Genomic DNA, 44,322 nt, shown 5'->3' with positions numbered 1-44,322 from the left:
TTTCTTATACTAGAATGCAATAATTTATTGAATATAGGCATTATTGTTCCTTATTAAATTAATAAAACTGCTAAAAAAATATTTGATATAATTTTCCAGATTAGTGAAATATTTTACAATTAGGTATTGTATGATATGACAGTCAATAATATAAAAAATTAATTTAAATGTGATGCGATGCGATGCGATGCGATGCGATGCGATGCGATGCGATGCGATGCGATGCGATGCGATGCGATGAACATATAAAAATCCTATCTATAGTTGTTTATAAAAATTAATTAAAATATACATTAATTTTAGAATTTGTCAATAAAATAAATTATTTTAATATTTTATTTACTTTACTTTTATATAAAAAATTATTAAAGTATATTGACAAATATATAATTAGTTATATATTACTTCACGTTTTTATTTACTATATTAATGTTTTTTTAGAGATTATATTATGAATTCTATTAATAAAAAGAAAACGCTTTTTGGGAATTTTGACTTTTATAAATTATGTATATCTATTGCAGTACCAGTAATGCTTCAGCAGCTTATAATGGGTATGGTATCATTAATAGATAATTTTATGGTGGCAGAACTAGGCGATATAAAAATGGCTGCTGTAAATGTATCTAATCAATTAAACTTTATATATCTTGTTATACTCAATACCTGTTATGGGGCTGGCGGAATATATATGGCTCAGAATAATGGGGCTGATAATAAAGAAGGTATGCAGCAGGCTTTCAGATTTAAAGTTATACTTCCGCTTGTTATTTCTATTATATATATGGTATTAATGCTTATTAATCCAGAGATATTTATGCGTTTGATGACCAGAGGAAACACTTCTCAGGAAGCTATACTTGTATCAAGTACAAAATATATGAGTATAATAGCTTTTACATTTATACCAATATCTATATCAGGAGCTATAGGTTCTTCATATAGAGAAATAGGAAAGCCGCATATACCGCTTATAATATCTGTTATAGCTACATTATGCAATACTCTTGGAAATTATATATTAATATACGGTAATTTTGGTGCTCCCAGACTTGAAGAGAGAGGGGCTACTATAGCCACACTTATAGCAAGAATAATAGAGATGATATTATTCATAGCTTATATAAAACTCCATAAAGAGAAGTTTTATGTGAGAACTAGAGAAATTTTAAAAGTAAAATTAAATGTATTTTATGCTATGCTTAAAAAATCTAGTTTGATATTTTTAAGCGAGATAAGCTGGGGATTAAGCGAGATGTTTATGACAGCACTTTATAATAGTAGGGGAGGGGCTGAAACTGTAGCTGGAATGGCTTCTGGTTTTACAATAGCTAATATATTTTATCTTGTGTTTCAAGGTGTATTTGTTTCTACTATGGTTATAGTAGGCGGCACACTTGGAAGAGGGGAGCTTGAAGAGGCTAAAGATAAGGCAAGGTGGATTATGAATGGTGCTATTATAGCAGGCTTGATTGTAGGACTTGTGCAGATGTCATCAACTTTACTTATACCTGTAATATTCTCAAAACTCACTGCTGATGCCCAAGCAATTACTAGAAATTTAGTAATATTAATAGCATGTTATATGCCAGTATGGACTTATATCAATTCTCAGTTTGCAGTTTCTAGGGCTGGAGGGGACACTATATTTGGTTTTGCAGTGGATGTGCCTGTATCTTTGTTTATGTTTGCTCCTTTGGCTTTGATACTTGCTAAATTTACTTCTGTAGGCCCTGTTGCTATGTTTGGAATAGCAAAATTAACGGACTTTGCCAAAATTACAATAGGTGTAATAATGCTTAAAAAAGAAAGATGGGTTAGAAAACTCACTGAATAGAAAATTTTTACTGGTATTCAAAAATAATGATAAAAATATACAGTATGTAACATTAAAAATTGATGCAGACAAAGTAAATACTTAATAAACTAATTCCGATTATATAAACGATATTTTATTTTTTAGTTAATTTTATTTTTTTCATACTTTTAATATCTTAAAATTAACTTATAATATATTGTAAATTGATTTAATTGTAGAGGATTTATGAATTACAATTTTTCTCTTATAACATTAGAATTAGGTATTCCAGTTATAGCAACTATTATATCTATTGTAGGTATAATATTGTATGCTTATATATATTTTCAATTATATGAAGAAACACAGGCTATTATATTGGCTTTGGGTTTTTTATGTTTTATATTTTCTGCTTTGGAGGCATTAAATATAATAATATCATTATATAGTCCTAATCACCCATTATCATTAAATTTGTATAAATTTGAGCAATTGGCCTTATCTCTTACCATTATTCCTTGGCTTGCATATATAAGAACGCAGCTTGAATTAAGTGAGAAATTCCATTTTGTATTGGATAAACTTTATATTGTAATAGTGTTTATATTTATATTATTATCAGCTATAGCTTTGTTATATCCTCAGGCTTTTATATCTTCTAGTGAGCCTATAAGTACTTTAAATGAAACTATGAGACACAGTGTAAAAAGCAGAGGCGAATTAGGTCCTGTGTATGTTTTTAGGGATTTTGTATTTACAGTATATTGTTTTGTTATTATATGTGCTTTTATATATGAAATGACAGTAAACAAAAAAGTTAGGAAAAATATACATTTACTCGTATTAATATCATTAATATCTTTAGCATTTTTTGATGACTTTAATGGAGTTTCAATATATAGAGAACATTCAAGTAATTTCTTACTTTTTCCAAGCTTAACTTTTTCAAGAATTACACTAGTATATGCTATATTTAATATTATAATGATATATTTCTCTGTAAGCAGATTTATTTCAGCAATACATAAAAAAACTACTCAGTCTTACGATTTAGAAAGTATAAAGGCTCAGGATTCTATTATTATTAATACAGCAATAAATACTTCTGAAAAATTGTCAGAATTAAAGGATAATTTTTCAGATTCTGTAAATAATTTGGTAAGCAGGGTAGAAAATACATATTCAACAATAAATAATTTAAAAAATGATATTAATAAAGTAATAGAATATACTAATGAGTTTATAACTATAGAAAATTTCCAAATTAATGACGGAAAAATAAATGTAGATAAAATTAATGAGTTAGTAGAAACTTATCCTAATCTGCAGATGTCTGTAGAATTACAGAAAAAGGCACTTGAAGAATCAAATTTAAAACTTCAGGAATCAGTAGAAAAAATATATAAACTTCAGGCAGAAAGCAGAGATACGGTAAGTTTATTTGAAGATTTTCAAAAAAAACTTGATGAAGAAAAAAATAATTTTATCAAAGAGTTCAGTAAATCAGAATCTTTTAATCAATTAAGTTTCCAAATTAATAGAATTATTTCTTTTATGACTAATATGTCTGATAAGACCAAAACTCTTGCTATAAACTCAAGTATACAGGCTTCAAAAGCAGGAGAATGGTATAATAACTTTTCTGTTGTATCTAAAGAGGTAACAGAATTGGTATCTGAAACTTCTGATGCCACAAATAATATGCAAAAACTATTATTTCAAATAGAGGATATATTTAAAAAGTTTAATTATTCAAGCAATAATATTACTAATAATGTATCTTTGCTTATAGAAGAAATGAAAAATCATTATGACAGACTTAATAAGTTTAATAAGAATATGGAAAAACAAAATGATTATAATATGAATATAATAAAAAATACAGATAAGATGTACAGCTCTATATCGAATATGACTAATATTATAGTTAATGAAGAGAATGATTTTCTTAATATAAAAAGCAAAATAGAAGAGATTAATGCCTATATAATGGATATATCTGAAAAAGCGTATATAGAAAATAATGAAGTAAAAAACCTTATGAGGGATATGAATAAATTACTTGCTACTTCTAATGATTTGGAATCTGTTACTAGCAAACTTAATGAAGAGATGAAAAGATTCTTAGAATATACTAATGACTTAGAAGATAAAGTTGATGAGTATTCTAAAGTAATGTAAAAGGAATAGATATGAATATACTATCAAATTTAATATTAGGATATAATATAACAATATTCAAATTGTTAGTGCCTATTATCGGTATTTCTTTAATGTCAGTATTTATTATGTTATATCTTCTGCTTTCTATCAAAACAAAAAAGGCCATATATATTACTATTTCTGTTACACTTACATTTATACTTATTTATAATATTATATCTCTGATTATAATATTTTTTGAATTGTATGGTATTAATAAAACAGCTGCTTTGAATATGTATACTATCAATAATATATTAATACTGATTGCTGTAATGCTTATGCCTATAAATACAAAGAGTTTTATATCTGGAAACAAAACTTTATCAAGCTTAAATAATGGGGTATTTGTAATAGGTATAGTTTTATCTGTTGTATTGATAGTTTTTAGTATAATATATCCAAGCAGATTTTTGTCAGTTACTATTAATTATTATGATTCTTCAAGTATATCATATTTCTTAAGACCCAGAGGATTATTTTTCTTATTAAGAGCTTATGTTATTTTATTCATATTTTTTGTAATGTTTATATCTGCTTTATCAGATATGATAATGAATTATAATTATAAAGTAAATGTTCCTATGATTATAGCCAATTCAATATCATTAATCTTAATAGTAAGATATTTATATGTAGATAAAACTTTAAATGGACTTGATTTTGATAGAATAGGGCTTGCTATAATAATATCATCTTCTTTCAGATCTATATCAATATTCTCTTCATTTGCCAAAAATGCACTTGATTCCATAAAGAAAGAAAGCATATTAAATAATAAACTTCATCTTAATTTAAAAACTTTAAATAATATAGACAGAATATCAGAGGAATTAAATAATATAGATAAAAATTTGATGGATACATCTATGTTTGTATTTGAAATAGATAAAGAAACAAAAGATGCATATAATATTATTAGTTCTAAGATAGATGCCATATTGGATGCTAATGATAAGTTAATAGAAGCCAAAAATAGTAAGAAAAATCTTATTAAAGACGGATTAAAATATACAAATACTATATTTACCTTTTTTGATAAATACAAATCTCAAATGCAGGAACATTTTAGAGTATTAAATCAGACAATATCAAATTTGAAAGAATCCGATTTTTCTAATGAACAAATAATGACTTTAAAAAATGAATTAAGACTTATAAAAGAAAGTTTAATTGAAACATCTAATAGATTTTTAACTATTATATTAGAATCAGCAGATCAATTTAAAGATGTAAGTACAATAACAGAAGCAATATACAGCACAATAGAATATATAAAGGCTATAACAAATAAAACAAATCTTTTATCTATTAATGCTGGGATACAAGCATCTAAAGCAGGTTTTTATGGAAAGAGTTTCTCTGTAGTGGCAAAAGAGATAGGGGCTTTATCTTTTGAAATATCTAAAGGTACAGAAGCAATAGAAAAAATGCTTACGGATATATTTGCAGGATTAGTAGTAATAGAAAACTCTTCATTTTATATACATGATCACTGCAAAATTATTTCAGAAGAGGTTAGCAGTATCACAGCAAATATTGATAATCTTATTAATGAAATAGAAAATGATATCAGTAGCGATTCTAAAAAATTAAGTAATTTTAAATCTTTAGAGCAGTATAATGAGGTTATGGCTAATATTTTGCTAAATCAAAACCTAATAGTTTTATCTATAAAAGAAAATATTTCTGCTATGCTTGATGTTCAGAATAATTTAAATGCAAAAATAGAATATCAGAACCAAGACGTTTATAAAATATTTAATAATTTTAACAGTATAATAAAAACTAAAGATGAGCTTAATGATATAACTAAGAAAATAGGAAGTTATTCTTCGTTCTCTCATACTGATATAGAGGCATTATCAAATATTATAAATACTCATAGAAAGAAGAGCAGCTTTACATTTGCTCCTATTATAGCATTATTAAAGAAATCATAATGATTAATATTGATACATTATTGATTATAATATTGGCTGTATTATTTATATATGGTTTTGCAAAGGGGCTCATATCTATTATTATACCTATTGCGGCTGTAATAGTTTCTTTTATAATAGCACCTCTTATATATAATCATATGTCAAAGTATTTTGATCATTCTATTATTTTGAAGATTATATCTTTAATAGTTACTTACTCTGTTATAAGGATAATACTTTCAAAGGTAGAAAAAAGTGTAAAAGATATTTTGAAAATAATATATTTATCTTGGGCTGATAGGATTATTGGTGCTGCTATAGTTTTATTTGCAGCATGCATTATTATTTATTTTTTATCTTCGATAACTATATATTATTTTCCAGAATATTTTAATTATATAGAAAAATCAAAAGTAATTAATTTAATATTTGTATTATTTAAAAATAATTATATATCCGATTTTATTAATAATACGGATATATTATAAAATTACATGCTTATCTTTTAGGAATAAAAAATAAGCATGTAGATATTTCCTTAATTTTCAGTATCTTTTATTTTTACAACCAAACCAGCAGCCTCAAGCAATGACACAATATACACTTTGTCATTATCTTCTATATCTATAGCCATATTGCATACACCAAATACAGGTTCAGGTGCTGGTCTTACAACCACTTCTATTCCCGCATCGAGTAAAATTTTCTCTGCCTTGATTAAATCTCTAGGCGTTTGTAAATAACAAAAACTCTTTACCATAATTCATTTCCTAATGTATTAATTAAATATTTTAAATCTTCTTTTGTAGTATATGGGGAGAAAGAAAATCTTATAGCACCATTATCATTTTTATAGAAATTATGTGCCAAAAAAGCACAATGAAAACCATATCGGCATTCTATATTATAGTCTTCATATAGTTTATGAGCTAAATCCGACATGCTTATAGAATCAGTAGTTATAGAAAATACAAAACCCTGTGTATCTTTATTTTTAGACCATACAGTTTTATATTTATTAAGATTTTCTATTTTGTTTATTGTACTTACTAAATCTTCTATTGTAATATTCCAAATAGGTCGGTTTTTTAGTGCTGCCAATAGCCCTATAATTCCTACAGTATTTGGAGTACCTGCTTCATATATCTCTGGTACACTAAAAGGAGTTTCATATCCGTCCCCAAAACCGCCTCCGAAATATGCAGGATTTAGTTTTTCTGGATTTTTTACATAAAAGCCACCAGTTCCAGTAGGTCCTAAAAGTCCCTTATGTCCAGTAAATGCTATAAAATCAACATTCCATTCATCAGCTTTTACTTCATGCACTCCAACAGCTTGAGTAGCGTCAACAAGCAGCGGTATATCACCTATAGTTTCTTTAATTTTAGCTATAGGCTGTATTGCTCCGCTGATATTACTCTCCATATTAACTATAACTAATGATATTTTATCTTTTTTTATTATGTTTTTGAGAGCATCCGTATCTATTATACCGCCTTCTAATGACGGAATTATTTCATATTCAACATTTTTATTTTTATTTAACTTATATACTGGTCTTAATGTAGCATTATGTTCCAAAGTCGATATTAATATTTTACAGTCATGCAAATCCAAACCTATAAGTATATCATTTACAGACCTAGTTGCCCCAGAAGTGAATATTATATTAGCATCATTTTTAGTACCTATGAATTTTTTAGCTAATATTTCTCGGCATTCCTCTATTTTTTGAGTGGTTTCTTTACCTCTTTTTGTATTAACTCTTCCATAAGTACCGCCTACATTCATTAAGAAATTGTACATCTCTTCAGCAACTTCTTTTGGTTTAGGAAAACTAGTTGTAGAGTTATCAAAATAATAATTTTTCATAATTAAAATAAGTCTTATGCTCTTATTACAGCAGAAGCATTAGCCATAGCCTCTATAATTCCAAGCATATTAGTTTGTTCTTCTACTTTAATTCCTTCTAATTCATAAAATTTAACACAAGTACCGCAGAAAAATATTTTTATTCCTGCATCTCTTAATTCCTGAAGTAAAGTTTTATAAGGTTCATCAATACCTAAATAAACTCCGCCGTTATAACAGTATAAAGCCTCAGGTTTTGGATTAGCGTCCTTTAATGCTCCCAAAAATGATTTTAATAATAATTCTCCAAGTTCATCATTTCCCTGACCCATAAGTTTTTTATCAACTACTGCTATTACAGGTCCAGATGATTTTTCTTTGCTGTTATTTAATGACAATTCTTTATTTTTTACAATTTTAAAGTTTTTTCCTTCATTAGTGTATGTTATGCCGTTATTTTTTAAGAAGTCTGTAATATTGTGGAAAGCCACATCATCATCTATAAGTACTTCTATTTCTTCATTTAATGCTGCATTAGTTAGTGCTGTTTTAGTTAGAATTAATGGTTTTGGGCAAGGTACGCCTCTAGCGTCTATAGTTTTCATAGTCTTACTTCCTTAAATAATATTGTACTATAATAATATATTAAAATCGTTTTATTGTCAATTATGTATTATAAACTTATATTATTTCTTAAAAGTTTTTGATGATTTTATTAAAAGTATAGCTATAAAAGTTATTATGCTTATCAAAACTATAGTAGCACCGGGTTTTAGACCTTTATAGTATGAAATAAATATTCCAAGTATTGTAAAAAATAAATTAAAAAGCACAGCATAAATAATAGTTCTTTTATAGCTGTTTGCAATCTGCATAGAGCATGCTGCAGGAACTACCATCATTGAGGATACTATTAAAGAGCCTATAGTTCTTGCGGATATTGATACGGCGGCAGCTGTAAGTATTGTAAATATAAAGTTTATTCTATTGACTGGAACACCTGATAATTTAGCTAATCTTTCATTAAATGTTATATAGAAAATCTCTTTGTATAAAAATATGAAAATTAGTATAGATATTAAACTTATTAATATTATTAATTTTAATTCAAAATCACTTATAGCAACTATACTTCCGAATAAAAAACTATTAAAATTAGCATTGTTTGAAACAAATCCAGAGAGTATTCCTGCAATTCCTATTGATAAAGACATTATAATTGATATGGACATCTCTCCGTATTTCGATATTTTTTTTCTTATAAACTCAATGGATAAAGCCGCCAATACACAAAATACAATTGAAGCGGCTATAGGATTAATATTAAATACGAGTCCGAAAGCAACCCCAGCAAGAGATGTATGAGATATGGCATCTCCTATCATAGAAAGCCTTTTTAATACAACTACAACACCTATACAGGGTATAATTACTGCAATCATAATACCTACTATAAAAGCCTTACGCATAAAATCATACTGAAATATTTCCATATAAGTTTTCCAAAAAATTAATAATAATTGAAGATATTATACTATAATTATAGTAAAATGAAAGTTATATAAAAGTTATATAATATAGAAAATGTATAATCTTTAATAAACTCTATATATAATAAAATTCTAATCTTAGCAAAATAACTAAAAAAACTATTTTTTGATAAATGATATATAATTTAATAATTATTTTTTTAATGTACAACAAGTTACTATTTAGTATAATAATAGGTAATGTATCATTGACTAATAACTATATTGGAAAGGGCAGCGAACGAATGGATATATAGCGATTGTAAAATTACAATTATTTAGTATATACAAAAATAAAGAAAAAGCTTTACCAAACTTTTTAAGTTCAGCAAAGCCTTATATTTTGATAAAAATTTAATGATTATAAATTATTAAGTCTATTCAAAACTTCTATATAAGCCTCTTCAATAGAGCCTAAATCTCTTCTAAATCTATCTTTATCCAATTTTTTTCCAGTTTCTTTATCCCAGAATCTGCAAGTATCTGGTGTAATCTCATCAGCTAATAATATCTCGCCTTTTGAGTTTTTACCAAATTCTACTTTAAAATCAACTAAAGTAATTCCTATTTTATCTAGTGCCTCTTTTAATAAGTTATTAACTTTTGAAGTTACTTCATATATGTACTTTAATTCATCATAAGTAGCCAATTTCAAAGCAACAGCATGATGATCATTAATCAAAGGATCCCCATATTCATCATTTTTGTAGCATATTTCAAATATAGTATTAGGAGGAACTGTACCTTCTTCTATACCAAGTCTTTTAGCCATAGAACCTGCAATTAAATTTCTAACTATTACTTCCAATGGAAATATTTTTACTCTCTGACAAAGCTGTTCTCTGTCATTTAATTTTTCTATAAAGTGAGTTTTTATTCCATTTTTTTCAAGCATTTTAAAAAGCAATGAAGTAATTTCATTATTCATAACGCCTTTATCTTTAATAGAACCTTTTTTTTCACCATTGAAAGCAGTAGCATCATCTTTATAATACACTATAATCTGTTCAGGATCATCAGTAGCATAAACTTTTTTAGCTTTACCTTCATATATCATTTCTTTTTTTTCTTTAGACATATATAAACTCCTGTTATGTCAAAACTTTTTATACTATTATATACTTTTTTGATAATTTTTCCATATAGTAATGTTATAAAATATAAAAATAATTATATATCAAACTCTATAGCTTTATTATTATCAGCTATAAAATCTTCTTTCATTTTTTTTCTGTATTCTATTAATTTATTTTTTATAGTATCATATTTTAAAGCAAGTATTTCAATAGCAAGCATACCAGCATTATAAGAATTATTGATACCAACAGTTGCAACAGTTATAGGTTTAGGCATTTGAACTATAGACAAAAGAGCGTCCATTCCGTCAAGATTACTTGCACTAATAGGAACGCCTATCACTGGAAGTATTGTTTTTGAAGCTATAACACCGGGTAAATGTGCGGCAAGACCTGCTCCTGCAATAATTACTTCAAAATTTTCTTCTTCTATTTCTTTAATAGTTTTTTCAAGATGTTCTGGAACTCTGTGAGCAGACAGAACAAAGGCTTTATATTCAACTCCAAATTCTTTTAAGCAAGCAGCAGCACCTTTCATTTTATCAGTATCAGATCTGCTTCCAAATATTATAGCAGCTTTCATATTATTTTCTCCTAATAATAAATTTATGCTATATTATAAACAAAAATATATTATAGTGCAAATATTAATGGAGTTACTTTTTTATAATATGATCTATAGATTTAGTATCCTTGCTTCCGCATTTTGGACATTTAGGTCTGCTTAAGATTGAAAATATAGTGCCACCCAAAATAGGCTTTTTAGATTTAGTGAAAATTTTGCCGCAGGAATTGCATTTATACATAAATGGGGGATTAAAAGGCAGCATAATAAAACTCCTATAATAATTTTTAATTTAATGTAATTATAGTGTATACAAACGACAATTTTTGTCATTATTTTTATAATTATTAAAAAATATTATATTTTATCTTATTGAAGTCTTAAATTCAGAAACAAATGTAGAATCCTGATTATATTTTACTGTTACTTTGGCATCATAAACAGCAGAAGGCAGATATTTTCCGTTTTTATCCAAACCAGACCATATACATGTGGCAGTTTTTTTACTGTTTTCAATAATCATATCCTTTGAATCTATCAAATCTCCATTTTGAGAATATATATCAAGTTTGGCACTTATAATTTCACCGCTTTTAATAGATACTTTATATGTAGTATTTTCACCATTAGAAGGGTTAAAAGGATTAGGATAATTATAAAACTCTGAAAGAAGAGAGCTAGGTTTATTCGGCGAGCATGAAATATAAAGGAAAGCTAAAAGAATTAACAATAATATTTTAGCTTTCCTTTTATCTAAGAAACTATTTATCATCAACTTAAATATTAATCAGTAGTAAACAATATTCTTCCGCAATGGAAACACATTATAATTTGATTTTGTCTTCTAACTTCATTAACAGTCATTTTAGGTATAGCTACATTACAAGCACTGCATTTATAATTTTCTATTTTAGCTAGAGCTTCACCTTTATTTTCTTTAATTCTTTTATAATTTTCTAATACAGCAACATCAATTTTACTTAATATAGTGTCTTTATATTTTTTGTACTCTTCTAAAACTACATCAGATTTTTGCTGAGAGTGAGTAGAACTATAAAGTTCATATGCTTTAATTTGTATTTCAGCTCTTTCAAGTTCGATTAAGAATTTAATTTGTTTTTCAGCTTCAAATTTTTCATCTAATTTTTTGAAAGATTCTAAAACACTATAAAGTTCATCATAACCTTTAGTAGCCATAATCTTGTCAAGTATTTCTTTTTGGTTTACCAAGAAGAAAATTTGAGAAAGATTTAATAGGTAATCCTGTGGGTTATCAAGGTCAGAAAGTATAGCAAATACAAGTTTTACAGGGCTTTTTTCATCAGAATCTGAATCGTAGTTGATTTCATCTTTCAAGAAACCTACAAATATATCAGTTTTTCCATAGCCTTGAATTCTGCCATGCGGAACAGCAACGCCGTTACCTATATTAGTTGTGTATTCATCTTCACGCTTTTTGAATGCATCAAATACAGCATCTGCAGAAGCAGAAGCTACTGGTGCGATTTTTTCACTTAAAGCTCTAAAAAGTGATTCTTTGTCTTTTGATTCCAAATCTTCAAATACATGTTCTTTTGTAATTTTGTCAATTATTTTGAGCATACAATCTCCTAGTGTTATACGTATTAAATTATTATATTATAGTATATAAAAAATATCAACTTTATTTTTATATACAGCATTTAATTTTACTCTCCGCTTCCAAGCAAAGCCTTTCTTTCTTCTATAACTTTATCAGCCAAAGGACCTGTTAATTCCTGATAATGAGAATGCTCCATTTCAAAAGTACCTCTGCCTGAAGTAGATGCTTTCATCTCTATAGAATAAGTAAGCATTTCAGATAATGGAACTTCAGCTTTAATCATCTGTACAGTATTTGAAGCTGCTTCCATACCCAAGATTTTTCCTCTTTTGCCTGTAAGCTCATTCATTATAGCACCTGTAAACTCTTCAGGTACATAAACTGTAACTTTCATAATAGGCTCTAATAATACAGGGCTTGCATTTTTGAATGCTTCTTTAGCTGCCATAGAACCTGCTATTCTAAATGATAATTCATTAGAATCTACATCATGGTACTTACCATCATATAGTCTTACTTTTATATCTACCATAGGATATTTACCCAAAGGTCCCTGTGCCATAGCATCTTGTATACCTTTTTCTACTCCCGGTATATACTGTTTTGGGATAGCACCGCCGAATATATCATTAACAAATTCATATCCGCCGTCTCTTGGAAGAGGCTCTACTTCTAAATGAACTTCTCCAAACTGACCGCTTCCTCCAGACTGTTTTTTATGCCTATATTGTGCCTGAGCTTTCTTCCTTATAGTTTCTCTGTAGGCCACTCTAGGAACACTCTGTTCTATTTCGGCTTTAGTTAAAGATACTACTCTTTCAAGTGCCAATTTTACCTGCAAAGCACCCATAGCTTTTATTATAGTTTCTTTTGTTTCGCTGTCAAACTCTACATGGAAAGTCAAATCTTCCTGATCGATTGTATCAAGAACTTCAAGTGCTTTTATATCATTTTTTAATATTTTAATAGCTGTAAAATAAATAGGCTGAGGTATTTTTAGAGGAAGGAATTGGAATGGAGAACTTGGGGTACTGATAGTATCTGCTGTTCTGCAGTCTGAAAGTTTAGCTAATACTCCTATATCGCCTGCTGTAATAGTGTCTGTTTCAAATTGTTTTTTACCTCTTGCTGTATATATATGTGATACTTTTTCTTTTTTACCAGTTCTTGAATTGTATATTTCATCGCCGCTTTTTATACTTCCAGAACGAACTTTAAAGAAAGATATTCTTCCAGCATATTGATCTATAGTGGTTTTAAATACAAAGGCAGCAAAAGGATTATTCTCTCCTAATATAGACCTTGTAGCAGGTTCATTTGTTAAAAGGTCTGTACCATCTGTAACAGGAACATATGAAGGAGAAGGCATATATCTTATTATAGTATCAAGTACCGCTCCCATACCTATATCTCTTATAGAAGTACCAAATAAAATTGGAACTACTTTATACTGAAGTATAGATTTTGTTAGAGCTTCTATATATTCTTCATCAGTAAACTTTCCGCCTTCTAAAAATCTTTCTGTAAGGCTGTCATCTACTTCGCATACAAGTTCTTTAAGTCTGTCGCGTGTAGCTCTGTACTCATCATAATACTCTTCTGGTATTTCTGCTTCTACAATTTTTCCATGTTCATCTCTAAAGAAAGCCTTATGATAAATAACATCTATTATACCTTTAAAATCTTTACCATTACCCATAGGTATTTGTATAGGAACTACAGGAGGCTCTTTAAAGTTATGTTCTATTTTTTCTAATAAAGTTTTATGATCAACCATCTCCTTATCTATTTTATTGATAAATATTATTCTAGGTCTTTTAAAACTATTAGCCATCTGCCAATGTTTTTCTGTTTCTATCTGTATACCAAACTCGGCATCTATTACTACTATACAGGATTCTGCTACTCTTAAGGCTGGGTTAATCTCGCCGCTAAAATCACCCGACCCCGGAATGTCCAGCAAATTAATTTTATGATCTTTCCATTCTATAAAACTTAAAGAAGTACGTATTGACATTTTTTGTTTTATTTCTTCGTCTGTATAATCACTGACTGTAGTACCTCTTTCTATTTCGCCTTTCTTATCTATAGATTTTGCTCTGAATAATAAGGCTTCATTTAAAGATGTTTTGCCGCTTCCTACATGTCCCAAAAGGGCTACATTACGAATACTTTCTGGGTTATAGATTTTTCCCATAGACATTCCTCCTTTGATAACAGGTAATATTTTGATATAATAGATTATTTATTATATTATTTTGGTGATTTCTAAAGAAGCTTAAAGAATAAGCTGATTCATAGAAAACTAAGCAATGCATGATAATTCAAGTATAGTAAAAAAAATATCAAAAATCAAATTTTATATTCATTTTTACTATTATTTTAAAGTCTGTAATAGTACTTTTTATACAATATTACTTTAAGAAAAAATCAATTTTATGATTTACTAGTTTAAATGTTTTAAATATAAAAGGATAATAGCATGCCAAAATACAAGCCGCAAACTTTAAAAGAATTATATAAACTAACGGAAGATGAAAATATTTATTTAGGCGATATAGATACAAGCCTTATTACAGATATGAGCGGATTATTTTCTGGAAGTAAAAGAAAGGATTTTTCTGGAATAGAAACTTGGAATACTTCTAATGTTGTAAACATGAATTCAATGTTTTCTTTTGCATCAAATTTTAATCATAATATAAATAATTGGAATGTATCTAATGTTGAAAATATGGGCTATATGTTTAGAGATGCAGCTAAATTCAATCAGCCTCTTAATAATTGGAATGTTCATAAAGTTAAAATTATGAATTATATGTTTAATGATGCTTTTAGCTTTAATCAGGATATTTCATCTTGGAATGTTGAGAGTGTTAAAGATATGAGTTATATGTTTAGAGGATGCAGCAAATTTAATCAGCCGCTTAATAGTTGGAATGTATCTAATGTTGAAAATATGTATTGTATGTTTGTACAAGCTTTAGAGTTTAATCAGCCTTTAAATGATTGGGATATATCAAATGTGAAAGATACATCATATATGTTTTATCTTGCTTCAAAGTTTAATCAGCCTCTTGATAAATGGAATGTTAATAAAGTAAAAAATATGAGTTATATGTTTGGCGGAACTTATAATTTTAATCAGTATGATTCTTTAGAAAATTGGGATATTAGTCAAGTTAATTCTATGGAGAATATTTTTCAATTCTGTAATAACTTTAAAAATTTTAAAAATTTGAAATGGACTTTATATTTACATGTATTAGATAATTATTATTATGGTAATGATATTATAAGAGATAATTTAAAAGAAATTTATAAAATATCATCTGAAAGCAAAAATAAAAAAATAATAGCCTTCAAGAAAAGATTAGAAAATATTTATTATGATGAATTAAAAGATTTAGCAGAATGTGTAACTTTCAAAAGTATAGAAGAAGCAGAAAATTATGCTGAAAATAATCTAAATAAAAAAGATGAAAAGAAAGTTGACTTTATAAAAAAAGCTAATGTATTAATAAAGGATAAATCAAGAGAAGTTAATATAAAAGTAATAAAATACATATACTTAAAATATCTAGAATTAAAGAAATATATTTATCGTATTATTGAAATTGATTCTATTATAGATTTGCTTGATAAAGAAAGTTTTTTGAACTTTGCTTATAATATTTATAAAGAAACAAATAAAGAAACAGCACAATTAATTTACGGATTATATGGAGGATCATTAGAAGAAATATACAAAAAAGACGGAGAATCAAAATTATTTTTTAAGATACTATCTTTAAATAAAGAAAATGAATACACAATTAAAATACTATTTAATATATATAATAATGCCAAAAAAATGGCAACAAAAAATAATGCTTTAGATATTTTAATAGAAATTGCTAAAGATAAAAAAATTCCTTTTTACAATTTAGAATTGAAATATAATTCAAATATTGGCTTTGACAAAAACAGCGAAAAAATTATTGATGAAAATTATAAATTAATATTAAACAATGATTATTCTGTAAGTATATTTGATATAAAGATGAATAAAATATTAAAATCAATTCCAAGAAATTTAGATAATAATAAAAAAGAAGAAATAAAACATATAAGAGAAGAAGTTTCTAATATGATAAAAAAATTCTCGTATATATTAAATAAATTACTTATTGCAGGTGATAAATATGATTATAATTTTTTCAAAGAAGTTTTTATAGATAATCCAATAATGAATAAATTTGACTTATCACTTATATGGAATTTATACGATATAAATAATAATTTTATAACAACATTCAGATATTCAGGAGATGGAAGTTATACCAACTCAGATGATGAAGAAATAAAAATTGATGATAATACCTTTATAAGTTTAGCAAGCCCTATTGAAATGAAAGAAGAAACCATTACAAAATGGAAAAAGCAATTAGAAGATTATGAATTATCGCAGCCTATAAATCAATTAAGCATAATAAAACTTGATAAAAATAATTTGGAAAATGAAATAAACAAACTACAAAATATAGAAATAGCATATGGTACTTTTAAAGCATTTGGAATGAGATATGGAATGATGTCTTCATATACAGAATACAGAACAATCAAAGAATATAATTTAAGTCTTGATAATAGAGATACTTTTATAATAAAGGCTCAAATTTATGGAGAAGCTGATTATAAGGACAAAGTAAAAATAAATATTGAGTTTAAAAACGATGAAAACAAAGAAGTATCAAAAAGATTTATTTATACAATTCTTGTATTTATGATATGGGATTTTCGTTTAACTAATTTATTTTAAATAATAAAAAAAATATTATTTACCTTTTTTATCTTCAGGTTCTGTAATTTCTGTAATTTTTACTTCTTTTACTTTTTCGCCTGCTGTTTTCTTTAGTGTGAGTTTTTCTCTGTCTTTTTCAGCTATATAGTAGTTATTTCTTAATTTTAATACTATATCTTTTGCTCCGTTTATACCGTCATTTTTTTTATAGGCACTTATAAGAATTTGTATTAATGATATAGTAGAAGGAAGCCCTATATAAATAATGGCAGCAGCAGCAGATGGAATAGTTGCTATAGAAGAAGCGATTAATGCCTTGTCTTTTCCTAATTTCTTTGATGATATTACAGCAGTAGCGGCGACTAATACTCCTCCTATAAGTACACCCCAAGCAATTTTTCCAGTATTTTTTATATTTGATATTTTTTTGCCTAGTTTATACTCTGCATAAATAACATCATCATCATTCATCAAAGCATCAACTAATTCTTCTTCATTCATGCATATTTTATAATGAACTTCTTTCATAATCACTATTTACCCCATTTATTATTTTTTATATGATAAATTTATTACGGATAAAAGTCAATTATTGTATTAATAATTTTTATAAAAAAGGACTTCATAAAAATGAAGCCCTAATTATATAAAATTAACAAGTCTTATCAATAGGTACTTTTTTAGGTATCTCTGTAGGATAACTTCCATTAAAACAGCCTATGCAGTAATTTTTGTTTCCTAAAGCCTCAAGCATATCTTCTATTGTAAGATATTCTAAAGTATCAGCATTAATCTCCTTTCTAATCTCTTCTACAGAAAGTTTTGCTCCTATAAGTTCTTTTTTTGAAGATATATCAACTCCATAGTAGCATGGACTTTTTATAACAGGAGAAGCTGACCTAAAATGCACTTCCTTAGCACCAGCACGCCTTACAATATCTATTAATATTCTGCTTGTAGTACCTCTTACCAATGAATCATCTATAAGTATAACTCTTTTTCCGTCTATCAAATGCTTTAAAGGATTAAATTTTAGTTTAACAGTTTCTTCTCTTGTGGATTGCTCTGGCATAATAAATGTTCTTCCAATGTATCTGTTTTTTACCAAACCTATACTGTAAGGTATTCCGCTTTCCTGAGAAAATCCCAAAGCCGCTATAGTACCAGAGTCCTGAACTCCTATAACTATATCAGCATCAACTTTATTTTGTCTTGCAAGAAGCACACCTGTCTGAAATCTCACATTATATACATTAATACCGTCTATATTGCTTTCAGGACGTGCAAAATATATATGTTCAAAAGCACAAGGACAATGTTTTACATCTTCTTTAGCATATTTAAAAGATTTTACGCCTTCATCATCTATTATTACCATCTCTCCTGCTTCAATATCTCTTACAAACTTAGAACCCACAGCATCTAAAGCACAAGATTCTGAAGCTAAAAAATAATCGCCGTTTGAATTTGTACCCAAACATAAAGGTCTTATACCATAAGGATCTCTTACCCCTATAAGTTTGCCGTCTACAACTATAACAAGAGCAAAAGCACCTTTTATAATATTAACACTTTCTTTTATGCCTTCTATAAAATTACTAACTGTTTTTCTCGCTATAAGTTTGATAATCACTTCTGTATCGGAAGTGGCATTAAATGTAGCTCCGCCTTCTTCAAGTTCATATCTCAATTCTTCAGCATTAGTTAAATTACCATTATGAGCTATAGCTATTTGTCCGAGTCTAAAAAGATTTTCAATAGGCTGAGCATTTTCTATTTTGCTTGCACCAGTGGTAGAATATCTCACATGACCTATTGCAATATTCCCTTCTGTATCTTTAGGAATATTACTTGTAAACAAATCAGACACAAGACCCATAGCCTTATATGTAAATAAATGCTTATAATTCGATATTGTAATACCCGCACTTTCCTGTCCTCTATGCTGTAATGAATAGAGGGCATAATTTAGAGTTTTTAATATATCTTTCTTAATATCTTTGGAATAAATACCAAAAACTCCGCATTCTTCTCTAGGCTTATCGTATGTTGTAATATTATTCATATATTATTATAACCAACTTTATTTTTATTTTTGACGTGACAATATTATAATTAATTTCATTTTAACACAATAGATTTATTAAAATTTATAAGTTTTTAATTTAGTATTTTTAAATTATAGCTGCATCTTTGCTCTTACGAAATACACAGAATTGTTGAAAAGGCTATGTAAATATTAAAAAAATATTTAAAAATATATTATCATCATCTGTTAATTTTTTTTAATTCTTCTTTATTTTTTAGTCTTATGTTGTACTGTCTTCATTAGTATAAATGCTCCAAGTATTATCTGGAAGCTGATAATAACTATTTTCTATAAGTTTTTGTACATTTCTTCTGTATAGAGCAGTTTCTACTTCTTTTATATTTGCCATAGTAAGTTTTGGGTCTGAAAGTATTAAATATTCAGCTATGGTTCTTCTGTCTGTATTTTCTTTTTCCATTATCTCTTTTATATATTTTACTCTCTCTTCACTGTATACAGTTTTCGGTTTTGAAACATCAAATGCTATATAAGACAAATATCCGCCGTTATTTTCTCCTATATAATAATTGGTTTTATAGAGATTTATTTCATCTTGATTAAACATACTTCTTATAAGAGCTTCTTTATATTCAATGGCAAGTTCATCAGAAACATTTGTACTTACCATAATAAGATTCAAATCCTCATCGCTTGAGAGAGTAGATATTTGATAAGCACTCTCATCTATCTGTCTGTATCTTCCCAAAACCTGAGCCTCTATCAAAGTTTTACCTCCAAGTACACGCATCTCAGGCTCCTGAACTAATATAAGTTTAGAACAGCTTGTAAAAACCATCACAACAAAAGAAATAAATATTATACTATAAACTTTCATCTTCTCTACTCCCTATAAATTAATTACCTTCTAAATATGATATTACATCAGAAAACGGCATAGGCTCAAGACCGAATTTATCACCTTCAAATGCTATTAACTGCTGCTTCTGCTGACTTTCTTTATCTAAATTTTGATCTCTGAAATAGAATGTAGTAAATACCTTGTTGGCAGATATACTAAACTCTACCGAATTAGGATCATATCCAAACTGTACTATATTTTCTACAGTAGATATACCAGGGTTCATAGGACGTATCATCTCTATTAAAAATTTAGAAAACTCTGTAGACATCTTGCTTATACCCACAAAAAATGTAGTAGGTCTTATATTATTTAAAGGACTTACTCCCACACCTGCAATATCGGCTGTAAGATTAACAAGTAATTTTTCATCATTAATTTTTTCTCTGTTTTCAGGAGCAAGCAAATATTTGAAATTTATATCGCTTGCCAAAACACGCATATCATATTTAATACTGCTTGTATTAAAACTTCCCAAATCTACATTAAGCCAAGGCAAATGTATAGCACCTCTTCTAGGGGCTGTATTATTAGATATAGAAGCCAAAAATAAATTATCATCAAATTTTTCTCCGCCTATATAAAGAGAAGATTTTAAATCCTGAATGGTAAGTCCATGACCTTGTATTTTAACAAATGAAGAAAAATCTCTTATTCTTATACTGTCATCTACAAAAGGAGGAATTTTTAAATATACTCTTAACTGCTCAAAAAATAAATTTGGTACCTGAGTAATAAGAGGGGTATATCTTGCTGCTGTTGCTTCAGGCTCATTTTCTGTAGGAGTCAAATCAAAATGATAGTCTATATTAGAAGTTAAGCCTTTTAATACTACAGACATCTTATCTGGAGAATCCATATTTGCAAAGAATTTATCAGTTTTAAAAATACCGTCAGCAATATTTCTTTTTAAATTACCTTTTACATTGAATAATCCTCCTATTTCTATACCGAAAGGAAGATATAAACTGTCTGTATCTAGTCCTACTTCATAATTCAAATCAGAATTTTTTATTACTGGTGTAAAATATCCGTCTGCATACACTTTTAATTTGTTAGTAGGACTTTGTAAATTAAACTCTCTTATATCAACATACAAATTCTCACCGAAATTGACATCAGCATCTATTTTCATAGTAACGTCCTGAAGTTTATACTGTTTTTCTGTGGCATAAAATGTGCTGAAATTTGTAACTGTAACAAAAGTATCCTCTAATGATAAATCATAACCCAAAGCACTAGTCATTTTCAAATCATCTTCAAAAGGAAGACTATCCAATGCTTCTGCAAATTTTGTAGAAAGCCAGTTTTTCATAGCATAAGGGGCTATTCTAAATGTAGATATATTAACAAAACCTCCCTCTAATCCCATACCTTTTAAATCAAGATTAGACCTGAAATTAAGAAAATTATCCAAATCTAAATTAAGAGCAGAAACATTTATTTTCTGTGTAAGTAAATCAGCATTCGCAAGTACATTAACTTTGGCTGTAGCAGTAGATGATACTTCTCCAGCTAAATTATAAGAAAAGTTATTTATAATTCCATTAACTGAAGCATTTATATCATTTATCATCTTTCCAAAGACATTAACATCCAAATTTAAAGAACCTCTTGCAAGTCCTCCAGAAAAATTAGCTATAGGAAGAGATTTTACTATTATGTTAACATCGGTAGGATCATCAAATTTTACAGCTCCGTTTACTATAATGTCCGAATTAATATATTTAGTTGATATATTATCTATATAAAGCACAGTATCACTTTTTTTATTAGGATCGCTTATAGCAGAAGCAACTCCTAAAGCACCGTCTAAAGATGATAAAACTCTAAACGAGATATCTGTATTATTTACCCTGTATTTTTTTAATGCTGTTACTTTCTCTATAGTTGTATTATGCTCAAGCTTTATGTCTTCTCTTGTTATATTATCTGGATTAAATCTAAAACCCAATTTTGTTTTTGAATTAAGATTATCTACAGAAATAGTATCTCCCATAGATAATTTTATTTTATCCAAAGATATATTTATAGTGTTAGTTAAATCATTGATAGTACCTATAGTTTTATCAGCATCAACATTAACCATTCCACCTACATTTATACCCAAATTAGGAACAATCATAGGAACTAAAGTATTAACTTTATCTAAATTTATCCTAGCATATAATGTGTCCAAATTAACACCTATATTGCTTGAAAATATTTGATTGGCTGATGCTATAACTTTTAATATCTCATCATTTAAAAGTTCTGATGAAAGATTTTCTAAATATACGCTCTGTGTTTTTACATTATATCTTGCAAATAAATGAGCAGATGCCTGAATATCATCTCTTTTTTTTCCGTTATAAGTAAAATTAGGCTCGTCTATTTCAAAATCAAATCTTATTATTATTTCATCTTCACTAAAGCCTTCTTCTTTTTTAGGGTATGATACATCTAAATTAAATAAAGGATTATCATTAAAGAAAATACTGCTGTCGTTATATGCCAAGCTATTGCTTATAAAACTTTTTAAATAAATATCTTTCAAAACTTCTGGGGCATTAACTCCCATAACCTGAGACAATGAAAATCTTTTGCTGTGTAAATCCAAATGAAGATTATAATTACTTAAACTTGCTATTAATCCGTTATTAGGTTTGTTGGTTAAAAATGATTTGCTGTCGGCTTTAAAAGCAAGGTTATTTATTCTGATATTTTCTATATTAGCTTTTAATTTGAGAAAATCTAATTTGCTTATATCAAAAGGTTCTTTATTGGTATCTTCTTCTTTCTTTGGTTCTGAAGGCGGCATATCTGGAAGATTCCAATTACCGCTTTCATCTGTAAACATATATACATACAAATTATCAATACTAAACTCTTTTATATGAAGTTTTAATAAGAACAAAGAAAATAATGAGAATTTTAATCTCAAATTATCTATTTTTATATTTTCTTCATTATTAAAATTAGATGAATTATAAAGTATAACATCGCTAAGCTCTATTTTAGGAAAAAGAAGAGCATAACTAAAATCGCCTATTTCTAATTTTCTGTCAGTAGAAGAATAAACTATATCCTGAATGAGATTCTTTACTCTCTCATTATTAAAATATATTCTAGCCCCTATAACACCAACAATAAGTATAATAAGGATTATTAAAGGTATATATCTCTTTTTGAACTTCCTTTTTTTCTTCTTATTATCAGAATCATTTTCAGGCAAAGACTGAGATTTTTCTTTCTTCTTAAAAAATTTTTTTATCATATAAAAACCATCTTTTAAATAAAATTTTACATGTATATAAAACAAATTTACACTTATAAAGTAGTATATTATATAATATATTCTTTATCAATACCTAAATTAATTTTCATAATAATAATCACCATTATTGTAATCATTATGCTCAATATAACTGTTAGTTTCTTCTTCACTGCTGTAATAGTAATAATCAGAATTATAATCTTCAGGTCTTATTATTATAACATTATTAGTATTATTAAAATTACTTTCAAGATTCTCTTCAAACTGTTCTTCTGGAATATTATTTTCATAATAATTATTGCTGTAATTATAATAATCAGTTTCATAAGCATTTGTATTATTATATAAGTCATCATAATATCCGTAATTATAATCACCGCTTATCTCATTAGAAATGCTCATACTAAACTCATAATTTCTAGCTTTTGAAGAGCCTTTAATCCATTTTTCTTTAGTTAAATCTCTTTCAAATATAAGATAATACCTTCCCTGAGGCAGACTTATAATCTGTTCATCATCTGTTTGAGGCATAGAAGCTATTTTACCAAAAGTATCATTTGAAATACTTATATTGATAGCCTGAGAATCTATAAGGAAATATGAAAGTTTTACACTTGATTTTATAGGTACGCTGAAATTATAATAATCTCTGTCATATGAATAGTCAATTGCCCCTTTATAAGTTTGATTAAACTCTATAGTCTGTGCTTCTGATGGTTTATTATTAGGTTCATGCTCTGTATATTTATCGAATGGTTTTGCTATAATGCTTACTCTGTAAGGTATATTTATAACGGCATTTGTAGTTGCCAATATAAAATAATATGACATATAAGGATATAGTATTAATTTATCAACAGTTTCACCGTCTCCAGTATTATTAATATCTTTCATTGTTATCCAGTTTCCTTTTTGATCATAAAGCCTTATACTAGCATCAATGGCTGGAACACCTGAAAGCTCTATAGAAATAGAATATGTATTAAATGAACTATTTGTTATCTTATAAGCATCTATCTCCATATTTTTTAAATCGCCTGTTTTTAGAGTAGGGTTAAAAGTTTGGCTGTAATATCCGTCTATAGTATAAAGTCTGTTGTCGCTATTAACATCTATAATCTGTGCTGCTGAAATTTTATCATTAGGCTCTTTTTCATCAGTTTCTTTATAATCTCTTTTTTCTACTATCAAAGTATAATCAATATTTTCTTTTACTGTTTCTTTAGGAGATAAAGATATATAATATTTATTTTCTTCATTATTTTGAGAGTAAGGCAGATATATATCCCTCATAACCTGATAAGAATAAATATTTTCATTTGTATTATTATTAGAAGAAGCATTTGTATTACTATCTTCAATAGTACCATCTTCATTAAGATAATTAATCTCTGGTTCATTTATTACTTTTATAATATTGGTATTATAATCATACAAAGTCATAATAACTGGAGAGTATGTAGAATTAGATATATAAAAATTAGCTGTTTTTGTATTGCCGTCAATAGTAAAATAATAATAATCAGTATTAATTCCTTCAAACTGCCCTATAATGCCGTCTTTATTAATTTTTTGAGCACTGTCAAAAGATTTATTATTATAAGATTTTTTTTCAAGTTTATATTTCTGAGCATTGCACGAAAAAAGAATAAATAATAATATCATAACAGCAGTAGCGTTTCTCATTATCTCATACCTCATTATTAATGAACTATAAAATCATTATACATCATTATCTAATAAAAAGATACAAATATAAATAAAAAGATATTAAAAAAATAATATTTGCTATTGACATTTTTTTGTATGCATGCTATTATTCTTTTACGTTTTCAAATTAATATGGGTAGGTGGCCGAGCAGTCAATGGCAGCAGACTGTAAATCTGCCGACGTGAGTCTACGGGGGTGCGAATCCCTCCCTGCCCACATTCTTTTTACGAATACTTTTCTTAAATTAAAGAGGTTTTAATTTTGGCTATAGAATTTAATAACGAATATATATCTATAGTTATGGAAGCTAATCTTTCTGCTCCTGAAGAAATTAAACAATTCATAGAAGACTCAGAAGAAGCCTGCAATATCAGAATGCCTTTAGTTGTGCTTGATATGAAAAATGTTAAAGAAATAAACAGTGCTGGAATAGCTAAAATGCTTAAATTATACAAAAGTCTTCAGTCTTTAAAAGTTAAGCTATTTATGACCAATGTAGATGAATCTATATCACCAACTCTTAAGAGCCTAATGATATTTAGTTTAATCAAATACTTTGAAAATCCTAAAGATTTTACAGTATAACATATAAAACTTTATTTTTATAAATGTATTATCAACTTTTTTAATATACTTGTTTAAAAATTAGTTTACAATATTGTATATAAAATTTTGATAATTAATAGATTATAAGACAATGTTTTATATGTTGTATAAACTATTATTTTAGTATATAAACATATAGTTCCTTGCGACTTACCACAGGCGTACTTTGTATAGTAGGCGGCAAAAGAAATAGGGGGGTGGACTGCGAAGCCGTGCAAATATTTAAATTTAAAAACTAATTTTTTGATAAGCTCTATATTTGTTTATATACTCACATCATTAAAATTATTATCATACAAAACTTTTATATTAGAAACACCTAGTTTTTTTAATTCTTCAATAACTTCTTTATAACAATGATCTATATTATTGGCATTATGAGCATCTGAATTAATCATAATGGGTATGTTTTTTTCTAATAATTTTTTTATTGTATTTTTATTCGGATAATGAGCATTTAAATTATTTTTGTTCATAATCTTTGTATTTATTTCAGCTATACTTCCGCTTTTTTTTATAACCTCAATTACTTCATCTATCTTTTTTAAATACCAATCTTCTTCTTCAGTAAAATATTCTTTATTTAAATTATACTTTCTTACAAGGTCTAAATGCCCTATAATATCTGGATTTTGTTTTTCTATCATTTTAATAACATTATCATAGTATCTGTAAATAACTTCTTTAATACTACCAAAATAATTAATAGTATCATTAAAACTTTCTTTTGACATATCTATAGGAAAATAATTACCCTTTCCGTCATCGATATAATGTACAGAGCCTATTCTATAATCAAGCCCCATTTCTTTATCAGTGTCTTTATTTAAATTAGAATAATAATCACCTTCTATGCCAAGATAAACCTGTATTTTATCTTTATAAATATCTTTAGCTTTTTTGATATTTTCTAAATATTTAATAGTATTTTCTCTGCTCATAGAAGTATCATCTTTTTCAAAATGAGAATGCCCAGAAAAACCTATGCTTATTAGTCCTTTATTTATAGCAGTTTCTATATTTTCTTCTACAGTATTTTTTCCGTCACAGTAAATGGTATGAGTGTGCAAATTAGATATGTATTTCATAATAAAACCTTTTTAAATAAAATATTAATAAACTTCTTTATAAAAATAAAAAATAATTAAAAATATAATAACAAAAATATAATTAAAGTAAATAAGATAATAATCATTTGACAAAATAATTATTTAATATATAATACCCTAAATTATTATTTAAGCTCGGGTGGTGGAATAGGTAGACACAACAGCTTGAGGTGCTGTCGGGTAACACCGTGCTGGTTCAAGTCCAGTCTCGAGCAATTTTAGTTATTTATTTCTTCTTTATTTTCAATTTTATTAACTATAAGTTTATCTATTCTCGCTCCGTCCATATCAACTATCTCTAAATTAAACCCTTTCCATTCTAAAGCCTCGCCTTCCGAAGGTACATGCTGTAATAATTCTAATATAAGTCCGCTTATAGTATTATAATTACTTGAAGCATTTTCATCTTCTATTTCAAAATAATCTAAAAAATCATAAATAGGACATTGACCGTCTACAAACCAGCCTCCGTTCTTTCTCTTTCTTATATCATTATTTTTTTTACCTTCAGATGCATAACCAACCAATGCCCCGAATATATCACTTTGAGTAACCATTCCGTCTATATTACCGAACTCATCAGATACAAGCCCTATTTTTATATTATTTTTTTTCATTTCCTCAAGCACTAAATATACTTCCATATTGTTGTGAAAATAATGTGCCTTCTTTACGAATTTCTCTATCTTTGATTTTGAAGTATTTAATTTATCAAATATATCAGTTACTCTAACTACTCCTATAATATTATCAAGATTATTATCAACAACAGGATAAGCAGAAAAAGAATGTTTTGACACTATTTTTCTTATATTTTCATTTGTCATATTAATATCCAAAAATACTATGTCGTTTCTATGCGTCATTATAGACTCTATTTTTCTGTCCCCCAAAAAGAAAGCACGCTCTATAATATCCTGCTCAATTTCTTTTACTTCTCCTCCCTGTCTTCCTTCTTCTATCATAGATTTAATTTCTTCTTCAGTTACAGGGCTTTTATCATCTTTTATTCCAAGTACCCTAGAAACTAATAGTGCACTTTTAGATAAAATCCACACAAAAGGAGCACCTATTTTTGATAATAATGTCATAGGAGATGCTGCAACTTTAGCTATTTTTTCTGGCATAACCATACCTATTCTCTTTGGTACAAGCTCTCCGAATATAAGTGTTAAATATGTAACCAAAGCTACAACTATTATCTGTGCAGATGCAGAAGCATATGCTGATGGTATATTAAATTTACTTAATACATTTGCTAATTCTTTTGCAACAGTATCTCCAGAGTAAATACCTGTTAATATACCTATTAATGTTATTCCTATTTGTATGGTTGATAGAAACTTATCTGGATTATCAGCTAAAGACAATGCAGCCTTTGCTCCTTTATCTCCTTCTTTACTGTCTTTCATTAAAGAAGATTTTCTAGCTGAAATTACAGCTATTTCCGACATTGCAAATATGCCGTTTAAAAGTATTAACACTATTATTATTATATCCATTTTTAATTTATCCTTAAAATAAAAAATTATTTACTAGATTAGAAAAACAAATAGAAAGTATCTGATAAGTATTATAGCTGGAAACTATTGAAATATTTGTATAAATAGAATGTATACTGAAAATATTATCCTTAAACAAGATTTCATTTCTGTGAAAAATATTATATTATAAAAAACAAAAATTACAATAGTTTATAAATATTTTTTACATTATATTTTTTTATATATTATTTTTATATTTTGGATATACAGTTTTATGATAAATATTAAATATAATATAATAATATTCTATGTTATTTGATATTAAAAATAGTGCTAACAAATAATCATAATTCGGCATATCATAATTTACAAATTTATATTTATTTTTAATAATGTAATTTGTATTGCTTGTATAATTCGTATGATTTCAATATTTCTTTTTTATAAAAACGCATATTTTCATATTTGCAGTATCACAAATACCCTATAGGAATATAGATAAATATTGATAAATAGTTAAATAATTAAAAATTAGGTATATAACTCAAGAAAAAAGATTTAAAAAATTCTATATTTTAATATTTTTCATTATCAAAAATTCAATTAAAAATGCTATATTAATTTTAAAATATAACAATAAGGTTATTTTTATACATTTAATACATTAAAACCCTTGAAATTCTTTATATTTTGTTTATAATAATAGAAAATAAATTTATTATAAAACAGAAGAAAATATGATTGATTTTAATTTAAAAGACATTAGAGAAAAAATTTTAAAGCTAACGCAAAGTCAGTTTGCGAAAATGTTAGGTGTACGTCAGGATTATATTTCAAGATTAGAAAGAAATGCTAATAATATAACCCTTGACTTGTTGGATAAGTTGGCTGAAAATACAGGACTTAGTATTGATGAGCTTACAAAGTATAAAAAGAATTCTTTTGAAGATTTCGATTTATATAATGAGCTTCTCAATATACAAAATATAGCTGACAAACTAAGCGAAGAAATAAGTTCTGCAGACAAAAAGAATAATGATAAAATAACGGAACTTTTATCAAATGTTTATAATCAGATAAATGAGACATTTGATATTGTGGTATACGGAAGATACAGTTCTGGAAAAACATCATTCATCAATGCCATTTTTGATAAGAATATAGACACTAATCCATATTCTGAAGATACAAATAATGATGAATATTATCTTCAAGATGATTCTAAACTATTTAGAATTATAGAATATAAGGAAAATGTGCTTGACACTAGAAAATACAGCAGAAATAATATGTTTATTTATCTATGTGATATAAATGCATTTTCTCAGGAAGATATTACTAATATAAATGCTCTTGCTAATTTTACAAATAGTTTTAATAATATATTTGTAATATTTTCCAAAGCAAATATTTTTGATGAAGATGAGCTTGGCAGTGTCATAGATAAGAAATTTGATACTTTAAAGAACTTTATATCCAAAAGCAATAATATAAAGAAAATAGATTATACTTTATTGAGAGAAAGATTTTTCCCTTTCTCAATAAATAATACAAATCTTGTTAAAGAAATAAAAAATAATTTTGCTCAAAGTATTAAGTTGGCATACTATAAAAAAATATTGGAATGTGTAAATTTTGATATTGAAATAATAGACAATAAAAATGAATTCCAAGAAAGTGATAAGTTAGAACCTAATTTATCTAAAATAAGAACATCAGCAAAAGAAGCTTTCAGCGAAATATATAAAAACACTTTGAATATAGATAATATAATTAAAGCTATAGATGATAACAATGTATATAGAAAAAAAGATGATATAAAAGTTTTATGTAATAGTATTAATTTAGAATTGGATACTCAGTTATACAATATGATGACTATAACAGAGGAAGATTTTAATAGTAAAGATAATAATAAAACATCTAAAATATCATCAAATATAACATCATGCAGTATAAATATAGTTCCTACTTTCAAACTATTAAATACAAGCAGTTTAAACTTTCTTAATATAATGGGTATATCTATATCATTCCTTCCTAGTGTTGTATTTATATTATCTGGTTTTATGTCATTCTCTGGAAACTGGAAAAAAACTCTTGCTAAAAAAGTTATAAAAGCATATGAAGAAGAAAATGTTACTTCAAAATACAACAAGGTAATAGATGAGTATTTTGCCAATTATTTAGCAAATATTAAAGAAATAGACAGCAGAAGAATAGAAATGTTAAAGTATCAGGACGACCCTAAACTTTATAAAAATATAAAAACAGCATTATCTAATTTTGCTGAATATGTAGAAAATACCAAGTAGAAAATATTTATTTAATTTATAATAATAAAAGGGATATGCATTATTTTTTATGTATATCCTTTTTGTTTTGTCAATTTATATATTTTGTAAATGTATTATCAGCTTTTTTGACGAGGCTTCGTAAAATGCAGTATTTGGCATAATATATATAAGTTTATCAAGGATATAAGGTTATCAATATTCAGGATTCCTATGTTTACAAATAACTAATGCGAAATACTCAAAGCGGCACTTTGTGTGAAGCATTGCAGTAAATTTAAAATATTAAAACAACTTTAATATTTTTTATAATATAGATATACTTAATTGAGTCTATTTATTTTTTATTTTATCTCCTACTGTACTGTATATTATTCCTGCAAGTATTAATAAACCTCCTACAACCTGAGATATTAATAGATTTTCATGCAAAAGTATAACAGCTTCCAAAGATGAAAAGAACGGTATAGAATCATATATTATACCCCCTTTTATAGCACCAATTTTTGCAATAGCCATGTTCCATAGTATAAAACCCAAAGCAGAAGGAAATACTCCTACATATATTAATATTAATGCTGATTTTGTATCCAAAGCATGAGCATTGTTTGAAGCGTAGGTAAAAATCATTGCTGCTAACAAAGGTATAAGTCCTATTATAACCATAAGATAAAAAAATGCTGACTGTGAAATTTCTTTAGGTCTTATTTTAATGGTCAAAGTGTAAATAGCAAATAATATAACAGCAAACAGCATGTATAAATCACCTATAGCAAATTTTAAACTCATAAGCACATCTATACTTCCTTTAGTTATTAGTATAACAACACCTACTATAACTATAAGAAGTCCTAATTTCTGATGAATAGTTAATTTAGTTTTCCATACTATCCTGCTTATTATTGCCATTACAATAGGCGATAATGTAGCAAGTAAAGACATATTAGTGGCATTACTTGTATGTGCTGCTAAATATACAAATGTATTAAATACTGTTACACCAAGTATAGATATTATTATAACTTTAATCCATCTTCCTTTTAAATATTTTATATTTTTTATCAATTTCTTTATACAAAATGGAGTGAGCACTATAAAAGTTACTAGCCATCTGTAAAAAGAAATCTCTATTGGGGTAAAATCTACAAGAAATCTAGCTGCTACAAAGTTTCCGCTCCATATTATAACTGCGAGTATTGCAAGTATATATCCAGAATTATTATTATTTGATATTTTATTTTCTGACATAATTTTTTCCTAAATTTTATTTTGCGTATTTATGAAATAATATATAACTAAAAATATATTAATAAGCGTAATATATTATCATAAAACTATTTTTTTGCAATGTTTTTTGTCATTTATTTGTAATATAATAAGATATTGATATTACAGATGATAAAAAAGCAATTACCGCAAGTACAATATATGCTAAGTTTATAGAATATAAATCTATTAATTTACCAGTTATTATAGGAAATATAAAAATTCCTAATGAATATGTTGATTGAAAAAATCCCATAGCAGATGATTTTTTATCTATATCTATTTCTTTTATGGATTCACTTGTAAGAAGTGATGCGAGTATACCAGAAGAAAAACCGCCTAAAACTTGAGAAGCCATTACAATGAATACATTATTTACTGATATAACTATAATACAGTACAAAGCCATAATTATAAATGATATAGGTATATATTTTTTTATATTATTTTCATTTTTTATTTTGCTTGGGACAAATGCCCCCACTATAGCAAAAAACATGCTTATTATAGAAGCCATTCCAACATTACTATCACTTCCTCCTAATTCTTTTATTCTATTTAAAGTAAAAGAAATTACAGCAGACATTTGTACGCCTTGCATTACTACGGCAAGAAGAGAAAATAGTATTAATCTTTTATTTTTTATCACAGAAAATAAATCATTAAAAGACATTTTTTTACTATGTTCGCTGTCTTTTAAATATAATGCTAATAATGATACCAATGCTCCAGATACATTACTTACAAGAAGAAGAAATTTCATTCCAAGTTTATTATAAGAAATAGCCGCTATTAAAAAAGCAATAAACATACCAAGAACGCTTGCAACTAATGCCTTGCTCGTAGCTTTATATTCTTCATTTTTATCAAAATAAGATGCATACAAAACCATAAATACAGTCCAAATAGATGCCGATATTCCGCATAATGTTCCTCCTATCAAAAATCCGTACTGATTTGTATTTAATAACCTTATTAGTCCTCCAAATGAAGTTAAAAGTCCTGCTAATATTATGAGTGAACGGCATTTTCCTATATAATCATTAAGAAGCCCGAAAGGAAATTTTAAAAACATCTGAGCTGCACCGTAAACTCCTATAATAACGCCTATCATAGATGTATTTACATTAATAGAAGATAAATATGTAACTTGATATGGTATATAAACATATAATGACAGCCATAAAAGAGTCATTATAATAAATAATAAATTAGACATATAAAAATTCCTGATTGTTATTTTAATTTAATAAGAAGTTTTTAATTAAAAAAAGCTGCCTAATAAAATTAAACAGCTTTAACTAATTATTATTATATATCTAAAATATTATTTGTAAATTAAAAATTATCTATATTTATGTCGGCTACAGAATTAAATATGTAATTTGGTCTGTAAGGAAATCCTTCTATCATTTCTCTGTTGGTAACTCCAGAAAGTACAAGAGCGGTTTTCATTCCAGCCCCAAGTCCTCCTAGTATATCAGTATCCATTCTGTCGCCGACCATAAGTGTATTTTCGCTATGAGCATTAATCTGGTTTTTAGCAATAGACATCATAATAGGATTAGGCTTTCCTACAATATAAGGTTTTTTTCCAGTAGCAGTTTCTATAGCAGCAAGTATAGGTCCTACGGCAGGTATTAATTCCCCGTTTGGTGCGGGATCTACTATATCTGGATTGCATCCTATAAATCTTGCCCCTTTATTTATAAGATGAACAGCCTTTTGAAGCATATCAAAATTAAAAGCATTTGTTTTACCTACAACTACATAGTCTGGATTAACATCATTGATACTATATCCCACATTATAAAGTTCGCTCACAAGTCCGCCTGTACCTATAACATATGCAGTGCCGTTTGCAAGCTGTCTTTGTAAAAATATTGCTGTTGCCTGTGCTGCTGTAAAGAAATGTTTTTCTTCAAGTCCGTTTACGCCTAATGATTCTAATTTTCTTTTTAAATCTCTTGGAGTTTGTTCTGCATTATTTGTTAAAAATAAAAAAGGCACATTTTTATATAATAGCATTCTTATGAAATCTTCTGCACCTTCTATTAAATTATTTCCTCTGTATATAACTCCGTCCATATCTGATATTATACTAATCATAGATTCCTCTCTCTTGTTTATTTTTATTGTCATATTAATATTTAAATACTGACAATTTTTATTCTTTTTTAATTTTTTAATAATCTTTAACAGATGAATTGTATAAATATAAAATAAAAAGTCAATTATAATTTTTTATTTTTGTATATAAAAAATAAAAGCCTTACAAAAAAGTAAAGCTTTTATTTTTCATTTTTTATAATTAATCAAATTAGCCTATGCATTCACAGAGTATAGAGATAGCCTTTTCAAGCTCTTTATCTGTTATTGTAAGAGGAGGAAGAAGTCTTATTTTTGTTTTAGCTGTTAATGGAACAGCACCTTTGCTTATACATTTTTCTACTATTTCTTTCGCATTTAAGCCTTCTTTAAGTTTTATACCAAGCATTAAACCTATACCATCAACACTTTCTACATTATCAAGTTTCATTAATTTATCTTTTATATATTTTGATTTTTTACTTACTTCTTTTAATAAGTCTTTGTCTATAATATTTAATACTTCCAAAGCACCGCTTGCCACTATAGGATTAGCACCGAATGTAGAGCCATGATCTCCATTATTAAATACATTAGAACAAGTTTTACTCATAAGCATAGCACCTATAGGAAGCCCACCGCCCAATCCTTTAGCTAATGTAGTTATATCTGGTTTTATGCCGAAATGTTCAGAGCATAAGAATTTGCCTGTTCTTCCCACTCCAGTTTGTACTTCATCAACTATAAAAAGTATATCATTTTCTTCGCAGTATTTTTTTATCTTTTGTACATATTCTTTGTCAAGAGGTATAACTCCGCCTTCACCTTGTATGAGTTCCATCATTATAGCACAAGCATTATCTTTTAATTTTGAAACAGTATCTTCATAATTGTTAGCCTCTGCAAATGAAAAGCCTTCCAAAAATGGAAAAAAGTAATTATGAAAAACTTCCTGACCTGTAGCTGATAGGGTAGCCATAGTTCTGCCATGGAATGAGTTTTTTAATGTTACTATTTTATTTCTTTTATATTCTTTATCATTATTAGCATATTTATCAAAAGAGTATTTTCTTGCACATTTTATAGCAGCTTCATTAGCCTCAGCACCTGAATTACAGAAAAATACTTTATCATATTTTGTTATAGAGCATAATTTTTTAGCTAAATCTATATAAGGTTTATTGTAGTACAAATTTGAAGTATGCTGAAGAGTTTTTGCCTGACTATTTATAGCATTAATCCAGCTTTTATTACCATATCCTATGCTATTAACTCCTATTCCGCTTCCTAAATCAATATATTCTTTTCCTTCTATGTCTTTTAATTTTGTACCATTTCCAGATTCTAAAACTAAATCAAATCTAGCATAAGTATTAGCAACATATTTTTTACTATTGTTTATATATTCTTTTTTTAATTTTGACTTATCACTATCTTCAGTATTTTGTTTATTTGTTTTTTTGCTTGGCATATTTTTACCCTCATTTATATTTTATTTATTCATTATTATTTTTAGTCTTTATAAAACATAGTTCCTATACCTTCATCGGTAAACATTTCTATTAATAATGAATGGCATAATCTTCCATCTATTATAAACACTCTTGACACTCCATTTTCAACGGCATCTATACAATGTTTAACTTTAGGTATCATACCACCTGATATAGTGCCGTCTTTTATTAAATTATCTATATCTTTAATATTTATCTGGCTTATTAAAGAGCTTTCATCATCTTTATCTTTTAGAAGTCCGGGTGTATCAGTCATGTATATTAAGGTTTCTGCTTTAAGACTTTCTGCTATTTTAGCAGCTGCAGTATCGGCATTGATATTGTATACATTTCCTTCATTATCGCATCCGACAGTTGCAACTATTGGAATGTATTTATTTGTTATAATTGTGTTTAATAAATCAGTATCCACACTATCAACATCGCCTACAAATCCCAAATCAGTATCACCTTTATATTTGCTTACTTTAAACATACTTCCGTCAATACCGCATATACCCAAACATTTTCCTCCACAGTTTTCAAGTGACGCTACTAATTCTTTATTAACCTTTCCAGCAAGTACCATTTTTACTACTTCAGCAGTTTCTTTATCAGTATATCTAAGTCCGTTTATAAACTTTGACTCTTTTCCTATTTTATTAAGCATAGCAGTAATATCTTTACCGCCTCCATGAACTACTATAACTCTTATTCCCAAAGTGGAAATGAGAGCAACATCGCTCATAACTTTCTTTTTCAATTCTGGATTTTCCATAGCACTTCCGCCGTATTTTATAACGACTGTTTTTCCAGTGTATCTTTGCATATATGGAAGTGCCTGATTTAATATAAATGCTTTATCTCTGTTTGAAATATTTTCCATTTTTTATTTCCTATTTTTTATTATTATTTTAACTTCTGTAAGAGCCGTTAATTTTTACATAGTCATAAGTTAAATCACAGCCCCAAGCAACAGCTTTACTTGTACCACAGTTCATATCTATTGTAATTTTTATTTCATCTTCTTTTAATATTTTTAAAGCCTCTTCTTCGCTGAACTCTACACCATATCCGTCTTTATAAACATTCATCTCCCCATATTTAGAACCTACATTTATAGATACTTTATTTATATCAAAATCAGCATCTTCAGTATATCCTATAGCACATGAAATACGTCCCCAGTTCATATCGCATCCGAACATAGCAGCTTTTACCAAATTTGAAGTGATTACAGATTTTGCTATTTTTCTAGCCAATTTTATATCGCTGGCATTTATAACTTCGCATTCTATTAATTTGGTAGCGCCTTCTCCGTCTTTTGCCATTTGTTTTGATAAATATGTGTTAACCATATTTAATGCTTTGCAAAATATTTTATAATTATCATCTTCTTTATCTATTATATTATTTTGAGCTTCTCCATTAGCAAGAACTACACACATATCATTAGTAGAAGTATCTCCATCAACACTAACCATATTATAAGTAGATTTTACATCCTCGCTTAAAGCCTTTTGCAGCATCTCGCTTGTGATATTGCAGTCAGTAGTTACAAAAGCAAGCATAGTTGCCATATTAGGATGAATCATGCCGCTTCCTTTTGACATTCCGCCTATATGAACTATTTTTCCGTCAATTTCAAATTCATAAGCAATCTCTTTCATAAATGTATCAGTTGTCATTATAGCTGCTGCGGCATTTTGGGCATGTTCTTTAGAATGACCTAAATTGTCTATTAATGTTTTTATATTTTTTTGTATAGGCTCTATATTGAGAGGTACCCCTATAACGCCTGTAGAAGCAACGGCAACATCTTTTTCATCAATGCCCAAAACGTCTGCTGCTAGTTTACACATTTCTTTTGCTTTTTCAACTCCGTCTCTATTGCAGGTATTAGCATTTCCAGAATTGCATATAACAGCTTTTGCTTTGCCGTCTTTTAAATGTTCTTTACTTACAGTGATATTCGCTCCGCAGGCTTTATTCTGTGTATATACAGCTCCTACTGAACATAAACTTTCACTGTAAATTATTGCTAAATCTTTTTTTTCACTGTTTTTCTTTATACCAGCATGTACTCCATTTGCTTTGAAACCTTTAGCAGCACATACACCGCCTTCAATTTGTTTAAAACTATCCATTTATAATCTCCTATTGTTGCTAGCTATAAACTCGCTTTAAATTAGCTGACAACTTCCAGTTATCAGCTGCTCGTTTATAGCTTTAAAATTATTTTTTTATTGTTACTAGCTATAAACTTATTATGTTTTAGAAAGCTGGAGGAATTATATTCAATCCCTCATCTTCTTTAAAGCCTAATGCTATATTCATGTTTTGTATTGCCTGTCCTGCCGCTCCTTTTACCATATTATCTATTGCGGATACTATTATTAATTTATTTGTTCTGCTGTCCATATGCAAAGATATATCACAGTAGTTTGAGTATTTAACATATTTTAAATTGGCAGTATCTCCTATATTAAGCACTCTTACAAACTTTGAGTCTTTATAAAACTCTTTATAAATACTATGTATATTTTCCAATGTATCATTTTTATTTTCTAATTTAGCATATATTGTTGAAATTATACCTCTATTTAATGGAAGCAAGTGCGGAACAAAAGTTACTTTTATATCTTCTCCATATATATTTGATAATGTTTGTTCTATTTCTGGTGTATGTCTATGTTCTGCAACTTTATATGGAGAGAAAGCCTCATTACATTCTGTAAAATGAGTATTTAATTTCAATTCACGTCCTGCACCTGTAGCTCCTGATTTTGAATCTATTATAATATCATCTTTTAATATTATTTTTTTTACCAATGCTGGAGCTAATGCCAAACCTATAGAAGTAGGGTAGCAACCTGGATTTCCTATAATTTTTGCTTTGTTTAAATCTTTTTTATTATATACACTATCATATTTAATTATTTCTGGTATTGAATATATTGCTTCTTTATGTATATTTTTGTATTTATATTCTTTGCCGTACCATTTTTTATAATCTTCTTCATTATCAAGTCTGAAATCAGCACCCAAATCTATAAACAAAATATTTTTTTCAAAGCATTTATTTGCAATGTCATCGCTTAATCCTGCAGGAAGCGAAGCAAATACTACATCAGTATCTTCAAATATTTCATTTTCATCTACTAATATTTTATCACAATTCTTGTTTAGATTGGCGTATATTTCAACAATGCTTTTACCTACAAAACTTTTTGAAGAAAGATTTTTTAATTCTACTTTACTATGCGATAATAATAGTCTTATTAATTCTATTCCAGCATAACCTGTTGCACCTATAACAGATACTTTTATCATAATACAATACTCCTCTGATATTTTTTAGTAAGAATACATTTTTATTAAAAATTTTTGTTTAAAATTATTTTTAGATATTATTTTTATGAAAAGAAATTTGGAGGCTTAACGCCTTGAAAGATGGTTTAAAAACAAATTATAATTTATATTATACATTTTATTTTTCCTAAAACATTTTACTGTCTGCAAAGATACTATTATAAATAATAAAAAATGTCAAGGATTTTTATATTTATTTTTAAAATAAAATATATTTTTAATTATTGATTTTTTATATTCTTACAATTATAATGTTTTAACCAATAACAATATTTATATGAGGCATTTTTATATATGGATAATATATTCGGTTCTGAAAGTCTTTTAAACTCAGCTATGACGGTTTGCTGGATAGGGCTTCTTATATCTTCTGTATTAGCTTTAACTATAATAGTAGACAGATTTATATATTTTACTAGAATAAAATCAGAAGATAGTTCATTAGCTCCAAAATTAGTTTCTTTAGTTAAAGATAGAGAGATAAAAGCAGCTATTGCATTATGCGAGACTTCAAAATCGCCTTTATCAAATATTATAATGTCTGGTCTTAAAAATATTAATGCTCCGAAAGAGTTTATGCAAAGTGCTTCGAATAAAGAACTTCCAAGACTTGAAAGATTTATTTCTGCACTTTCTACTATATCTACAATAGCACCGCTTTTAGGTCTTTTGGGTACTATACTAGGTATGATACAGTCATTTGCTGTGATTTCAGTTGTGGGAAGCGGAAAACCTACTGCTTTGGCTTCTGGTATAGCTAATGCTTTACTTACAACTGCTGCTGGACTTATTATTGCTATACCTGCAGTTATATTTTATAATTATTTTGTAAATACGATTAATGCAAGAATACTTTTTATGGAAAACTTATCTAATGAAATATCAGATTATATAATAAATCAGAATAATGACATTAATAAATAGTTATTATTTTATAAAGTTTGTATATATAAATAATAAAAATTCTTTAATGATATAGTTTTATTGACAATTATATATTTGAGTTTATAATCATAAAAAATAAATATTTATATAAAAGTTTTTAATATAAAAAAGAAATGTTTATATTTATGAAAAAAATTAAAATAATACTGTTAATCATTTTTAATATATTTTTATTTTCATGTAACGCTCCAAATACTTCTGACAATACACTTAAAGACAGAGCGGGAAATAGTATAATTCTTCCAGATAATATAGATAGGCTGGCTTCTTTATCTCCTGCTGTTACAGACATTATAATAGCTTTAGGGCTTTCGGATAAAATAATAGCGGCAGATGCTACTTCAAAAGAAATTTTACAAACTAATAATATAGATATATCTAATATATTAGTTTTTGATATGCTAAATCCAGATTCTGAAAAGATGACAGCAATTAAACCAGATATTTTATTTGTTAATACTTTCAGTGTGTTTTCTGGTAAAAACTCTCTTGATTCTATAAATGCTTCTGGAATATGTACAGCAGTTATACCTAATAGTGATACTATAAAATCAATAGAAGATGATATATATTTTATAGGGCATGTTTTAAATAAAAATACTGAAGCTTCAAATATTGTAAACATTATGGATTTAAATATAGAAAAAATAAAATCTATAGGAAATACTATAACAAATAGCAAAAAAGTGTATTTTGAAATAGCTGCTTTGCCTAATCTTTATTCATTTGGTACTAATGTTTATCTAGATGATATGATTAATATTATAGGTGCTAAGAATATATTTAAAGATAGAAATTCTTGGATAGCAGTATCTGAAGAAAATGTACTTTTTTCTAATCCAGATATAATATTCACTAGTGTAGATTATGTAGATAATCCTGAAGAAGAAATATTGAGACGTCAGTCTTGGCAGAATATAAATGCTTTAAAAAATAAAGATGTTTATTATATATCTTCATCTTCTCTTCCTACTCATAATATTATATATGCACTATTAGATATGGCTAAATATATTTATCCTAATGAATATAAAGATGTTCAAATAATTAGGAATTAATAATAAAAATGATAAAAAAAATTATAATAATTTTAATATTAGTTTTTATCTCATCAATATTGTCTGTATGCATTGGAAGTGTTTTTATATCTCCCAAAGAAATAATATGCATACTTATATATAAAGTCTCTAGCATAGAACTTATTAATATAAACAAAATAAACTCTGACATTATAAATATCAGGCTTCAGCATTCTATATTATCATTATTTGTAGGGGCTTCATTATCTATGACAGGAGTTGTGATACAGTCTATATTAAGAAACACTCTTGCTTCTGCATATAATCTTGGCATATCATCTGGTGCTGGACTTGGGGCTGCTTTGCTCATAGTAATGAATATATCATTTAATCAATATTTTTTTATAGGTGTTTCAATGATATTTGCTTTTATTACTATATTATTTATACTATTTATATCAAAAAAAATAGATAAATATATGAGCAGCAATTCTATAATACTTGCAGGAATAGTGATATCATTATTTTTAAGTTCGGTTATGAGTTTTTTATCATATATGTTTCCTAAATACTCAAACAAAATAATACTTTGGCAGCTTGGAAGTTTATTTGTAAGAAATAAAATAGATATCTTTATTATTATTGTAATGACATTAGTATTTTTATTAATACTTATGAAATATTCCAGTGTGCTTGATATAATGACTTTTGGAGATGAAACTAGCTTATCGCTTGGTGTAGATGTAAAAAAAATGAGGATATTTTTTATATTAATATCTTCATTTATAACAGCGGTATTAGTTGCTTTTACTGGAGTAATAGGTTTTGTTGATTTGGTATCTCCTCATATAGCAAGAAAAATATTCGGGGCTAAGCATATTATCGTTTTTCCTGCATCTGCTTTAATTGGAGGGCTTCTTCTTAATGTTTCTGATATATTTTCTAGGATTATAGTTCAGGGTTCTAATATACCTATAGGGATAGTTACTGCTGTTATAGGAGCTCCTTTCTTTTTGTATATATTTATATCAAATAAAAATAATGGAATGTAATATGAATAAAACTGTTATGGTAAAAGCGGAAAATGTATCTTTGTATTATAAAAATAATATAAATAAAAAAGAAGTATTAAAAGATATATCATTTGAGGTATCTCAGAATGAAAGTTTATGTATTATAGGACCTAATGGATGCGGAAAGAGTACTTTGTTAAAATCACTTTGCAGAATAATAGATTTTGAGGGTAAAATATTTATTAATAATAAAGATATAAGAAAAATAGATGCTTATAAAACTATAGCAATTATGAGTCAAATGTCTTCTATTTATTTTGGATATACTTCTTATGATACAATAATGATGGGAAGATATTCTAATTATAAAGATAAATTATTATCTATGCCAAGTAAAGAAGATAAGGATTTTGTTATTCATTATATGGAAAAATTAAAGATAATGCATTTAAAAGATAAATTGATAACCGAACTTTCTGGGGGAGAGCTTCAAAGAGTTTTTTTAGCGAGAACTTTAGTACAGAATCCTAGTATTATATTGATGGACGAGCCTACAAATCATTTGGATTTAAATAGTCAGATAGAATTAATTTATAACTTAAAAGAATGGGTGAAAAATGGAGATAGATGTATTATTGCTGTGCTTCATGATATAAATGCTGCATTAAATTTCGCAGATAAATTATTAGTTTTAAAAGACGGCGGATCTAAATATTTCGGAAGTATTAATAATTTTGATGTTTCATTATTAAACTATATATACGATATAGATGTTTTTGAGTATATGCATAATTCTTTTTTAAGGTGGTCATAATAATTTTGTAATGCATATATAATTTATTTATTTAAATCTGAAGTGCAATGAGGGCATTTTACTGCTTTTATATTGACAGAAGAACAGCAGTAAGGGCATATTTTCTCTTCTGATTCTTTCTCTTCTTTTTCTTTTTTTACCATTTTTTCTCTCATTTTATTAAATATCTTTATTATCATAAATATTGCCAAAGCAGTTATAAAAAAACTTATTATAGTATTAATAAAAACACCAAAACCTATAACAACAGCACCAGCTTGTTTTGCTGCTTCTATTGAAGTATAAGGACCAGCATCAGAAATACCTTTTTTAATTACTATAAATATATTAGAAAAGTCTATCCCGCTTAATATTAGTCCTATAGGCGGCATTAATATATCTTCAACAAAAGAATTAACTATTTTTGTAAATGAAGCCCCAATAACTATACCTATTGCCATGTCCAATATATTGCCACGCATAATAAACTTTTTAAACTCTTCTATCATAATAAAAATCCTAATGAAAATGTTATTGTTAAATAATAAAACAATTTATATTTTTTGCAAATTATAGTTGATAGTATTTTTATATAAACTTTGACAATTTATTAGTTTTTAGTATAATAAAATTATGAAAGAGATTAATAGACTTAATGATTTATTTGTACGATATCTAATTGGTACTGAAGGCGATGAGGATATATTAGAAAATATCGTTAATGCCGTTTTAAATGATGTAGGTTTTGAATCTGTGAGTAATCTTGAAATAATTAATCCTTACAATTTAGCAGAAAATGAGAATTTAAAAGAGTCTATCCTTGATGTTAAAGCAAAAACTAAAGATGGTAAAAAAGTACTTGTTGAAATACAATTAGTAGGAAACAACAATTTTATAAAAAGAATATTATATTACATAGCCAAAAATATAGCTTCTGAACTAAAAGAAAGCGATTTATATATTAACATAAGTCAGATGATTAGTATTAGCTTTATCAATTTCAATTTGGATATAGGAACTGAAACTGATATAAGAAGAGAGCATAAATGTTTAACATTTTCTGATATTCATAATCCTAGTCTTAGACTTGATGATTTTCAGATACATTTTATAGAGATTAAAAGATTTGCAGAAATACTAAAAAATACTAGCATAGACAACTATAATAAAAATAAACTTTTATCTTGGATTGATTTTTTACTACTAAAGATTTAGAGAAAGATATTAATAAACTCATAGGAGGAAATACAATTATGAGTAAGGTAATAGATAAATATAAAAGATTTGTAGCTGATGAAAAAGAAATGTCAGCGTATAATGAAAGAGACACTTTTCTTTATGGTCAAGCTGCTATGCTTCAATATGAGAGGGCAGAAGGAAAAAAAGAAGGTATAGAAATAGGATTTCAGAAAGGTATAGAGAAAGGTATAGAACAAGGTATAGAACAGGGAGAAATAAATAAAGCAAAAACTATAGCTTTAAATCTTAAAAATATTAATATAAGTATTGAAGATATAAGCAAAATAACAGGTTTAAGTATAGAAGAAATAAAAAACTTGTGAGTGCCTACCATTCGTAAGAATGGTAGGAGATTATATGCGAGCAAGTTTTTTA

36 protein-coding genes, 2 tRNA genes and 1 pseudogene are annotated in these 44,322 nt (G+C 27.0%); 14 read left to right on the top strand and 25 right to left on the bottom strand.

Annotation, left to right across the window (positions count from 1 at the left end):
- The first annotated feature begins 451 nt into the window (after positions 1-451).
- The 4 genes from F811_RS0106985 (at position 452) to F811_RS0106970 (ending at position 6,413) form a co-directional block, all read left to right on the top strand.
- Positions 452-1,837 (top strand): MATE family efflux transporter, encoded by a 1,386-nt coding sequence (locus F811_RS0106985; RefSeq protein ID WP_020004555.1) that lies wholly within the window; start codon positions 452-454, stop codon positions 1,835-1,837.
- Positions 1,838-2,044: 207 nt separating this feature from the next.
- Complete coding sequence (locus F811_RS0106980; protein WP_020004554.1) at positions 2,045-3,979, top strand: methyl-accepting chemotaxis protein; 1,935 nt, start codon at positions 2,045-2,047, stop codon at positions 3,977-3,979.
- 11 nt (positions 3,980-3,990) lie between these two features.
- Positions 3,991-5,943 (top strand): methyl-accepting chemotaxis protein, encoded by a 1,953-nt coding sequence (locus F811_RS0106975; RefSeq protein ID WP_020004553.1) that lies wholly within the window; start codon positions 3,991-3,993, stop codon positions 5,941-5,943.
- A complete protein-coding gene (locus tag F811_RS0106970; protein ID WP_020004552.1) occupies positions 5,943-6,413 on the top strand; it encodes a CvpA family protein in 471 nt (156 codons plus the stop codon). Before F811_RS0106975 ends, F811_RS0106970 begins: the two co-directional genes overlap by 1 nt.
- Before the next feature lie 50 nt (positions 6,414-6,463).
- Here F811_RS0106970 and F811_RS0106965 read toward each other — a convergent pair whose 3' ends face one another.
- From F811_RS0106965 to fusA, 10 genes are all read right to left on the bottom strand, one after another.
- On the bottom strand, positions 6,464-6,685 hold the full coding sequence (locus F811_RS0106965; protein ID WP_020004551.1) for a putative Se/S carrier-like protein: 222 nt from the start codon (positions 6,683-6,685) through the stop codon (positions 6,464-6,466).
- Positions 6,679-7,797, bottom strand: coding sequence for an aminotransferase class V-fold PLP-dependent enzyme (locus F811_RS0106960; RefSeq protein ID WP_020004550.1), 1,119 nt, complete (start codon positions 7,795-7,797; stop codon positions 6,679-6,681). Before F811_RS0106960 ends, F811_RS0106965 begins: the two co-directional genes overlap by 7 nt.
- Positions 7,798-7,811: 14 nt before the next feature.
- A complete protein-coding gene (gene yedF / locus F811_RS0106955; protein ID WP_020004549.1) occupies positions 7,812-8,381 on the bottom strand; it encodes a sulfurtransferase-like selenium metabolism protein YedF in 570 nt (189 codons plus the stop codon).
- Positions 8,382-8,462: 81 nt separating this feature from the next.
- Positions 8,463-9,269 (bottom strand): metal ABC transporter permease, encoded by an 807-nt coding sequence (locus tag F811_RS0106950; protein WP_020004548.1) that lies wholly within the window; start codon positions 9,267-9,269, stop codon positions 8,463-8,465.
- Positions 9,270-9,666: 397 nt separating this feature from the next.
- A complete protein-coding gene (purC, locus tag F811_RS0106945; protein WP_020004547.1) occupies positions 9,667-10,383 on the bottom strand; it encodes a phosphoribosylaminoimidazolesuccinocarboxamide synthase in 717 nt (238 codons plus the stop codon).
- 92 nt (positions 10,384-10,475) lie between these two features.
- On the bottom strand, positions 10,476-10,964 hold the full coding sequence (gene purE / locus F811_RS0106940) for a 5-(carboxyamino)imidazole ribonucleotide mutase (RefSeq protein WP_020004546.1): 489 nt from the start codon (positions 10,962-10,964) through the stop codon (positions 10,476-10,478).
- A gap of 73 nt (positions 10,965-11,037) precedes the next feature.
- Complete coding sequence (locus F811_RS16510; RefSeq protein WP_020004545.1) at positions 11,038-11,211, bottom strand: hypothetical protein; 174 nt, start codon at positions 11,209-11,211, stop codon at positions 11,038-11,040.
- Positions 11,212-11,310: 99 nt separating this feature from the next.
- On the bottom strand, positions 11,311-11,718 hold the full coding sequence (locus tag F811_RS0106930; RefSeq protein ID WP_020004544.1) for a hypothetical protein: 408 nt from the start codon (positions 11,716-11,718) through the stop codon (positions 11,311-11,313).
- An 11-nt stretch (positions 11,719-11,729) separates the two neighbouring features.
- The gene (locus tag F811_RS0106925) at positions 11,730-12,548 is read right to left on the bottom strand and encodes a PTS sugar transporter subunit IIA (RefSeq protein ID WP_020004543.1); all 819 of its coding nucleotides are present in this window, start codon (positions 12,546-12,548) and stop codon (positions 11,730-11,732) included.
- 86 nt (positions 12,549-12,634) lie between these two features.
- Positions 12,635-14,725, bottom strand: coding sequence for an elongation factor G (gene fusA / locus F811_RS0106920; protein ID WP_020004542.1), 2,091 nt, complete (start codon positions 14,723-14,725; stop codon positions 12,635-12,637).
- A gap of 285 nt (positions 14,726-15,010) precedes the next feature.
- Between fusA and F811_RS0106915 the strand changes: the two genes are divergently transcribed.
- Complete coding sequence (locus tag F811_RS0106915; protein ID WP_020004541.1) at positions 15,011-17,329, top strand: BspA family leucine-rich repeat surface protein; 2,319 nt, start codon at positions 15,011-15,013, stop codon at positions 17,327-17,329.
- A 15-nt stretch (positions 17,330-17,344) separates the two neighbouring features.
- Here F811_RS0106915 and F811_RS0106910 read toward each other — a convergent pair whose 3' ends face one another.
- The 5 genes from F811_RS0106910 to F811_RS0106890 form a co-directional block, all read right to left on the bottom strand.
- A complete protein-coding gene (locus tag F811_RS0106910) occupies positions 17,345-17,839 on the bottom strand; it encodes a hypothetical protein (RefSeq protein WP_020004540.1) in 495 nt (164 codons plus the stop codon).
- A gap of 124 nt (positions 17,840-17,963) precedes the next feature.
- Positions 17,964-19,376, bottom strand: coding sequence for an amidophosphoribosyltransferase (purF, locus tag F811_RS0106905; protein WP_020004539.1), 1,413 nt, complete (start codon positions 19,374-19,376; stop codon positions 17,964-17,966).
- Between the two features lie 244 nt (positions 19,377-19,620).
- A complete protein-coding gene (locus F811_RS0106900) occupies positions 19,621-20,235 on the bottom strand; it encodes a hypothetical protein (protein WP_020004538.1) in 615 nt (204 codons plus the stop codon).
- Positions 20,236-20,254: 19 nt separating this feature from the next.
- Entirely contained in the window at positions 20,255-23,515 is a 3,261-nt protein-coding gene (locus tag F811_RS0106895) for an AsmA family protein (protein WP_020004537.1), read from the bottom strand.
- 99 nt (positions 23,516-23,614) lie between these two features.
- Positions 23,615-25,201 (bottom strand): hypothetical protein, encoded by a 1,587-nt coding sequence (locus F811_RS0106890; protein WP_020004536.1) that lies wholly within the window; start codon positions 25,199-25,201, stop codon positions 23,615-23,617.
- 158 nt (positions 25,202-25,359) lie between these two features.
- On the opposite strand from F811_RS0106890, the gene F811_RS0106885 reads away from it, so the two are divergent.
- Both F811_RS0106885 and F811_RS0106880 read left to right on the top strand, forming a co-directional pair.
- Positions 25,360-25,442: transfer RNA gene (locus F811_RS0106885), tRNA-Tyr, on the top strand.
- 45 nt (positions 25,443-25,487) lie between these two features.
- Positions 25,488-25,811, top strand: a complete 324-nt coding sequence (locus F811_RS0106880; protein ID WP_020004535.1) for an STAS domain-containing protein — start codon at positions 25,488-25,490, stop codon at positions 25,809-25,811.
- A gap of 284 nt (positions 25,812-26,095) precedes the next feature.
- On the opposite strand, the gene hisJ is transcribed toward F811_RS0106880, so the two are convergent.
- On the bottom strand, positions 26,096-26,920 hold the full coding sequence (gene hisJ / locus F811_RS0106875) for a histidinol-phosphatase HisJ (protein WP_020004534.1): 825 nt from the start codon (positions 26,918-26,920) through the stop codon (positions 26,096-26,098).
- A 154-nt stretch (positions 26,921-27,074) separates the two neighbouring features.
- Between hisJ and F811_RS0106870 the strand changes: the two genes are divergently transcribed.
- A tRNA-Leu gene (locus F811_RS0106870) sits at positions 27,075-27,156 on the top strand.
- A gap of 3 nt (positions 27,157-27,159) precedes the next feature.
- Here F811_RS0106870 and F811_RS0106865 read toward each other — a convergent pair.
- Positions 27,160-28,443, bottom strand: a complete 1,284-nt coding sequence (locus tag F811_RS0106865) for a hemolysin family protein (protein WP_020004533.1) — start codon at positions 28,441-28,443, stop codon at positions 27,160-27,162.
- A 719-nt stretch (positions 28,444-29,162) separates the two neighbouring features.
- Between F811_RS0106865 and F811_RS0106860 the strand changes: the two genes are divergently transcribed.
- The gene (locus tag F811_RS0106860) at positions 29,163-30,740 is read left to right on the top strand and encodes a helix-turn-helix domain-containing protein (protein ID WP_020004532.1); all 1,578 of its coding nucleotides are present in this window, start codon (positions 29,163-29,165) and stop codon (positions 30,738-30,740) included.
- Positions 30,741-31,052: 312 nt separating this feature from the next.
- On the opposite strand, the gene F811_RS0106855 is transcribed toward F811_RS0106860, so the two are convergent.
- The 7 genes from F811_RS0106855 to argC form a co-directional block, all read right to left on the bottom strand.
- Positions 31,053-31,967: a DMT family transporter gene (locus F811_RS0106855; RefSeq protein ID WP_020004531.1), complete on the bottom strand. Its 915-nt coding sequence runs from the start codon at positions 31,965-31,967 to the stop codon at positions 31,053-31,055.
- Between the two features lie 109 nt (positions 31,968-32,076).
- Positions 32,077-33,204, bottom strand: coding sequence for an MFS transporter (locus tag F811_RS0106850; protein WP_020004530.1), 1,128 nt, complete (start codon positions 33,202-33,204; stop codon positions 32,077-32,079).
- Between the two features lie 119 nt (positions 33,205-33,323).
- Complete coding sequence (locus F811_RS0106845; RefSeq protein ID WP_020004529.1) at positions 33,324-34,094, bottom strand: HAD-IIA family hydrolase; 771 nt, start codon at positions 34,092-34,094, stop codon at positions 33,324-33,326.
- Between the two features lie 211 nt (positions 34,095-34,305).
- The gene (locus F811_RS0106840; RefSeq protein ID WP_020004528.1) at positions 34,306-35,544 is read right to left on the bottom strand and encodes an aspartate aminotransferase family protein; all 1,239 of its coding nucleotides are present in this window, start codon (positions 35,542-35,544) and stop codon (positions 34,306-34,308) included.
- A gap of 41 nt (positions 35,545-35,585) precedes the next feature.
- On the bottom strand, positions 35,586-36,452 hold the full coding sequence (gene argB / locus F811_RS0106835) for an acetylglutamate kinase (protein WP_020004527.1): 867 nt from the start codon (positions 36,450-36,452) through the stop codon (positions 35,586-35,588).
- A 28-nt stretch (positions 36,453-36,480) separates the two neighbouring features.
- Positions 36,481-37,713 (bottom strand): bifunctional glutamate N-acetyltransferase/amino-acid acetyltransferase ArgJ, encoded by a 1,233-nt coding sequence (gene argJ / locus F811_RS0106830; RefSeq protein WP_020004526.1) that lies wholly within the window; start codon positions 37,711-37,713, stop codon positions 36,481-36,483.
- A gap of 127 nt (positions 37,714-37,840) precedes the next feature.
- Complete coding sequence (gene argC, locus F811_RS0106825) at positions 37,841-38,899, bottom strand: N-acetyl-gamma-glutamyl-phosphate reductase (protein WP_020004525.1); 1,059 nt, start codon at positions 38,897-38,899, stop codon at positions 37,841-37,843.
- A 333-nt stretch (positions 38,900-39,232) separates the two neighbouring features.
- Between argC and F811_RS0106820 the strand changes: the two genes are divergently transcribed.
- From F811_RS0106820 to F811_RS0106805, 4 genes are all read left to right on the top strand, one after another.
- Positions 39,233-39,862: a MotA/TolQ/ExbB proton channel family protein gene (locus F811_RS0106820; RefSeq protein WP_020004524.1), complete on the top strand. Its 630-nt coding sequence runs from the start codon at positions 39,233-39,235 to the stop codon at positions 39,860-39,862.
- Between the two features lie 146 nt (positions 39,863-40,008).
- Positions 40,009-40,941 (top strand): ABC transporter substrate-binding protein, encoded by a 933-nt coding sequence (locus F811_RS0106815; RefSeq protein WP_020004523.1) that lies wholly within the window; start codon positions 40,009-40,011, stop codon positions 40,939-40,941.
- 8 nt (positions 40,942-40,949) lie between these two features.
- Positions 40,950-41,954, top strand: coding sequence for a FecCD family ABC transporter permease (locus F811_RS0106810; RefSeq protein ID WP_020004522.1), 1,005 nt, complete (start codon positions 40,950-40,952; stop codon positions 41,952-41,954).
- Between the two features lies 1 nt (position 41,955).
- Positions 41,956-42,729, top strand: a complete 774-nt coding sequence (locus F811_RS0106805) for an ABC transporter ATP-binding protein (RefSeq protein WP_020004521.1) — start codon at positions 41,956-41,958, stop codon at positions 42,727-42,729.
- A gap of 23 nt (positions 42,730-42,752) precedes the next feature.
- Here F811_RS0106805 and mscL read toward each other — a convergent pair whose 3' ends face one another.
- Positions 42,753-43,217, bottom strand: a complete 465-nt coding sequence (gene mscL, locus F811_RS0106800; protein ID WP_020004520.1) for a large conductance mechanosensitive channel protein MscL — start codon at positions 43,215-43,217, stop codon at positions 42,753-42,755.
- Between the two features lie 124 nt (positions 43,218-43,341).
- Here mscL and F811_RS16030 point away from each other — a divergent pair.
- A pseudogene (locus F811_RS16030) lies at positions 43,342-44,270 on the top strand (Rpn family recombination-promoting nuclease/putative transposase).
- The last annotated feature ends 52 nt before the right edge of the window (positions 44,271-44,322 follow it).

This window comes from Brachyspira innocens ATCC 29796 (assembly GCF_000384655.1).
Lineage (GTDB): Bacteria > Spirochaetota > Brachyspiria > Brachyspirales > Brachyspiraceae > Brachyspira > Brachyspira innocens.
Note: the sequence above shows the minus strand (reverse complement) of the source record. Positions and strands in the feature narration are given on the sequence as shown.

Bases quoted from the DNA above. Each gene is read 5' to 3' on its own strand.
- F811_RS0106985 (WP_020004555.1), top strand. From the start codon at position 452: ATGAATTCTATTAATAAAAAGAAAACGCTTTTTGGGAATTTTGACTTT.
- F811_RS0106980 (WP_020004554.1), top strand. From the start codon at position 2,045: ATGAATTACAATTTTTCTCTTATAACATTAGAATTAGGTATTCCAGTT.
- F811_RS0106975 (WP_020004553.1), top strand. From the start codon at position 3,991: ATGAATATACTATCAAATTTAATATTAGGATATAATATAACAATATTC.
- F811_RS0106970 (WP_020004552.1), top strand. From the start codon at position 5,943: ATGATTAATATTGATACATTATTGATTATAATATTGGCTGTATTATTT.
- F811_RS0106965 (WP_020004551.1), bottom strand. From the start codon at position 6,685: ATGGTAAAGAGTTTTTGTTATTTACAAACGCCTAGAGATTTAATCAAG.
- F811_RS0106960 (WP_020004550.1), bottom strand. From the start codon at position 7,797: ATGAAAAATTATTATTTTGATAACTCTACAACTAGTTTTCCTAAACCA.
- yedF (WP_020004549.1), bottom strand. From the start codon at position 8,381: ATGAAAACTATAGACGCTAGAGGCGTACCTTGCCCAAAACCATTAATT.
- F811_RS0106950 (WP_020004548.1), bottom strand. From the start codon at position 9,269: ATGGAAATATTTCAGTATGATTTTATGCGTAAGGCTTTTATAGTAGGT.
- purC (WP_020004547.1), bottom strand. From the start codon at position 10,383: ATGTCTAAAGAAAAAAAAGAAATGATATATGAAGGTAAAGCTAAAAAA.
- purE (WP_020004546.1), bottom strand. From the start codon at position 10,964: ATGAAAGCTGCTATAATATTTGGAAGCAGATCTGATACTGATAAAATG.
- F811_RS16510 (WP_020004545.1), bottom strand. From the start codon at position 11,211: ATGCTGCCTTTTAATCCCCCATTTATGTATAAATGCAATTCCTGCGGC.
- F811_RS0106930 (WP_020004544.1), bottom strand. From the start codon at position 11,718: ATGATAAATAGTTTCTTAGATAAAAGGAAAGCTAAAATATTATTGTTA.
- F811_RS0106925 (WP_020004543.1), bottom strand. From the start codon at position 12,548: ATGCTCAAAATAATTGACAAAATTACAAAAGAACATGTATTTGAAGAT.
- fusA (WP_020004542.1), bottom strand. From the start codon at position 14,725: ATGGGAAAAATCTATAACCCAGAAAGTATTCGTAATGTAGCCCTTTTG.
- F811_RS0106915 (WP_020004541.1), top strand. From the start codon at position 15,011: ATGCCAAAATACAAGCCGCAAACTTTAAAAGAATTATATAAACTAACG.
- F811_RS0106910 (WP_020004540.1), bottom strand. From the start codon at position 17,839: ATGAAAGAAGTTCATTATAAAATATGCATGAATGAAGAAGAATTAGTT.
- purF (WP_020004539.1), bottom strand. From the start codon at position 19,376: ATGAATAATATTACAACATACGATAAGCCTAGAGAAGAATGCGGAGTT.
- F811_RS0106900 (WP_020004538.1), bottom strand. From the start codon at position 20,235: ATGAAAGTTTATAGTATAATATTTATTTCTTTTGTTGTGATGGTTTTT.
- F811_RS0106895 (WP_020004537.1), bottom strand. From the start codon at position 23,515: ATGATAAAAAAATTTTTTAAGAAGAAAGAAAAATCTCAGTCTTTGCCT.
- F811_RS0106890 (WP_020004536.1), bottom strand. From the start codon at position 25,201: ATGAGAAACGCTACTGCTGTTATGATATTATTATTTATTCTTTTTTCG.
- hisJ (WP_020004534.1), bottom strand. From the start codon at position 26,920: ATGAAATACATATCTAATTTGCACACTCATACCATTTACTGTGACGGA.
- F811_RS0106865 (WP_020004533.1), bottom strand. From the start codon at position 28,443: ATGGATATAATAATAATAGTGTTAATACTTTTAAACGGCATATTTGCA.
- F811_RS0106860 (WP_020004532.1), top strand. From the start codon at position 29,163: ATGATTGATTTTAATTTAAAAGACATTAGAGAAAAAATTTTAAAGCTA.
- F811_RS0106855 (WP_020004531.1), bottom strand. From the start codon at position 31,967: ATGTCAGAAAATAAAATATCAAATAATAATAATTCTGGATATATACTT.
- F811_RS0106850 (WP_020004530.1), bottom strand. From the start codon at position 33,204: ATGTCTAATTTATTATTTATTATAATGACTCTTTTATGGCTGTCATTA.
- F811_RS0106845 (WP_020004529.1), bottom strand. From the start codon at position 34,094: ATGATTAGTATAATATCAGATATGGACGGAGTTATATACAGAGGAAAT.
- F811_RS0106840 (WP_020004528.1), bottom strand. From the start codon at position 35,544: ATGCCAAGCAAAAAAACAAATAAACAAAATACTGAAGATAGTGATAAG.
- argB (WP_020004527.1), bottom strand. From the start codon at position 36,452: ATGGAAAATATTTCAAACAGAGATAAAGCATTTATATTAAATCAGGCA.
- argJ (WP_020004526.1), bottom strand. From the start codon at position 37,713: ATGGATAGTTTTAAACAAATTGAAGGCGGTGTATGTGCTGCTAAAGGT.
- argC (WP_020004525.1), bottom strand. From the start codon at position 38,899: ATGATAAAAGTATCTGTTATAGGTGCAACAGGTTATGCTGGAATAGAA.
- F811_RS0106820 (WP_020004524.1), top strand. From the start codon at position 39,233: ATGGATAATATATTCGGTTCTGAAAGTCTTTTAAACTCAGCTATGACG.
- F811_RS0106815 (WP_020004523.1), top strand. From the start codon at position 40,009: ATGAAAAAAATTAAAATAATACTGTTAATCATTTTTAATATATTTTTA.
- F811_RS0106810 (WP_020004522.1), top strand. From the start codon at position 40,950: ATGATAAAAAAAATTATAATAATTTTAATATTAGTTTTTATCTCATCA.
- F811_RS0106805 (WP_020004521.1), top strand. From the start codon at position 41,956: ATGAATAAAACTGTTATGGTAAAAGCGGAAAATGTATCTTTGTATTAT.
- mscL (WP_020004520.1), bottom strand. From the start codon at position 43,217: ATGATAGAAGAGTTTAAAAAGTTTATTATGCGTGGCAATATATTGGAC.